This window comes from Aeromicrobium sp. Root495, assembly GCF_001426755.1.
Classification (GTDB): domain Bacteria; phylum Actinomycetota; class Actinomycetes; order Propionibacteriales; family Nocardioidaceae; genus Aeromicrobium.
On sequence record NZ_LMFJ01000002.1, the window covers coordinates 147,977 to 200,398 of the forward strand.

The following is a 52,422-nucleotide window of genomic DNA, read 5'->3' on the forward strand; positions in this document are numbered from 1 at the left end:
CTCGCTGCCTGCTCCGGGACTCCCTGCGAGGATGACGTCGTCGACACGCATGGCGCCACCGGCGGCGATCCCGACCGTGGTCGATCCGTAGCTGTGGCCGATCACCGTGAGGTGGGCGGCGTCGTTGCGGTTGCTCCGCACCCCCTCGACGAAGCGCGACAGGCGTTCCGCCCCGGTGCGCGCCATGCCGTCGTCGACGACTCCTCGCCCATCAGCGAGCGCCGCGAGCAGCCCGCCGCCTGAGGCGTCCAGATCGGGTGCGTCGTAGCCCAGCCAGGCGATCGATGCCACCGACTCGGACGTCATCTGCGCTGCTCTCTCCCTGATCCTGGCCGCCGCGTCGGCGACGCCTCCGATGTTGTCGAGCCGACTGGAGAAGCCAGGGACATTGATCGAGAGCCGGTCCGCGGTCTCCGGATCGCCGAAAGCGATCGCTCCGAACCCGTCGCCCCGCGCAGCATCGGGGTCGAAGCTCATGAGGAAGACCGGGACCTTGCTGGCAGAGGGGTCGAGCGCATCGTCCGCCGCCTCCATGGCGTCGCGAACTGCCCGGACGGTCGTCAGCAGGTGACGGTCCGGAGCCCGAAGGTCGCCATCCTCCCGGCGCTCCAGGAGGGTTCGGTAGAGGGCGCTGAGGTGCGCTCGGTTCGACTCGTCGCGGTCGGCCAGAGGGATGCCGTCGAGGTTGCCGACAAGCTCGGGCCGGGCGACCTTGAGTGCCTCGCGCTGGGCGCGGGTGAGGGCGAGCCACCAGACGTGGACGGCGGCGGGGTCGGCGGCGAGGGACTCGGCAACGACGACCAGGGCGGATACGTCGGGGGCCACGAGGCCGAGCCGGGTGCCCTCGTGCACCGTGTCGGCGCGGCGCAGCGTGGCGACGAGGCGGTCCTCGGCCTCGGCGACGCGGCAGGTCCACAGGTCCGTGTCGTGGTCGAGGACGTCGACCCGTTGGCGGTGGTTCTCGACCTCCTGCACCAGGCCGGGGTCGCGGTCGTGCTCGGTCACGGCGTCCTGGCGCCGTTCCAGCTCGTGGGCGGCCGACTCCAGGCCGGTGTGGCGCTCGACGAGTCGGGCGCGCTCGGAGCGCAGGACGTCGGTGCGATCACAGAAGGCGTCGAGCGCAACCAGTCCGTGCTGCAGGGCTGCGACCGTGGTCTCGGCCTCGCGAGCCGTGGTGGTCATGGCGTGGTGGGAGATCTCGGCCGGGTCGCCCTCGAACCCGGCCGGTGCGGCGTTGGCATGCATGACCTCGGCGGTGTCGGAGACGAGAGTCGCGCAGGTCCGGACGCCAGAGGTGACGGCCCTTGCGTCCGGCATCGTCTCGAGCGGTGGCACGGGCCGCGGGTGATCAATGGCCGTCATGGGTCCCCCGATCGGGCACCGTCCCTTGCGGCACCGTGGACTCACGATCCCATACATGTATGGTGTGATCAATATGGGTCGGAGGTCCCGATGAGTCGCACGCGTGGCACGAGCCTGACCGCGGCCGGCGTCGCCCTGGCGGTCGGTCTCTGCGGCTGTTCCGACGGGAAATCTGCCCCGGCGCCCACCCGTACGGCCGCGAGCCCTGGCCCCAGTCCCACCCCGGAGCTGCAGCCCGAGGGAGCCGACGGTGTCACCTGGAAGGTCGACAACTGGGAGCAGCACGCGTCGGACCCCGCCGTCCTGGCGTGGAAGCAGCTCAGCGAGGCGCTCAGCGCATCCGTGAACCGCCGCCGCCTCGTCCCGGCCGTCACCTCCTTGGCCAGCAAGAAGACCCTGCGGCCGATCATCGAGAACGTCAGGTTCGCCTGGTCGCACGACCTCCACGTCCGGCCCACGGCGCTGTCCCACGTCGTCCGGGCAGACCGCCGCGGCTCGAAGGTCCGGCTTCTCACGTGCTCGTGGGCGACCTCCGTCAACTACTACGACGCCGACGGCACCTACTACGGCGGACCGGCCGAGGAGCGGTGGATCAAGGACGCCTGGACGGTCGAGCCCGTCGACGGCCGTTGGGTCGTCACCTCCATGGATCGCTCGGGCCGCTGTCGCCTGGACCCGCCGGGATGAGAGGGGTGGCGCTCGGACTCGCGCTCGCGCTGCTCGTCATCCTTCCGAGCACCGCCGAGGCCGGGGAGTGCGGCTGGGGTGAGACGTGCCTCTCCGACGACTCCTCGAGCAACGGCACGCCCGCCGTCCACTCCGACCCCACTGTCTACGCGCCGCTCGTCACCGCACGGCGCTCGTGCGCCGTCTACGCCAACGGCACCGGGATGGGGTCGCACTGCGTGCGCCTCGGCGGTGGCACCAGCCAGACCCTGCGCGAGCGCTTCGGTGGCCAGAGGCTGCAGCGCTGCCGCTACTCGGCCGTCCCGCCCGGGATCGAGACACCCCCGCCCGGCGTGCGCGGGGCCGCGCGGTACCTGCTCAGGTCGTGCCTCGGGAACATCGACTTCGACACCTACGCCGGGGGCAAGGACCGCACCCTCGACGCCTCCGTCGCCTGGGTCCCGCGCGGCACCGACACGAGCGACCGGCACGACCCTCTGAGCGACTTCCTCTGGGACCGCACGAGCGCCGGCGCCCAGCTCCCCGTGCCTGTCGTCCAGCCCCGACCCATCCCGGTGCCGGTCGTCGGCGCACCGACCACGTTCACGTTCCGGTGGATCGATCCCGGCAGCCACCAGGTGGTCGGACCCGTGAGGACCGTGGAGTCCGACGGACTCCTGCTCCGCGCCGAGGCCACCCAGGTGGTCGTCGACCCGCAGCAGCGCGACCTCGGTGCGGTGCGGTGCGGCCCCCTCACGAGTGCGCCCGGGACCTGCACCGTCGTCTTCGGGAGGTCGAGCGCGTCGGCCCGCGACCAGGCCACCGAGCCCATCCCGGCCGACGTCACCGACGCGTTCCACCTCCGCGTCGAGGTCGAGTGGCGCATCACCTACGGCGAGGTCGCCTCCACGTCCCGCGAGCTAGGCGACGGCTTCACGATGCGGTTGCGCCAGGCCCTCCCGGTCCAGGAGGTCCAGGCACCCAACCTGCCGCCCTCGATCGTCTGGTGAGGTCAGTCCTCGTCGACGGGCTGGACGTCGAGGTCGGCGAGCGCCTCCTCGGACAGGTCGAGGCACGGCGTGCTCACCGAGATGTTCACCGGCGCCTTGCCCGTGCCCTGCAGCACCGTGGCTCGCACCGAGAGCTCCACCCCGCTCGACGACGGCACCGTGGCCGAGACCTGGTCGTCCTCGCCGGCCACCTCGGCGCCGCCGACCTTCGGCTTCCAGCCCTCGGCGAGCCACGCGTCGCGCACGTCGGCGACGACGGCAGCGCGCTCGGCGCCTTCGACGACGAACGAGCCGTTCACCTCGAGCGTCTGGAAGCGCTTGGGGTAGAGCTCGCCGCACGTCGACGCGTTGGTGCGGTCCCCCACCTGGTGGGGGGTCCCGCCGGATGCCTGGGTGGCGCTGGTGACGGCGCGCTTCACCGTCACGAGAGCGTCCTTCTGGGTGGTCGAGAGAGCGTCCGCCCCCACCGCCACCGCTCCCTTGGGCTTGGCCTCCACGTCGTCACATCCCGTCGTCGTCGCGAGGAGCACGAGTGTGGCAGCCGCCACGAGACACGAGCGCATCAGCCGATCCCGAACCGGTTCTTGAGCCACCACTTCACGCCGTCTTCGGCCTTCTCGTAGCCCGCCTTGGTGGCGCGCCAGCCGTCCTCGGCCGTCTCCTTGGCCCACCAGCCCGCGTTGCCGCCCTCGCGGTGGCCCTCGGGGTCCACGTCGTCGCCCCGTCCGGCCACCACGCGGCCCACGTTGTTGAGCGAGGTGGAGTCCTTGTCGAAGTACGACGTGTGGAGGTCGATGTTCGTGTCCCAGTCGTCGAAGGCGAAGTCGCCCGGAGTGTCGACCTTGAACCGCGTGGCGCCGAAGTCGTCGGACGTGGGGTCGACGCCGAGAGAGAGGTCCTCGTTGCTCCCGAGCCGGGAGACGAAGTCGTCGCCCGCGGCGCCGACGTAGACGTGGCCCCGCAAGTCGGAGGCGCGCGGGTTCTCGTCGCCGGCGCCCGGCGAGCCCACGAGCACGATGTCGTCGACGTCGAGGCCGCCGTCGTTGCCCGCCGCCTTGGCCACCGTGGTGGAGCCGTAGCTGTGACCGATGACGGTCATGTGCGGCTCCTCGCCGTGCCGCGCGGCGCGCAGACCGTCGACGAAGTCGGACAGGTTCCGCGCTCCCGCGGCCGCCTTCCCCTCGCCCGTGACGCCGAGTCCGTCGATGACCCCGTTGACGGACTTGCCGAAGTCGGGAGCGTCGTAGCCCAGCCACGCGATGGACGCCACCGACCCTTGGCCCTGGCGCTCGGCGTTCTCGCGGACCTCCCAGGCGTTGCCGGCCACGCCGTCGATGCCGCTGAGCTTGCTGCCGAGACCGGGGACGTTGACGGACACGTGGTCGGCGGTCTCGGGGTTGCCGAACGCGATGGCGCCGTAGCCGTCGCCGTCGGCGGCGTACGGGTCGTAGACCATGAGGAAGGCCGGGACGGGGTTCCCCTCGGCGTCGAGCTCGCCGTCGGCCTTGTCCAGACCCTTGTAGACGGCCTGGGCCGAGTCGTAGAGCTCCTGCTGCTCATCGGACAGCGCCTCGCCGTCGTCCTTCTGCTGCTTCAGCGTGTTGAGCAGCGCGCTGAGGTGTGCCCGGTTGGCGTCGTCGCGATCGACGATCGGGATGCCGTCGGTGTTGCCGATCCTGCTCGGGTCGCTCACCTTGAGCGCCTCGCGCTCGGCGGCGCTGAGGGCCAGCCACCAGGCGTTGATGGCCAACGGGTCCTTCCCCAGGCTCTCGAGCTCCTGCAGCAGGGTGGGCACGTGGGGCACCAAGCCGACGAGTCCCTCGGCCTCCGAGACCGTGTCGGCGCGGCCGAGCGCTGCGATGACCCGGTCCTCTGCCTCGGTGACGTGACGGACCCAGTCGCTCACGTCGGTGTCGTAGGTGGAGACCTTGCTGTTGTGCGCACGGATGTCGGAGTCGAGCGTCGTGTCGGACGGCTCGGGGTTGTTCTTCCGCGACTCGAGCGAGATGACGGAGATGTCGAGCGCGCCCTTCATGTTCTCGAGGTCGTGCCACGTGGACTTGAGCTCGTCCATGCGGTCGCAGTAGGCGTCGAGCGCGGTGAGCCCGGTGATCATGGCGGCCGAGGCGGCGTCGACCTGGCCGGCCGTGCTGGTCATGGCGTGCTGCGCCACCTCGGCGGGCTCACCCTCGATGCCGTCGGGCGCGGAGTTGGCGTGCATGGTGTCGGCGACGTCGGAAATCACCGTGGCGCACGCCCGGACACCGGACACGACCGACCGGCCCGAGTCCGTGTAGGTGCAGTCGGGCATCTGCGTGGGGCGCTGGATGGCGGTCATGGGACCGGGGTGGGCGAGGGCCCGGGGTCGTCGGTCGGGAACGGGTTGGTGTCGCCGGTCTTCTCGACCACGGCGTCCTGGCTGCTCCAGGGCAAGGCGGCGCGGAGGTCGGCGGCGCCCTGCTCGTCGAGCTGGACGGTGCTCACGGTGAACTCGTCAAGCCCGTCGGCGCGGTTCTGCGCCGCGGTGGAGAGGTTGGTGACCTCGGTGAGCCACGTGGCGAGGTAGGTGCTGGCCTTGGGACCGACGCGGTCGCCGAGCCCGGCGGTGGAGCCGCTCGCGTCGGTGAGGCGCTTGAGCCCACCACGGAGCTGCTCGGCCTGGTCGTCCCACAGGTCTGAGGCACGACGGACGGCCGAGAGCATCAGCACGAACGTGGTCATGCCGGGTCCTCCTCGAGCCTCAGCGCCGCGCTCTCGACGGTGACGACGAGCCGGGGGCCCTGCACGGCGACATCAGCGGTGAGCAGGGGCACGGCGGCAAGCGGCGAGCGCGCCACGAGCCACGGCGTGGGGGCGTCGACGGGGCGGGTCTCCCAGCCGGCACCGTTCAACGACTCGAGCACGTCGAGGATCGAGGAGAGCGCCGCAGCGTCGTCGTCGAACGTGACGCGCACCCGGGTGCGGTGGCGGTGGACCTGCGGAGCCAGGCGGTCCCACCGCTCGATCACGACCGGCTCGCCGGCCCCACGGACCTCCTCCAGGAGGGAGTGCGCCGTGGTGCGGGAGGCCTGCGCCGCGCGCTGGGCCTCGGCCGGGTCGGACGTCTCGAGGAGCTCGAGCGGCGGCTCGGGCGGGAGCACCACGACGTCGACGTCGGGCTGGAGCCGCTGGAAGGCGTCCAGCAACGGGTTGCCGGTCTCAGACACGAAATCCCCCGATCGTCAGTGTCATGGATACCGCGAAGATACGGGATCCGAGGTCTTTCGAACAGTCCAAGGAACCACGAGCAGCGCCCAGACCACCGCCACCACGGCGATCTCGATGACCACGTACAGCGGCCACGAGGGCAGGACGTCGAGCAGGGAACCTCGGCTCGGCTTCCCGTTGAGGTAGCCGTAGTTGGTGTCGGCCAGCGCGTTGTAGGTCATCACGGCCGCGGCCCAGGCCAGCGTGACGGCCACGGTGCGCCGGTACGTCTCCCAGGTGGGAAGCACCCGTAGACCCATCACGAGGTAGACCGAGGCCCAGACGATGAGCACGTGCATGGCCCAGAACATGATGAAGCGGGGCTCCGGCCAGTCCGACGCGAGGTCGGGCGTGGCCATGCCCTGCGTCGTGAGCGTCAGCCCCCAGAGGTAGGTGATGGTCGACGTGAGCCGGGACCGGGTCCACAGGGCGTGCACGGCGAACATCCAGGCGAGGTCGCACAGCTGAAAGGGCAGCGAGGTGCGGGGGTTCCACTCGTCGGGCAGCAGCTGGAGCACCTGGAGCGGAACCGTCACCGCGACGATCCCGAGCGCGAGGGCCCTGCTGACCCCGGCCTCGCGGACCGTGCCGCGGACCGAGCGGCCCAGCAGCACCACCGGGACCAGCCCGAGGGCGAAGATCACGAGCACCACGCGGTGGCTCGGCCCGAACGTCTCGAAGTCGGCGGCGAGCACGAGGTCGTGCACGGGGATGGACACGGAGGGCACGCTACTGCCCCGCGGTGGCCGGACGGTGGGCTCGAGCCCCGAAGAAGATCGCGGTCGACGTGTTTGGGATCACGTCGACCTGGGTACCCGACGGACATGAACGTCGCTGTCTTCCGCGCACCCCTGCGATCCCGCCGGGACGAGGTGGACCACAGCCGTGCGGTGGAGTGGGCTCTCGATCGCCACGTCGTGGCCGTGGGCGGGCTCCTGTCGCCCCCTCCGACGTGTCTCGTGGCCGCCGTCGAGCGTCTGGCCGAGGTCGACGAGCGCACGGCGCTGCGGCTCGACCGCTTCGCTGCCGTCCCGCGCGGCGCCTTCGTCTGGACCCGGCACCCTGACGGCGACCTCTGGCTCGGTCGGATCGAGGGTCGCTGGACCTATGACGACTCGGCCGAGGCGGCCGAGCTGGACCTGCCGCACGTCCGCGCGTGCCACTGGTCGGCCCACCCCGCGCCCCTCAGCGAGGTCCCCGGAGCCGTGCTCGCCACCTTCGAGCGCGGGGGTCGCAACTTCCAGCAGACCCACGGGCACGACGTCGAGGAGCAGACCTGGCAGCTCTGGGGTGAGCTCGCCGCATAGGCGACCCACCCCTCTCCTCATCCCCTCCGCAGGCGCGGGAGGGGTGAGGTGGCCGGACCCTCCAGCACGTCGCCGTCGGCGCTGAACCGCGAGCCGTGCAGGGGGCAGTCCCACGTCTTCTCCGCGTCGTTCCACTTCACGATCCCGCCGAGGTGCGTGCACGTCGCGGCCACCGCGCACGTGGTGCCGTCCACCGTGGAGACGGCAGCCGGCACGCCCAGGCCCTCGCGCCCGACGGCGCCGGTGCCCTCCGGCGGCGCTTCCGGTGCCGACCGGACCAGGGCGCCTGCCCAGCCCGCCGCCATGAGCCCGCCGACCTCGGCGTTGATCTGGGCGGCCTTCGCGACCGATCGCAGCTCCGGGATCCGCTCCCGCAGCGGCAACGACCAGGACACGTGGCCGCCGAGCAGCTGGGCCGAGATGCTGAGGGCAGCCGCGACGGCGTTGGTCATGCCCCACTTGTTGAAGCCGGTCGCTGCGAACACCTGGCCCCTGCTGTTGGCGAGCGGACCCGCGAACGGCAGCTGGTCGGCGGACATGTAGTCCTGGGCCGACCACGCATGGGTCTCCCGACTCCCCGGGAAGTGGTCCTGCGCCCAGGAGCGCAGCTCTTGGAGGTGGTGCTGGGGCGAGCGGGCGCGGCCCACCCCGTGACCGCTGCCGCCGACGACGAGCACCTTCGTCCCGTCGGGACGCGGTGCCCAGCGCAGCGACCGGCTCGGCGTGGAGGCCGAGAGGTACATGCCGGACGGGACGTCGGCGACGCCCTCGAGCGCGATGCAGTAGGACCGGGTCGGCTGCAGCGTCGCGAAGTGCAGGCTCCGGTCGAGGATCGGCATGCCGGTCGCGAGGACCACGCGCTCGGCCCGGACGAGTGCGACGTCGGCCTGGATCTCGCACCTCTCGCCGTCGGTCCGGATCCCGGTCACCCGGACGCCTTCATGGATCACGCCGCCGTGGCGACGCACGTCCGCAGCGAGGGCTGCGAGCACGTCCATCGCGTTGAGCTGGGCCTGACCCGCGAGACCCACGGCGCCGTGGGTGACGAACGGAAGCTCGTCGAGCGTCTCGTGCCACGTCACGCCCAGTCCGGCCTCCCGCGCCGTCTCCAGCTCCTCGCCCACGGTCGCGACGGCGGAGACACGGTTGGCGTAGGTGAAGGCCGACTCGTGCTGCACAGCAACCCCGTGGTCGTCGCAGTACCGGAGCAGCCACTGCTGGCCCTCGCGGTTGGCCTCGACGTAGGACCGCACGACCTCCGGACCGTGGTGGAGTCTGATCGAGCTCAACGTCGTGCCTTGCAGGAGGCTGACCTTGCCGGTGGTGTTCCCGGTCGTGACGGCACCCACGTGCCGCGCCTCGAGCACGGCGACGCGTCGCCCGGCGCGGGCCAGCAGCAGGGCTGTCGTCAGGCCGGCGAGACCTGCGCCGACGACCACGTCGTCGGCCTCGACCTCGGAGCCGAGCGGGTCGGTGGGGATGGCAGTGCTGTCGTCCAGCCAGAGAGAGCGCATGCGCGGTCCTTTCCTCGGCGCGGGTGTACCCCCGGGCGGGCCCGACCAACCGCTGGAACCGAGCAGCCGGACTGAACTTGTTCACATTTTCAGATTCTGAACAGTTTGAACGCGTTCAGGCTTACGCTGATGTCGTGAGTGGACGTATCTGGACCGTGGGCGAGGTCAGCAGCGAGCTGAACCTCCCTTCGTCGACCATCCGGACGTGGGAGCGCCGTTACGGGCTCAACCCGTCGGTCCGGACCGCAGGCGGTCACCGTCGCTACGACACCGACGACGTCGAGCGCCTGCGCCTCATGACCGACCTCGTGAACCAGGGCGTGTCGCCGGCCGAGGCGGCCGGGGCGGTACGCCGCTCGCGTCTCGCCGGCACGACGTCGTCGAGCGGTCAGAACAAGGCAGCACGCGAGCTGTGGGCCGACGAGGTGCTCGCGGCGGCCCGAGAGCTCGACGCCGCCCGCATCCACTCCCTTCTCGGCTCCGTGCTGTCCGAGCAGGGCGCCAAGGCTGCCTGGATGTTCTACCTCACCCCCATGCTCCAGCGCGTGGGCGAGGAGTGGACGGCCGGCATCCTCGGCATCGACGCCGAGCACCTCGTGAGCGAGCTCGCCACCAACGCGCTGCGTGCCTACCTGCACGCTCTGCCCATCGTCGAGGGACCCGTGGAGGTGGTGCTGGCGTGCGCCGAGGAGGACCAGCACGTCCTCCCCCTCCTCGCCCTGCAGTGCACCCTGGCGGAGCACGGCGTGGCCACCCAGGCCTTCGGCCAACGGATGCCGGCCGCCGCCATCGCCGACGTCGTGGCCCGCGCCCGGCCGCGGGCCCTGTTCCTCTGGGCCTCGCTCCCCCGCCCGCGCGGCGACCGCCTCCACCGCGTCGCCACCGCTCTCGCCGCCCGGACCACCGTGGTGCTGGGCGGTCCGGGATGGGCCGACGTCGACGTCGCACGGGCTCGTTCCGTGCACGACCTGCCCTCGGCCCTCACCGCCGTCATGCGCGACCAGTTCCTCGTGCGCGACCTCCTGTCCCCCGGCGACCTCGAGCTGACGGGACCCTGACCGACCGCAGAGCCCCTGCGGCGGCGGGCCTAGGATCGGGACGTGCCTGACACGACGACGATGGCGGCCCAGGTCGACGAGGCCGCCCACCGCCTGCGCGGCGTCGCACGTGAGACCCCGCTCGAGCTGAGCACCCGGCTCTCCGACGCCGCCGGGGCGGAGGTGTGGCTCAAGCGCGAGGACCTCCAGATCGTCAGGTCGTACAAGGTGCGCGGGGCCTTCAACTTCATCGCCCAGGTCCGCGAGGCCGCGCAGGAGTCGGGCGTCGTGTGCGCGAGCGCGGGCAACCACGCCCAGGGGGTGGCCTGGGCGTGCCGCCAGCTCGGCATCCCGGGACGGATCTACCTGCCGCGCACCACGCCGCGCCAGAAGCGCGACCGCATCCGCGAGCTCGGCGGCGACCTCGTCGACATCGTCATGATCGGCGAGACGTTCGACGAGGCCCAGGAGTCCGCCACCGGCCACGGAGCCGAGTCCGGTGCGCTGGTCGTCCCGCCGTTCGACGACCCCCGCACCATCGCGGGCCAGGGCACCGTCGCCCGAGAGATCGTCGACCAGCTCGGCCGCGTGCCGGACCGTGTCGTGGTCCCGGTGGGAGGTGGCGGCCTCATCGCCGGGATGGCGTCGTGGCTGCGCGACCGCAGTGCCGAGATCGAGATCGTGGGGGTCGAGCCCGCGGGCGCGGCCAGCATGACCGCGGCCCTGCGCGCCGGCCGTCCGGTGACCTTGGACCGGATCGACGGCTTCGTCGACGGGGCCGCCGTGCGCACCGTCGGTCGTCACACCTTCGACCTCGTGAACGGTGTCGTCGACCGGGTGGCACCGGTCGACGAGGGACGCATCTGCACCGAGATGCTCGCGATGTACCAGCACGACGGCATCGTGGCCGAGCCCGCAGGTGCGCTCGCCACGGCCGCGCTGGGCAAGGTCGTGGTCCCCTCGCCCGGCGAGGTGACGGTCTGCGTGGTCTCCGGCGGCAACAACGACGTGAGCCGGTACGGCGACATCATCGAGCGGTCCCTCGTGCACGAGGGGCTCAAGCACTACTTCTTCGTGGAGTTCCCTCAGGAGCCGGGCGCCCTCATGCGCTTCCTCGAGGAGGTCCTCGGCCCGGACGACGACATCACGCTGTTCGAGTACGTGAAGCGCAACAACCGCGAGACCGGCCCGGCGGTCGTGGGCATCGAGCTGGGCGACGCCGCCGACCTCGGCGACCTGCTCGTGCGCATGGACCAGTCGCCGTGCACCACCCGCCACATCGAGCCCGACGACCCGCTCTTCGGCTTCATCCGCTGACGGCCGCTCAGCCTCCGAGCTGGCCCGCCGCGACGGTCAGCGCAGCGGCCTGCTCCGCCAGCACGTCGTCGTCCGGATCGGTGCCCACCCGCTCCACGAGCTCGTCGCGCGTGATCACCTCGAGGGCGCCCCGTGCGTGGTCGGCGTCCTGCTCACCCTCACCGAGGACCACCACCCGCCCCTCCACGAGTCCGATGGTGGATCCACCGGACAGCAGGGCTCGCAGGTGCTCGGCCGTGATGGTCTGGGGCTCGCTCATGCCCGAGGTGTTCCCCGCTGCGGCGACGTCATGCATCAGCCGCGACGGGTCTGCGCGTCTCCCGTCAGGGCGTGGAGCGCGTCAGACGCTCGAACGACGTCGTGCCGATGTCGACGAGCTCCTCGGCGCTCAGCTGGGCGTCGCCCGTGAGCCGAGCGGCCACGAGCTCGGCGAAGCCCGAGGCGAGCAGCAGGCCCTGGGCGCGTCCGCGCGCGCCGGTCCAGGCCGCCGCGCCGTAGAGCACTCCGGCCTCGGTGACGACGAGGTCGGCGAAGGTCCCGAGGAGCTGGCGCCGACGGGCCCGCAGGTCCGGGTGCGACGACGACTCGACGAGGGCGACCCGGGCCGCGAGGGGCTCGTCGTCCACCCACTGCACGAGGGCCGACAGCCCGGCGTGCACCCGGTCGGTGGGGGTCCCGGCAGTCTGGGCGATCGCGCGGACCGCCTCCGTGGCCAGCCGGTCCGCCACGTGGTCGAGGGCCGCGACGAGCGCGACCTCCCGCTTGTCGAAGCTCTCGTAGAAGTAGCGCTCGGTCAGGCCCGCCTCGGCGCAGATGGCGGTCATGGTGGCGGCACCCTCGCCTCGTCCGCCGACGACCCGCACCGTGGCCTCGACCAGGCGCGCTCGCCGCTCGGCACGCCGGTCGTCGGCCGACCGACCTCCGTACGGGCGAGCACGGTCCGCGGGCTGGGGCACCCGGACATCGTCGCACCTCATCCTTGACAGCCGGTGAGCCGCACCCCAAACTGACAGGACGTCCTGTCAGATTTGAACGGAGCCACGATGGCCCTGCTCGCCCCGCATCCCCGCACCGTGCCCCGACGCCGTTCTGTCCCGCTCGTCGGCGCCACGCTCTCCTACGTGCGCGACCCCCTGGCCACGATGCGCGACCAGTACGACCGCCACGGACCGGTCTCCGACCTCACCTTCATCGGCCGCCGGTGGACGGCGCTCCTGGGGCCCGACGCCTGCAGCGAGGCGCTCGTGAACCGCGACAAGGCGTTCAGCAACGAGCTGGGCTGGGACTACCTGGTCGGCCCCTTCTTCCACGGCGGCCTCATGCTGCTCGACCTCGACGAGCACCACCGCCACCGTCGGCTCATGCAGGAGGCCTTCACCCGGGACCGTCTGCGGGGCTACCTCGACGAGCTGAGCCCCGCCGCGGCGCAGGGCATCGCTGCCTGGCAGCCGGGGGCCGGGACAGAGATCTATCCCGCGCTCAAGCGACTCACGCTCGACCTCGCCACCCAGATCTTCATGGGCGGCGCCGAGCTGGCCGACCAGGCCGAGCTGGAGCGGGTCAACCGCGCGTTCATCGACTGCGTGCAGGCCGCCACCGCCCTCGTCCGGGCCCCCGTCCCCGGCACCCGGTGGGGGCGGGCGACCCAGGGCCGCACGCTGCTCGAGGAGTTCCTCGGCCGTCACGTGGCCGCCAAGCGCGCCTCCGGTGGGAGCGACCTGTTCTCGGTCCTGACCCGCCTGACCGACGACGACGGGAGCTCGTTCTCCGACGAGGACGTCGTCAACCACATGATCTTCCTGCTCATGGCGGCTCACGACACGAGCACCATCACCGTCTCCACCATGGTCCGTCTGCTCGGCCAGGACCCGGTGTGGCAGGAGCGCTGTCGCGTCGAGTCCCTCGAGCTGGGCGAGCACCCCGGGTTCGACGAGCTCTCGACCCTCACGTCGCTCGACCTGGTCATGAAGGAGTCGCTGCGCATCGTGCCCCCGGTCCCCGTCCTGGCCCGTCGGGCGCTGGCTGACACCGAGGTCATGGGTGTGCCCATCCCGAAGGGCCGGCTGACCGCGGTGATGCTGCACCTGCAGCACCACATGCCCGAGTACTGGGACGAGCCCGAACGGTTCGACCCGGGCCGCTTCAGCGACGAGCGCCGCGAGGACAAGGTGCACCGCCACGCGTGGGAGCCCTTCGGCGGCGGCGTCCACAAGTGTCTCGGCCTCCACTTCGCCGGGGCCGAGGTGCGCGCCATCATGCACCAGCTCCTGCGACGCTTCCGGTGGACCGTCCCCGCCGACTACCAGCCGCGCATGAACTACCACTCGCTCCCGTTCCCGTCCGACGGACAGCCCGTCGACCTGCAGCTGCTCGAAGGAGCCCGCCCATGAAGGACCTCACCGGTCGCGTCGTCGTCATCACCGGAGGTGCGCGCGGCATCGGTCGGGCCACGGCCGAGCGTCTCAGCCGGGCCGGCTGCACCGTGGTCATCGGCGACCTCGACGCCGCCCTCGCCGCGAGCGTCGCCCGCGAGATCGGGCGTGGTGCCGTGTCCGCCGCCCTCGACGTCACCTCGGCCGAGTCCTGGCGCACCTTCCTCGACGCGACCGCCGAGGCCGGTCCGGTCGACGTCCTCGTGAACAATGCGGGCGTCATGCCCATCGGTCCCCTGATGAAGGAGCCCGACGAGGTGACCCGGACCATCGTCGACGTGAACCTGCACGGAGTCATCCACGGGACGAAGGCAGTGGTGCCGGGCATGAGCGAGCGAGGGTCCGGCCACGTCGTCAACGTCGCATCTGCCGTCGGCCGCATCGCCGTGGCGGACGGTGCGACCTACTCCGCCTCGAAGTTCGCCGTGGTGGGGTTCAGCGAGGCCATGCGCAGCGAGCTCCGCCCGCACGGCGTCGACGTGAGCGTGGTCCAGCCCACGGTCGTGCTCACCGAGCTGTCCGCCGGCGTGCCTGCGGCCAAGGGCGTCAAGCCGGTCACGGCCGACGACGTCGCCCACGTGATCGAGCAGGTCCTGCGCCGGCCCAAGGCGGAGGTGTGGGTGCCGCGCTGGAGCCAGGCCGTGGTGCGGACGACCGGCGTCCTGCCGCGCTTCCTGCAGGACGCCGTCGCGCGCGCCATGGGTGCCGACCAGGTCTTCAAGGCCGCTGACACCTCGGTCCGGGCCGGCTACGAGGAGCGCGCCCGCCGCTAGGCCTGCGGGCCGGTGTTGTCCGTGCCGAAGGGGCGATTCACCGGCCGCGCGCTGGGCACTCCTCGAGGAGCAGAGAGGAGAGCACCATGCCTGCAGGAGACATCGAGGTCTACCACCAGAACGGCCGTTGGCACCTCAAGGTCGAGAGCGAGGGGACCGCGCTGGCCGGCTTCGACACCCGCGAGGAGGCCGTGGCCGCCGGACGGGTCGAGGCCCGCCAACGGAAGGTCGAGCTCGTCGTCCACCGCCTCGACGGGACCGTCGGGGAGCGGGACTCGGAGGGACACGACCCCCGGGACGTGCCCGGCTGAGACCGGGGGTCGTCACCGGTCAGTCGTCGTCGCCCAGCAGGAAGGCGTGCGCCAGACCTGCGAGGGCCGCTCCCACGACCGGCGCCGCCACGAAGACCCAGACCTGCGACAGTGCGTCGCACCCGGCGAACCACGCCACGCCCAGCGAGCGGGCGGGGTTCACCGAGGTGTTGCTCACCGGGATGCTCACGAGGTGGATGAGGGTGAGGGCGAGGCCGATGGCGACGCCGGAGAAGCCGACCGCGGCCCGCTTGGCCGAGGCGCCCAGGATCACGAACAGGAAGAATGCCGTGAGGACGACCTCCGTCGCCACGACGGCCCAGAGGCCATAGCCGCCGGGCGAGCGGTCGCCGTAGCCGTTGCTGGCGAAGCCGGACGCGACAGCGTCGAACCCGGGCTTGCCGGACGCGATCGCGAGCACGACCGCGCCGGCCGCCGTGGCGCCGACGACCTGCGCCACCACATAGGCGGGGACGTCCTTCCAGGCGAACCGACGTGCGGCAGCGAGGCCCACGGACACGGCAGGGTTGAAGTGTCCGCCGGACACGGGACCGAAGGCGTAGGCACCGGTCAGGACGGTGAGACCGAAGGCCAGTGCGATACCGGCGGTGCCCACCTCCTTCCCGGCCAGGACCGCGGTGCCGCAGCCGCCGAGGACGAGCCAGAAGGTGCCGAGGCCCTCGGCGGTGAGCCGCTGGGCCGTGGTGGGGGAGGTGGTGGTGTCGTTCACAGGTCGTTCCGTTCGTGAGGCGGGAGGTCAGGTGACCTCGGTGTGGAGGGTCAGCGGCGACGGGAGGAGCGGTTCTCCTGGATCTTCTTCTTCGCCATCGGCAGACCGATGAGGGCGAGCAGCTTCCAGACGATCCAGCCGAGGAAGGCGAAGGCGTTGCGCTTGGGACGAGCCATGATGATGCTCAGTTTCTGTGGGGTGGGTGATGGGTCGTGCGTGGTGGGTCTCAGTGCACGCGGGGCGTGCTGGTGCGGGCGAGCCTGGTGCGGCGACGACTGCTGCCGAGCAGCACCCGGCACACGACGGCTCCGTCGGGGAACGCGTCGGCCACGTCGCGGGTGCAGCGCTCCGCAGCCGGATCGATCCCGACGCCGGCGCTGCGAGCATCGAGGTGGCCGCGCAGCTCGATGACGTGCGTCGCGCCGCGACGCCGGGCGGTGCCCTTCACGTCGGCGATGGCGGTGCGAGCGCTGAAGTCTGCCGCGACGGCCCGGGCCGCCGAGCCCAGGTCGACCCGGACGTTGCCCTCGCGGGACGAGACCGCGGACATCCTCTCGGCACCCTCGCTCCGGCGGGGTGCGTGGGAGAGCAGCCAGACCAGGGCGACGAGACCGACGAGGACGCTTCCGGCCGCGAAGGCCCACGGCCACCAGCCCTGATCCATCAGGTCGCTCAGGGCCGACGTGTCGGCCTTGGCGGGCCAGCTGCCGACCTTCTCGAAGCGCCAGTCCAGCAGCGCGAGTCCTGCTGCCAGCAGGACGAGTCCGACTGCCAGGGCGGCGACCCTGTCGAGGAGTGCGAGCCTACGCGTCATAAGACACCTGCTCCTTCCGGACGATGACGTCCTTCGTGCTGAGTCCGTGGAGCGCCGCGCGGACGTTCTTCTCCACCTCGGTGGTCGCGTCTGAGTGGTCGGACTGGACGGTCACGACCACGCGCGATCGACGGGTGCGTGCCGCTGCCTCGGCGACGCCGGGGGTGTCCTCCGCGGCGCGGGTCACGAGGGTGAGGATCGCGTTGTCGCTGATCCAGGTGTCGCTGTCGAGCTGCGTCCGGCGGTGGGTCCGTCGGGCGGGCTTGACCGCCAGCAGGACGAGCCAGAGCCCGACCACGGCGGCGACGACGCCGACCACCGTGGAGGCCACGTCGGCCGACCGGCCGTCGGCACGGTCCACGACGGCGCCGGTCCAGGACGCTCCCGTCGCCCAGCCCTGGGCGAGGGCGAGCTCGCGGACGGCCACCACGGCCAGGCCGACGAGCAGCAGGGCAACCACGACGGCCACGGCGGAGGCGGCCGGACGGGCCCGGGGGGCGGGGATCGTGCTCACAGGACCCTCCTCGGACGAGACTGGTCGCCGGAGCCGGGGACCACGTGGAGGGTCACGTCGACCCGAGTGATCTCCGTGTCCGACAGGCGGGAGGCCTCGACGCGGACGGTGTCGCGGATCGTGGCCGCCAGCTCCTCGGCCCGGCACGGCCAGTGCGCGCCGACGTCGAGGGTTGCCACGGCGATGGAGCCGCGGAACGTGACCGCAGCAGTCGGGAGGTTCCGTCCGCCCAGGGGTCCGACGCCGGCGGAGTGGGCCACGGAGCCGTCCACGTCGAGGGCGGCGCGGCACAGGATCGACTCGACCGCGCGGGCCTTGACGTCCAGGGTCCCGCGGTCCTCCGGCGCGCGGTCTGCGCCGGCGCCGGGGACGTCCGAAAGGGCGAAGGTCTCACTCACGACGGCCTCGCAGGACCGCGGTGACGTCGATGTCGCCGCTGAGGTGGGCGCCGATCGCGAGACCGGCACCGCCGAGGACGACCGCGCCGAGGAAGGCGCCGAAGCCGCCGATCGCGATGGCGATGGCCAGGAGGAGTCCGGTCAACAGGCCGATGACGGGGAGATTCATGATGGTCGTCCTTCAGGTCGGTTCAGTGCTGGATGAGGTCGGGAGCAGGGGTCGGGGTGCTCGGGGTCAGGGCTGGTCGGCCTGCGGGGCCAGGTCCTCGACCGTCACGTGGACGGGACCGGCCACGAGGGGCTCGACGGCGACCCGCACCCGGTCCGCGGTCTCGAGGACCGGCACGTCCCAGGCGAGGACCACGTGGACCTCGCAGTCGTCGGCCCCGAGCCGGACGCCGTTGACCCGGCGGCCGGGCAGATAGGTGGCCGCCTCGCCGAGGAGACCGGCGTGCAGGCTGTGGACGCCGGGGACGGCGAGCACCGCCGTGGCGACGGCCTCCGCCTGGTCCGGCGCCTCGTCACTCGACACGGGGCTCGGTGGGCTCGGTGAGCTCGTCGCCGTCCACGTGGACGTCGAGCACGGTGATGTTCACCTCGGTGACCTCCAGCCCCGTCATGCGCTCGACGGAGCCGATCACGTTGCGGCGCACGCCACCGGCGAGGTCGGCGATCGAGACGCCGTACTCAGCGATGAGGTCGACGTCGATGGCGGCCTGACGCTCCCCCACCTCGACGTTGACGCCCTGGCTCATGTTGGCTCGCGACCCGGGGATGCGCTCGCGGAGCGCGCCGACGGCGCGGGCGGTGTTCCCGCCCAGGTCGTGGACCCCGCTGACCTCGCGCGTGGCCAGCCCGGCGATCTTGGACACCACGGCGTCGGCGATGGAGGTCCGGCCCTGCGGGCTCGCCAGGGCGCCGTCCTTCGCGGTCTTCACGAGCTCGGTCGAGCTCGTCGCGGTGGTCTCGGAGCCGGTGGTGGGCTCGATCGTCTCGGTCATGTCTGTGTCCCTCTCTGTTGGTCGAACACCTGTTGGTCGCGTCGAGTCGGCAGAACCTCACGGTCCGAGAGACGTGACCTGCATCACTGGGCCCGGGAGGACGTGCTCGTTTTCGGCTGGCCGGCCCTGCGCTGCGGTCCCAGGCTGATCGGCGTGCATCACGACCCCGCCGTCGACGCGGGCGGTGAGGAGCCGTCCGACCGGGTCCTCGTCCGTCTCGCGCGCCTCGGCGACCGCTCGGCCTTCGACGCCATCGTGGAGCGGCACGGTCCTGGCATGTACCGGTTCGCCCTGCGCATGGTCGGCGGTCACGACGCCGATGCTGCAGAGGTCGTGCAGGAGGCCTTCGTGTCGGCCTGGAAGAACCTCGAGACCTTCGAGGCACGATCCACCCTGCGGACGTGGCTCTTCAGCCTCACGTCACGCCGGGCGGTGGACCTGCAGCGCAGGCGTCGGCCCACACCGGTCGACGACGAGTTCCTCGCGCTCGTCGCGCCGCCGGCCCAGCGCGACCCCTTGCAAGACGTCCTCGACCGCGAGCTGGTGGCGGCGCTGCAGGTGGCGCTGACCCAGCTGCCTGACCAGCAGCGAGCCGTGTGGCTGCTCCGGGAAGTGGAGGACATGAGCTACGACGAGATCGCGACTACGCTGGCCATCACGCCCGACAGCGTCCGGGGCCAGCTGCACCGCGGTCGTCAGAACCTTGCGGAGAGGATGGCGCCATGGCGGTAGACGAGAGCTCCGACCCGCTCGCACGGGCCACGGAGGCCCTGCGGTCCGAGGACGACGGAGCCTGGACGGAGCTGTCCCGGACCATCCTCGAGCGGGTCCGCACGCTCGTCGTCCCGGCCGAGTCCGTCGTCTCGTTCAACGACGAGGGCGAGACGGAGCGCGGCGCGCGCGGGTCGACGATCCGCGTGTCCACGCGCGTGCTCGTCCCGGCACTCCGGCACGACCTCGAGACCCCGAGCCGGGCCACCGACGCCATCGAGGTCGTGGTGACGGACGACCGGTGCGTGGCCGTGAAGATCGACCTCGTGGGCGTCTACGGCGCCGACCTGCAGGCCGAGGGCGACGAGGTCCGTCGGGCGGTCTCGGAGGTGCTGCGTTCCGCGCTGGGCCCGGACCCCGACTTCGACGCCGACCGTGACATCCGGGTGTCGTTCGTCGACGTCGTGACGCAGGACCCCCACCGGCAGTAGCGGGCGCTCAGGCGCGGGGGCGGACGTGCCGGACCCACAGCGGCAGCCCGACCCACAGGCCGAGCGCGGTGAGCGCCAGCAGGCCCGCCACCGTCCAGGCGACCGCGAGCGACAGCACGACGTCGAGCACCGTCCACGCCGCTCCCACGTACGCGACGGCCATGAGCACGAGGCCCACCCGGGCCAGCTGGTGCGCGGCGTTCACGAGGAAGGCCCGCTCGCCCCGACGGAACAGCTGACGGTGGAGGGCGACCGGGGTCATGAGCAGCAGGACCGACGTGAGCGCCGACCACAGCACCACGGCGAAGACCGCACGGTGGTGGTCGTCGAGCTCCTCGAAACCCGGCGCGAACGGCACGGTGAGCAGGAAGGCCGAGAGGATCTGCACCCCGGTCTGCGCCACCCGGAGCTCCTGGAGGAGCTCCGTCCAGTTGCGGTCGATCCGGTCGGCGGAGGGCGGCACCGGGTGGTGCGGGGGCGCGTCCATGGTCCTCCTCCGGGTCGCTCTGCAGCACCTCCACCTTGCCCCGTCCGGCGCACCTGCGCCACGGGAGGAGACGGGACGCCGCAAGCCCCGGGACGGCCGGGCGCCGCGCTGTTCATCGTCGGGTCCTGAGCCGTTCCCCCACCCTTCGGGGAAGCGACGGTCGCGACCCGTTGACACCGTGCAGAAGTAAATGCATTCTGAGTGCACAAATGTTGCGTCGGTCACATCGGGGGGCGGTTCCATCGTCCCGGCCGGGCGCAGCCCACTCGAAGGGACGAACCATGCGCATCACCCGAGCACTGGCCGGGGCACTGACCGCCACGGCGCTCACGATCGGCTCGCTGGCGGCCACGCCGGCCCAGGCCGACGACAACCCGTACGACCGAGGACCAGCACCCACGGCGAGCAGCATCGAGGCCACCCGCGGCCCCTACGCCGTGAGCACCAAGTCGATCTCGGCCCTCGCCGCCCGCGGATTCGGCGGCGGGACGATCCACTACCCCACCAGCACGGCGGACGGGACGTTCGGCGTCGTGGCGATCTCACCGGGCTACACGGCCGGCGAGTCCTCGATCTCCTGGCTCGGCAGCCGCCTCGCGTCGTTCGGCTTCGTGGTCGTCACGTTCGACACGAATTCGCGGTACGACCAGCCCGCGTCCCGCGGGACCCAGCTGCTGGCCGCGCTCGACCAAGCCATCGGCGACAGCACCGTCGGCCCGCGCATCGACCGCACGCGACAGGCCGTGGTGGGCCACTCGATGGGTGGCGGAGGAACGCTCGAGGCGGCCAAGGCCCGTCCCTCGCTCGAGGCAGCCGTCCCACTCACGGGCTGGAACCTCGACAAGACGTGGCCCGAGGTCCAGGCCGCCACGCTCGTGATCGGCGCGCAGAACGACACCGTCGCTCCGGTGGGCTCGCACTCCCTCCCGTTCTACAGCTCCCTCACCGGGGCTGAGCGCAGCGCCTACCTGGAGCTGCGAGGAGCGAGCCACTTCGCGCCCAACACCTCCAACACCACGATCGCGAAGTACACGCTGTCGTGGCTGAAGCGCTACGTCGATGACGACACCCGGTACGAGCAGTTCATCTCGCCCGGCCCCTCGACGTCGATCGGCAGCGCGGTCTCGGACTACCGGCTCCGCTGATCAGGCCCTTCGGCCCCCGCTCCGCCTGCCCGGCGGCGCGGGGGCCGATTGCCGTCCCGACCTCGGCTGGGAGCGCGAACTTGTTCAGACACCTCGCCAGCCACGCCGCGCCCGATGATCATGGAAGGGCCTGAGGAGCGAACCTCGGGAACAGGGCGTCCACCTCGGCGCGGTTGGACAGTCAGCCGTGTCGAGCTGGGGGCCCTGTTCTCGTCGTGCGACCCACGACGTCCGACCCACGAGAAAGGACCCCGCTCCGACCTGATGGTGCAGATCGGCACGAGGCCCTTGTCTGGTGAGTGGTCCAAAAATGCTGGTCAGAGCAGCTCTTGAGATTGGCGTCTGCAATGGAGAGGCGACTTCCCTGCGCAATTGATACGGCCCAGTTTTGGCCGGCTCAGCGAAGCTGGTTGCCCGTCTAAGACACGTCCAGGGCTCGGACCCATTTGAGCGGATTCTTGCGCTCGGCGGCGGCCCGTGGGCTTCGAGTCAGAGCCGGTCTGCGGCGCTGCGGAATTGATTGTGGGTGTGGACGTGCCTGTTCCCCGGCCCACGGGGTGGGTCGGGGAACGGTCGGTTGGGTTAGGCGGCTCGTTGGTGGCGGATGTTGTCTCGGATCTTGCGGGTTTCGACGTGGGCCTCCCATGGCGCGTCGCCGTTTGCGTCGAGTGTTTCGCGCCATCGGTCGAGGACGGCCATGTTGGTGACGCCGACGACGAGTGCGACCGCGATGGTGAACGGCGCGTTCTTGCGTATGGAGATGTGTCCGCGTTGCAGTCCTCCGACTTCCATCCGTACAAGTAGGGAATGCAGGGCTTCGTTCCTGGCACGCACGGCACGAAGGTGGTCGTGGTGGTCCCACGACGAGGCCATCCTGGGCTGCAGGTGCTTGAGCGCACGGTCGTCGATGTTGACTGTGACGCTGTGCTTGGAGAGGCAGAGAGGAGTGGGATCGGCTGGTGGTGTGAGGATCATGGGCAGGTTCGGGTCTCCCCACGACGCTGCCTCTTCGCGCAGGGGGCACTGAGTGAGTCCCTCCAGCGCTGGGCAGGTGAGTCTGATCTTCGCGACTTCCTTTGGTGGGGGTGCGCCGACGGCGCGCCGCCCGGCCTTGCTGTCGGTTCCGAGGAATGGGCTTCCGTGCGGTCCGGCTGACATGGACGCGAGGTTGGCAAGTCTGCGGTCATGTAGGTGGAGTTCGTCTGGATCGTAGGGAAGCTGGTCCGGGTTCGTTCGGCGCCGGGGTGGCTCGATCTTCTTCATCGCGTTGAGGGTGTTGGTCGGGCAGCCCGGGCAGACGGGCGCACCGCGAAGGAGGTGTCCGGTGACGACGTTCTCGCCGGTCTTCTTGTCCCGCGCGTGGAGTGCGTATGTGAGTTGGTCGTCTACGCGGTAGTCGAAGAGGGGTGAGTATTGCCGCCGGAGGAGCTCCCTGTTGAACTGGATCATCCTGGGATATGCCATGTCGGCTAGCAGGTGTTGACGGGTCGAGCCTTTGGCAGCCGGCCGGAATCATCCTTCAGCGACGGCGTCGATCGAGGTCAGTGTGGCGTCCTTATGGGCTGGGCTGGGGGTGCTGAGTGCCATGCCCAGGACGATGTTCGGGACCCGTCGTCCGTTGAGGGCGGAAGCGGCCAGGACCATGTTCAACCCGACTGCGGCCATGAAATCGGATCTGCGGCTCTTCGTGGTGCCTCGTGCCATCTGATTTGCTGACGCCTTTCGTTCTCCGGAGTGCTTGACGTCTTGATAGGCGGGGAGGCAGACGTCAGCGTTGGTCTGGTCAGTAGCGAGGTCGCCGTTGCTGTCGCGGAGGACTCCATCGAGCGCGCGGTCAGGGCCGAGTGCTGGGAAGAACTGCTCGTTCTTGTAGCGGATGCTTCCGTGGACGAGTCCGTTGGCGACGGCTTTGCGGAGTCTGGTCTTGGCGGGGTCGACCTTCTTCGCGCCGGCGTTGATCTCGTCGGCCGTCCAACACCGGTCGGCGGGCAGCGGGGTGTCGTCGAGCGCTTCCAGGAGTCGGTGAAACTTCAGACGGGCGCGTTCATACTCGCTGCACCACAGGCGGTAGACGTCCGGGTCGACGCCAGTCGGGACAAGGCCTGTCTCAGGGTCCGCTTGCGCTGCGGACCGCATGGTTGCGATTCGTTCGGCGTCCCGCGTGAAGTCCGGACCGAGGTGAGCCATCTGGGCGTCGGTGTAGACGAACAGCATCCTGTACACGATGTTGCGCATCGAGATGGTCAGTCCTGACAGGGCGAGTTCGGCCATGGTGACCAGCAGGCTGGTCAGTGTGTAGTTGCTGATCGGTTTGCGGCCAGCGCCTCGAGGGTTTCTCTTTCGGTTCTCGGCTTCGACGAGTTCGGGCACTCCTGAGAGCTCAACCCAGCGGGCAGCGATGCGGAGGTTGTGGTCGACATCGGACCCGTCGATCCGACTGACTGGTGCGATTCGACTCATCGGGTCACCTCCAGTCCGCCCATGTAGGCGAAGACGGTCGAGGAGTCGGCCCTTTCGATGTGCAGCGTGAGGTCGCTCAGGTAGTGGCTTGCCTTGTCCGAGGTCCCGGCGAACGCCTTGATCACCGACCATGGCGCAGGTATCTGCAGAAGCTCGAAGACGCGCGTGTTTCGGGCTCTCGAAGCGTTGAAAGCGAGGAAGTCTCGGCGCTGACGTCCGGCACCTTCTCCGACGGACTTGATGACGCTGTTTCGGCTGCTTCCACGGACGCTCGGGTGGAAGAGGTAGCCGCTGGGGTCGACGGTCGACGCGGTCAGGACTCGATCGGCGTGGACCCCGAAGACGGGGACCTCGCGGAACTCGCCGGACTTCGCGGGGACCGTGATGACGGCACCGAACGAGGCGGAACGCACGGTCGCCGACTCCGCCCAGATGATTTCCGCAGAACTGAGTGCTGCGTGACCGGTGAGGCTCAGTAGAAGCTGAGCGGACGTCGTCCAACGCCCGCTGCTGGCTGCTGCGGTCTCGAGGCGTGCCCACTCCTTAGCCAAGTAGGGAGCCGGCGTTCGCAGGCGTTGCGAAGGACGAACCATTCGGCGACCTCGGTTCACCCGGCGGATCGAACTGATCATGGTGCCCTTGCTGCTGTCAGGGCGGTGCCTGAATCGCGACTCGGCGTATACCGCGAGCGCTGCCTCCTCCATGTGGAGGTCGGGGTCGAAGTAGCCGAACTCGTTGATACAGACGTTCGCGAGGTCGATCAGTGCGCGCATGACGCGAACGTCCGCCTTGCGGCTTGCGGTGTCGACGCCCATGACCAGGTCGGTGAGCGTTTCCCGGACGTCCGCGGGGACGCCGTAGGAGTTGTCCTCTGCATACCGGTTGAGGTTCGCGCGGCGATCCTGGGTACTCATCGATCCCCCTCGGCCCGGACGATGGGGAACTGAAGCCCGCATCCATCAGGCATGGGGCGGCCCGACCGGCGTGGACGCCTGGTCAGGGCGTACGCGCTGACCAGCGACGCGAAGTTCGCGTCACCAGCCAGGCGCACAACCCGATCGAACAACGCGTGAACGTCGACCGTGGGATGCTCTGGCCACTTGGGTGCGAGATCCACCTCGCACTCGGTGAGGGTCATGACCTGACCACTCGAGATCCGTCCATCCATGGACGGACGGATGTCACTGCGCCCGCGCATACTGAACACATCGAGGTACTTCATCTTGCTCCTTTGATGGAATCTGAACCGGCTGCTTTCCGGCTTCGGGCCTCGGTGGCCCTTCGGGGTTCTGTGGGGTGGCCCGACTGCAATCGGGCTGCCCCACTTTTTGTGTGTCCGGCGGCGCGCCTCCTCTCGTTGATGTAGTCAATGCGCTACATCGTGCTTGCTGCCGTCCATACCGTCAACCGCCCCACACAAACCAGAACTGTGTGGAGTTCAGGTCCTTGGCGGTTGCCGTGACAACAGGAAACCCGTCCGGCCTGACAGCTCAAGGACGGATGAAACGACCGTTTCACCGCTACAAGAAAAAAGCGCCAGATCGCGTGATCCGGGGTCCACTTCTGGGATGAACCAGCGAAACGCACGTCTCATCGAGGCCCCAATGGCTGTAACGGCCGTTTCGAAAGGAGTGACTCTTGCTCGAGTCAGGCATTCTGTGGCGCCCAGAACTGGGAGAGTCCTCGCGCCCCACGGGGGATCCGGTGTCGATCGACGTGCCCAAACTTCCAACCTCACCGCGGCGCGGCCGAGACGGGACCTTGTACTGCGCCTGCTGCCCCACCTCGCTTCGTCGGCGTAGTCAAAGCCAGAACGTCATCTGCAGCGACTGCCTGCCCAAGAGGAACAACGCCCGGCTCCGTCGACACCGCGCAGAGCAGACTCGAGCATCGGAGGAAGTGCGCCAACGCGAAGAACCCCGCCGCCCTGAAGGTCTTCAAGCTCATCTGGACGCGCTCGCTGACCTCCAGCAAGCAATCGGGAGAGCAGCAGCCCGGTTCCGAACGACTGAGGTTGGGACTTGGCAGCATGAACTGCTCCTTGCTGCCAAGAGGGTCGAGGTTTCGGCCGATTTCTTGCGGCAACTCGCCTCCCAAGAGGGCGGTGACGCACGCCCGTGAATGAGACCACTGAGAGTCGATGCGGACACTGCAGCGTCCGGGACCTCCCAGACGGTGACTGTGGCTGTTTCTACCGGACAAGCCGACGCGGTGCGACGTCTGTTCCCGAGCAGAACCTAAGGAGGGGCCTGGCTTGAGCCGATCCAAGCGCAGAGGGCACGCCTTGCTTCCCCGATCCCGGGGCGAGGCCGGCGAGCCGTTCCTGCCTGAGATTGGTCAGGTCTACCAGGTCAATACCTACATCTACACGTTCGGCACCGACCCGGCGCCGGAGCGCCCGGCTCTGGTCTTGAACGTGCCCTCGAAGGACGTTTCGTTCGCGCCCATCCAGATCGTGACTCGAACCTCCCAGGACGTCGCCGGTGTCCCCCATCCCGCCGATGACTCGCTCGGGCTCGATAAGGACGGGGTCTTCTCGACGCTCGGCTCCGTAGAGAAACACTTGTGGAGACCGGGCAACGTCCAACTTCTCGGGTGGCTCCCTGAGCCATACGTCTCGCGCGTGATCGAGCGGTTCTCGTGACCCCCCGCGAGGAGCTCCGGACGACGGGACGGCTGGGCGAGATGGGTGCGCTCCTTCTCTACGAGACCATGCGGCTCGTAGTCCTTGCCTACCGGTTCCCGCCCCCTGACGGTCACGGCTTCTGGACGGAAGCTGACCTCCAGGCAACCGCCCACGACTTCCTCCAAGGCGAGCGAGGTGCTCGACGCCTGCTCAGCGTCGCCAACAGTTCCGTCGACGACCGCTCCTTCGCCAATCTGCTTGCCCGCGCTGCGCGCAATTTTCTGCGGGAAGAGGGCCGCCGCACGGAGATCGGAAAACTCATCGTCCGAATCAAGTCGGTGCTACGCGCGGAGGAAGAGTTCGTCGAGATTCCGCAGTCTGGCGAGGCCCTGTGGACGATCAAGGGCGGTACGACCGCGCCCAGCAGCACGCCGTCCCCTGAGTTGGCCTCGGTCAGCCACCGGGTTGAGATTGTCGTCCCGAATTGGACGAGCAAGACCAGAGACGCACCTCTGGCAGATCACGACTCCTTCGTTCGACTTATTCGCGCGGTCCTCGAGGCGGCGGCCGGCAGCCTGCGAGCCGGCGACATCGCACACGCTCTCGCAGCTCGGCTGAACCTTCGACGCCCTCCGCTGACACTGGACCTCGATGCCGGGGCTGCCTATTCGGAAGTTGCCTCGACGGCGCCAGATCCAGCATCCATCACAGTCTCTTCTATGGCAGCGACGGAGATCTTCAATGCCCTGAGCGATCGCGAAAGGATCATCGTGCTGACGGCGGACGGGAACGTACGTGACCTGGGTGCCCTCATCGGGACAGGGAAGACGCAAGCAGCACATCTACGTCAGCGCCTTCTTGACCGGATCGCGAACGAGCTCGAAGACGACGAACAACCCGAGGAGACCGTGAGTGCTCTGGTGGGCCTTTGCGAAAATTGGATGAGAGACCGGACAGGAAGCACAGATGCGACGTCAAAGTAGATACGTATCGATAGAAGAGAGGTGAGATGCCCATGAACGACCATCTGTCTCTGATGCAACTTCGTAACAACTTGCGCGGCGAAGTGGATCCGTCCGTTAGTGATCACCTAGAAGCATGCCTCGCTTGTCGCGTTCGGTACTCGCGCATTGCCCAAGTCGACAACTTCCCGGCTCCCGCAGCAGCAACCGTCCAAGCGATCGTCGATGCCTCAAGCGTCGTTCCTGGAATCCGCGAGCTGACGGCGGCTACCGCAACCGGATCGCCGGAGGCCGGCGAGTTGTGGAGAGTGGGGCGTGACGAGGCACTGCTCGTCTGGGTCAGAAAGAACTTCCATGACGGAGCCGTCGACGTCATCCCCGTCGTTCTAGACGTCGAACTCGCCGACGAACAGACGGTCCTTGTGCCGGCGTCCGAGTCGCCCCTGCGCACAGACCTTGCCGCAACCACGGCCCTGAGGGCCCACCTCCACCCTGAGGCATTCATTGACCGGATTGGGATGATGGACATCGCCTCTGACGTAGAGGATGTGCTCGCCGCCCAACGGGCAGGACAGCAAAGTTCAGTCTCAGTTGGTCCGAAGATTCAGTCCGAGGATGACGAGCGACTCGAGTACCGGCAGGCCCTCCGGGATCTCATCGCTGAGCTCACGCCGAGCGCCTGGACGGCAACCACCGATTCCGCAGCCTCTCACTCACGATCTGACGATCTCGCGAAGGTCCCAGAATTCGATCACCTTCGGTTCGAGCGAGAGGTTTCGGAACGCCTGCCATCCTCCAACCCCATCCGAGTCGATGACGGAAACTTTGACCTCGGAGCGGGAATGGTTCTGACGCCGTTTTACAAGGTGGCCTACCTCGACACCGCCGTCCTCATAGTCGTAGTGGAATCGCTCTCTGCCGCGCATGACCGTCTCACCGATCTTGCCTCGGCATGCAGGCGAGCCGTCCGTTCATCTCCAGACGTCGACGCCGTCTGCGTCACCGAACCGACCGACGACTGGGAGAGTTTGCTGTTCAGCAGGGCCTCCTTGCGAGGCGCCCTTGAACTGCCATCGGGTCTCAGAGCCGGCCCAGTTCCTGTCCTCGTCGGACTCGGACTCCTCGATACGCTTTGGAAGCACCTGGAAGGGAGCGTCTCGGCCTGGGAGGCCACTGACGACGCGCCTGCAGGGCTCGGATCAATTGACATTGCCTCCATCGCCGCCCGCCACGCTCACGACTCGATTGGAAAGGTCGAAACCCAAGGTCGGCGCGCCTTGCAAGAAGCGAAGAAGAAGTCCTGGACGAACCTTCACCCGGAACTGTCAGACCAAGTGACGCGATTCGTCGCCGCGGTTACGGGCTCCACGTCTCCATCAGAAGCACTGTCCACTTTCGAGCGAGAGACCCGCTGTGATCAAGACTCTTAAGCTGCGCAACTGGCGTAACTACCAGGACGTGTCTTTGAGCCTGAGCAGCGGCACGACGTTTGTCGTTGCGTCGAACGGTGTCGGCAAGACCTCCCTGGTTGAGGCTGCAAGATGGGCACTCTTCGGGGCCCTCCCACAGTCGGGCTCCCCTGTTCGGGTGGGCGAGGAACATGCCAGCGCGGTCGTCGAGCTGGTACTTCCAACCGGTCAGAATGTGATGGTCGAACGCGTGGCGACCACTAAGCGCACGCGGACCGCCATCGCCCCGACCGTCCATGTGGACGGGGAGCCCGTGGACGAAAGTACGTTCAGCGCTCTCCTGCGAAAGGCGTACAGAACCGAACCCGGATTCCTTGCCAGGCTCGCGATGCCCGCGGCAGTGCGCGGCGAAGAAACCCCAACAGGGCTGGGTCTGGAACATCACCTTGGGCAGTACTTCGGCGTCGAGGGACTCCATGACGCGATCAGACTGCTAAACGCTGAAATCAAGAGCGTCGAGAAGCAAGTCCGGCAGATCAAGAACGCAAACTCGGCGAGCGCCGACCGTCTGGCTGATCTGGCGAACGCGACCACGGTGACCGCCGCAAGGGTTGCCGACATGGCGACCAGACACTCGACTGCAAAGGACGAACACGACCAGATCGAGGAACTCGTCCGCTCTGAAGTCGAGCGTGCCGGGTGGAGATCCCGACACGACCGATGGCTGACGGAGTCTGAGGCTGTTGTTGCTGACGCAAGACAATCCCTCGGAGAGGGCATCAGCCTGCCCAATTTTGAGGAGGTTCTCGAGTCACTTCGCGAACAGTCCGCGCAGGAAGTCGAGAGAGCTCGCATCAAGATTGCCGTCCTCGAATCGCGGACGGAAGCCATCCTTAACAACCAGTCACGGCTCAACGAAACCCACGATCAAGACTGCCCGGTCTGCCGGCGTCCCCTGGACGAGGACACCGTAACCCTCGCCCACCGAACAAACGCCGACGAACTCGGAGCACTAACTACCGAGATCGAGATCGAACGGGTCGCCTTGGCCACCGCCACGGAAGAACACCAGCGTCTGCTGACACTCATTCAAAGGTGGAGGCAGATCCCAGCACCCGGGCCGGAGCCGGCCCCGGCAAGTTCTCCGGTACCCAGTTCGACGGACCGAGAAGAGTCACGGGCCAAGGTCAACGAGGCTCTCGAGGAGCTCATCGAAGCAAGGACTGCGCAGGCGGACGCCCAGCGTCAGCTCGATGAGGCCCGCGAAGCCGACGACGCCATGAAGCAGCTCCAGGACCTGTTCAGGACTGAGGCCAGTCTTCGAGTGGCACTTCAGACAACAGAAGCGACGCTCGCAGAACTCCTCGCGCAAACGATCGCGCCACTCGCCGTGGAAGTTGACCAACGCTGGAAGGCGCTCTTCCCCGACCGCGGAAACCTCACGACACGCGCCGACGGAACCATTACACGGAGTGTCAACGGCCACGACCTTCCTTACGATGCGTTCAGCACTGGAGAAAGCATGGGGGCAACGATCGTTCTCAAGTTGCTCGTCGCCCAGATGGCAACATCAGCGGACTTCTGCTGGTTCGACGAGCCACTCGAACATCTCGATCCGAACGTGCGCCGTCAGGTTGCGAACATTCTCGCCCGGGCATCAGACGGCACCGGTCAACTTGGTCAGGTCGTAGTCACGACCTACGAGGAACCCCTTGCTCGACTTCTCCACGAGAGAAGCCCCCAGCGGGTCCACCTCATCGACGTCAGACAAGCCGAATCCGTCCCATCGACACCGCCTGCCGTCTGATACTCCGTCGAGGCCATCCGTCGAGGTTCTACTTCAACCGGACAAACCGCCGCGGTTCGACGTCCTTCCATGTTGTAGGGGAAAGCCCCCGACGAAGGAGTTACACCATGGAAACCGAAAAGAAGAAGTCCACGACGCTGATGATCAACGGGCGTGCCCGGGAGTGGAACGACAAGGAGATCTCTTTCGAGGAGCTGGTCGGTCTCGCCTACCCGAACCCCCCGCAGGGAAGCAACATCGAGTACACCATCACCTTCCGCCGCGGCAATGGAAACAAGCCCGAGGGTTCGCTCAAGGCCGGCCAGTCCGTCAAGGTCAAGGAAGGCATGATCTTCGATGTCACTCCCACTGATCTCTCGTAGTCCCGACCTCGAGAGCCTGCACCTCGACGGTTACGCCATCGAGGTGGTCCACGGCTACCTCGTCGTTCGGAGCGTTCCGTATCTGGACAAGGACCTGTCAGTTCGCTACGGAACCCTCTGCTGCGCGCTCGAACTCGCTGGGGACCGGACTGCGCAACCGACCGACCACACGATGCTGTTCGAAGGCGACCTGCCCCACCGTTCGGACGGCAGCGCCCTGAACATCCTGGCTGGCAGCAATCGGCAGAACCCAGTGCAGGGCGTCTGGGCCGACCATCACTTCTCTCGCAAACCCACCGACAACGACCAGCGGTACCGCGACTACGCACACAAGGTGGCTACCTACGTGACGATCCTGGAGCGTGAAGCTCAGGCCGTCGACCCAGAGGTGACCGCCAGGTCGAACACCCCTGTTCCGGTACCGGAAGGTGAGGAGTCTGTCTTCGTCTACGCCGACACCGCGTCCTCACGAGCCGGCATTGGACCCACGTCCGCCAAACTCTCAGTCGGCGCAGTCTCGATCATCGGACTGGGAGGTAGCGGAAGCTACGTGTTGGACCTGATTGCGAAGACCCCCGTCTCGGAGATTCATCTCTTCGACGGGGACCGATTCCTTCAGCACAACGCATTCCGCGCCCCCGGAGCGCCCAGTCTCAAGGATCTCGAGCGCATCCCCAGCAAGGTGGAGCATTTCGATCGCATCTACTCCAACATGCACACCGGGATCCATCCGCACCCTTATCGGGTTGACGGCACCAACATTGGTGAGCTCTCGACGATGTCAATGGTCTTCGTCGCAGTCGACGACGGGCAAGCAAGGCGAGAGATCTGCACAGGGCTCGAGCAACTAGGAGTCAGTTTCATCGACGTTGGCATGGGACTCTACGAAGCCGACAGCTCGCTGGGCGGTCAGGTACGCGTAACGACCAGCATCGAGGCGAGCAGGGATCTGGCGCGCGACCGTCTCCCCTTCGGCGACCGCGACCCGAACAACGAGTACAGGTCGAACATTCAAATCGCAGACCTCAACTGCCTCGCAGCCACACTGGCCGTCATCAAATGGAAGAAGTTGGTCGGCTTTTACCAAGACACTGACGCCGAGACAAACGCCCTCTACGCGGTGGGTGGCAACTGCCTCATCAACGAGGACCACATGTGAAGCGCAATCGCTACGTACATCAATTCGCCGAGCTCATTCCCGAGCACCTCGAGCAAGGCGTTCTCTACGTTTCCCTCACGTATTCAACGACCGTCCACCTGTGCATGTGTGGATGCGGACACGAGGTCACCAACCCGCTCTCACCACAGCAATGGAAGCTGATCTTCGATGGTCGTCAAGTCTCACTCACCCCCTCCGTTGGCAGCTGGGGCTTCGACTGCGAGTCGCACTATTGGCTTGAGAACGGCGAGGTCGAGTGGGCGCCAGCTTGGTCGCGCAAGCGCATCGCTGCGGGCAGGGAAGCAACCCGAAGGCGCATTAAAGAGGCCATCGACGATCCGCCTCGACGCCAGCCTGAACCGGATTCGAACACAGCGAAGAAGTCGCTGTGGGCCCGCACCAGGTCCGCGGTCGGGCGTCGAACTTGAGCTCCATCGCCGTCGATCAGCGGGTCCCAATCAGTGGGTCTTCCGGCGGCCACGGTTTGGATGAACCCGCCTCCTAGTTGGCCTGCGAGAACCAGAGGTTCGCGGAGATCATGTTGTGGTCCGAGGGAAATCCACTCTGGAAGCATCCTCGATCGAATCGGTATTTCAGCATGCTCCAACCGGTGACAGCGATGCGGTCGGATGTGAAGATCCCGTCGACCTTGACCCCGTTGACGTGCGGCGGGCACCGAACGAGCCCGTTGCGTGAGTTGTATAGGTCCAATGAACGGCCGGGCTTGAAGAATTCCGTATCGGACATCGACTTGGAGAGTTGCTGGCGCACAGCGGTCCTCTTCTCCGCTGAGGTTGCGAGGTAGAAGTCGCCGAGGAATATGGTGGGGATGTCTGGGGCGTTCACGTCCGCTTTGACGTGGTCGGCCAATGCGAGCGCCGCCCGGATCTGTTTTTTCCTGTCGACCTCCGACAGGTTCGGGGGAATGTGGAGGTTCACAGCAACGAGCCTCGGCTCCGGCTGGTAGTCGTCGGAGGGCTCCGTTGGGACGCCCTTGAGGTCGAATGCCTGCGCAATTGCTGTCGTCTCGCCTGCGTCGGGGTACTGCCGGGGTGAACCCACAACGGTGATGTCGCGAAACTTATAGAGGAAGTGCGTGCCCGCGAGAGAGCCGCTCGCCGTCTCCCACTGCGAACCGAGCTTGTCCATCAGTGTTGGCAGCATCTTGCCGTTGACAGTCAACGTCTCCTGAACGGCCACGAGAGCCGCGCGCGATCTGGCGATCTCGGCCGCGACGCGGGCAGCGCGGTGTTTAGTCCATGAGACCTTGTTTGCTCGGTATATCTGAGTGTTGTAGGTGCCCACCCGCAGCACATCTCCCAAGCATTCGGGAGTTGTGAAGCGAACTGGTTGTGTCCACCGAGACCTGCGATCAACGCTCCTTGCCTGTACGGCCACCGAGTACGTCGTCTTCGCCCTCAACGATGCGACGGACAGTGAATCCGCGGGCTCAAACCCTGCGTACTTTGCCACTGGGCCGGTGGTCGCATTGGCGCTGACCACGGCGACTCGAGCAACCATCCCTCGGGATTGGTCTGGCTTGCTTCCGGGGGCCCAGCGGGCAGTGAAACCCTTACAAGTGGGAGTGACGACCAGCGCGCCGAGGGTCGCTGGGTCCTCAGGCTGCAGCGCGGTCGTCACAAGCGTCGATTTAGTGGTGTCGCCGTCATGCGGGCCACCAAGGATGGTTGCGTGGACCCGGGCCCAGATCTGAGCACCGTACCCGTATCTCGTTGGCTGGCGGACTTTAAATATTGCTTCCAGCCTGGCGCCGCTTCCTGCAGTCGCTCGTCTGGGGATCTTACTTTCGTAGTTGCTGTCACGTCCGACTTCCTTGTTACCGGCCACAGCGACGCGGTAGGCAACCTTTGCGCCATTGCGGGTTACGGCCGGCGCGAAGCTGACGGAGATCCTGGTGGCTGTTGATTTGACGCCCAGCGAGGAAGGCCCCCGAGTGAACGGGCTGCCAGCAGTCGCCGAACTCGCCAGCATCATGTGCGCGCAGGTCAGAGCCAGAACTATGGTGAACAGTGGTGCCGTCTTGACGATCTTCCGGTGCGTGCCTGGCGACTTGACGGTCCGCGAACGGTCGCCGTCCACTCGAGAGATTGCTCTGTCGCCTAGGATTCTGTGCCGCAGCCTGTCACGCATGGTCTTCGCGCCTCACGGATTACGACGGTCGAGCGCGGCAATGAGACGAGCGGCTAAGGCCGTGCTTCCCAGGCCGTCCAAGTCCGTCACACGGCGGGCGAGCTCACTCTCGGCTGACTCCCTGACGAGTCGTTCACAAGTCGCGCAGAGCACTACCCGATCGCCAAAGACGTCGCCGGTCACGGCCACTGTCCGAACTGCTTCGGCGTCGCAAATGAGGCAAGAAGCATCGGTGACGGCTCGGTCGTCCTGGGGGGAGCCCCCAGGGCCGAGCGACCGAGCGGAGCCTCGGTACTCGACCCTGGGGTCTTGCGGTGTGTCCATCAGTATTTCGCGTCCTTCGTCAGCAGCCAGGTGCTCTTGTTGGTCGACCACGCGATGTCCCAGCCGCGGTAACGAATGTGAACGGTCGTCCCGTAGCCGGGCCAACTCACAGCGATCTTCACCATCGGGAACGGTCGCTTGTTCCTAGCGTAGAACGGGAACCGGTGGCCCCAGCTCTCAATGACGCTCGACTTTGATTTGACCGCGAAGGTTTCGGGACCGTAGGCCTTCGGCGCATCGTCGTCTACCTCGTTGCAGGTGTAGTCGCTTCCATTGTTCACGTCGATGCCGCAGTAGTACTTGTACGTTGCGCCGTAGCTCGGTCCGGTGATCCGCCAAGTGTGCGCTCTCATGGTCCAGAACGCCGAGGCGCCACCCGTCATCGTCTGCTTGAAATTGCTTGCGACCGAGCCCTTGAGAGTGCAACTCTCACCGCTGCTTGTAATGACACAGCGGTTCAGGTCGTGTTCCATATCGCGCGACTGGTACACATAGGCGCTCTTGCGAGTACCGCCGAACAGTGTGTATCCACCGGGGGTGGCGGACATTGTGGTGAAGGGTTGATCGGTCGCGTCGGGAGACTCGACGTCTAGCCCACCTGCACCCGGGTCGTCGGCCAGCTCGATCTCGGGCTCGTCGTCGACGGGGTCGGGACCGGGCGTCACGTGTGCGCCGGCCGAGGGCGCGGTCGAATCGGACGGAGACTCCGGCGAGTACCCCTGATCAGTACTTCCTGCGATGACGTTGCCTGCCGCGTTTCTGACAGTGACCGCCCCCGTGGAGAGGTTCTCAGAGATAGAGGCGCCACTCGGGTAGATCGTCGTCGCTCGGTAGTAGGCAGCGTGTTCGTCCTGCCCGTTCGAGTAGTAGCCGAGCACATCAATCTTGAAGTCGCTCGAGGTGCTTGATGTGTTCAGGACATCGACTTCACCGTCGTAGGTCGCTGTGTTGAAGGTCGACCCTGTCGTGGCGGAACCAGATGACGAGATAGCCGTTGAACCCGTCGCAGCGTCAGAAGCACGGGGTCGGATCTGGATTGAACCTGCCGAAGAACCGTTCAGGGTCGTAACTCTCAACTTGACCCGGTCCACGCCTGTCTCGGGGACTCCCTTGAGACCGTTCACGCGGATCGCGGTGTGCTCGCCTGAGTCTGCCTTCGAGGCCGCTGCAACAGACGAGTACAGCTGTTGCGATAGAGGGACGAATCGAATAGCTGGAGCGAACCAACCCTGGGCCGAGATACGGACTCGGAGGGTCGAGTCGCTGTTGTTTCGAATCTTGATCTTGCCGGTCGTCGAGGTGCGAAGAATCGCCGTCGTTGACGTGCCCGTGGCGGCCGGTACTGCGTCGTTGAACGAGATGTTGGAAGGCGTGTCTTCCGGGGGGTCGGCTTCGTCAGCGTTCCAAGCCACCAAGCGGCCAGGTCCTGTCCACTGAGAGACGTAGAGCGTGGAAGCAACCGCACCCACCGACGCAGGGGAAGGCAACCCGCCCTGACCTGTGAGCGTGAGTGTTCTGGTTCCACCGGCTGGCACGGGAGTGGAGTCTGCTGTGTCGTAAATGACAGGCTGCGGGAGGGGGGTGAAGGCTCCTCCATCAGAGTCATCACCGCTGAAGTACCCCTGAACATCGATATAGAAAACTGCAGAGGCGCTGCCTGAAGAGTTGCGGACTCGAATCTTTCCGTCGGGTGAAAGTTTGATCGCTAGACCGCTGTCGACGTACCCGCCGGCATTGAAGTTCACCGACGAAGGCTGCGAACTGACCGATGTTCCGCCAGGCCCAATCTGCAGCGCGCCCCCGTACTGAGCTGACGTCGGACGGTAGACCTTCACATTGGCAAAGACGGCCGTCGCGTCGTCGGGGATCGACCCACCTGTGACGTCGTACTCCTGCCAGGTACCGGCAGTCAGGGTTGCCTCGTCAACCACACGCTTCGGCGACATCGCGACGAATCCGCCCGTTCCGCCAGACGCCGGCGCGGCGAAGAATCCCTGGATGTCGATGTTGAAGTGCGTGGAACCTGCGTTGTTCCAGACTGAGAACTGACCGCTGCTGTTGACCGGGATGATGGCGGTGTTGGAGCGGCCAAGGTTGGCCGGATCGAACCGCAGGACCGAGGTTGTGCTTGGCATGGACGTCCCCGTCTGCCAAACCCGCAGAGATGACGTCTCCGTGGCGCTCGATGCCGCGATGTCGAGGACAACTGCCTTCACACCAGCCGACGGGACGCCGCCGACACCACCAACCGTGTAGGTCCGGGACACCCCTGCCCCTAGAGCGCTGGACGATCCTCCGGTGCCGGCTGCCGTATCCACAAGACGGAAGGGCGTCACCGGGAAGAATTCGCTACCGGCGGCGTCCGCGCGGGCCCCCGGTGCGACGACCACTGCTGCCAATGTTGTGGCCAGAAGAGCGAACGAGATAATCGTCGCAAGTGAGCGCAATGGTCGCGCTAGAGAGATGGGGGCGAAGCCGTTCATCTATGTCCCTTCATGAGCCCCCGAGCATCGATATCTCATCACGGCTTGACCTCAGAGGTTCACTGTTCTCGTCCTGACGAAGTCATGGGTGAGGAGTTGAGCCAATGACCTCAAATCGTTCAGCTGAACGGCACACCCACCCCGTCCCGCGGGCCCTCGAGTCGAACCTGATTTCGCCGCGCCGAGATGTCCGGCGACCATCCGCCCGCCCGGTTGGCTGGCTGCCCGGCATCGATCTAGTCCGCTCGGCCGCTTCAGTCAGCTCCACCGACCGTCCGTCTTCGTCGAGGAGGTTGACCTTAAGCACGGTTTCCCGGCACCAGCGCGTCTCACCGCGCAGGACGGTTTAAGGCGTACCAATGGTTCCCCGCCGGCCGACCGGCCGGCGGGGAACCAGACGGACGGCTTCGCTTGGGGAGCGATCGACGATGTGCCGGCCGGCCGATGCTTCAGTATCCAGTGCGGGTCAGTTGGGCGCCAGAGTGGCGCGAGGGCTGGTCAGACGTCTGCGCGGCGGGACTGCATCCCTCATTCGATGGCCGGCTCGGACATCTGTTTCAGAGAGGAAGATGCAGCACATCACCCTCACCGTCATCGATGTCGGTGGGACGGAGCCGGCGAGCGAGCCGGTGTTCGATTAGTTTGGTGTACTCAAGCTCGCGCTCGATGGAGATGCTGCGCATTCTTTCGATGAGAGCCGCCTCTGCGGTCGTCCCCGACCCGGCGAAGGGGTCCAGCACCAGGCCGTTGGTCGGTGCCACGAGCCGGGTCAGGACTCGCATCAGGTCGAGCGGTTTGACCGTGGGGTGGGCGGTCTCGTTGAGGGTGACCCGCTCGGACTGGTTGGGCTTGGAGACCCAGATCGCCAGTGAGATCGACTCCTTGGACCCTGCGTCGAGGTCTGTTGCCCGTGCGGTGTCCAGCATGACATTCGTGGGCCAGCGGCTACTCGACCCTGGTGGACCGACGCGGGTGCCTCGGATGTTGAGTGCCCCGACGCCATACTTGAGGAGGTTCTGCGCGACGGTCCCTTCCAGTGGCTTTCGCGCGAGGACCACCGGCTCGTGTGACGGCTTGAGGGTGGTGCTCCATCCGCTCCATGCTTCCCCGGCGGCTGGGTCGGTCTTGGAGATCTCTCGTCCTACGTCGGTCGACTTGGGAAACCCGCTGGTGTAGAGCCAAGCGATGCTGTCGCGAATCTCGAACCCTGCATCCTCTGCGGCGACGGCGAGGCGGTGCCAGGTCCGCGTACCCCCGAATGCAACAAGGTGGCCGCCCGGCATGAGGACCCGAAGGCACTCCGTGAGCCACTCGGTGCACCAGCGCTGGAATGTGGCTGGGTCGTTGTCGGCGTATCCACGAGAGTGAGTGGCTTTCTCGTGCCAGTTCTTGGACTGCATGCCAAGCATGCGCCGCTCCGTCAGGTCGTCTGCTCGGCGGTCGGTAGGCGATCCCTCTATGGCGTAGGGAGGGTCGGTGACGACGGCGTGGACCGAGTTGTCAGGCATGTTCCTGAGGTATTTCACGCAGTCGCCGTGGAGCACGGTGTGCCGATCGGGCGAGGCCGGGTTCGCGGCCGTTGAGGTGTTCACCGCGTGGTTATCGGCGCAACTCCCGAACGACTAGTGGCCAAGCGGGCGGCGACCTCTTCCGGGCGCGCAATCAGTCCTTGGACCAATGGTCTCGGATGACCGCACTCACCGCGTCCAGCGAACCTGTCTGTTCGTAGAGAGCAATGCCTAGCGTGACGGCGAGGCTCTCGAGGTGACGGGCGTTGCGGGCGGCCTCCAAGCCTGTAAGCGCGTTCACCGAGGCGGCCAGCGCGTCGAGCTCTTCCGCCAGGTCGCCCATTTTGTCGGCGCCGACGGACACCGCCACGATCAGTTCGATTAGGCGTTCCGCGTCACTCTCAGCTGTTGCGGGGTGGTCGGACGGTGAGTCTGCGTTGACGATTGTCATGTCATTCAGCCCTTCTCTGAGGTCGGCGGACGGCCGACTTCAGAGTTATCGGCACGTCCGGGCCAGAACTGGGCGATCGTTGACCCCGGGGCTCGGCGACGCACTGGTCGCTAGATGTATCCGCACCACGGGCAGTGCGCCGCCTCGCCAGCAGAAACCATACACAGAATGTATATGTACGTATACAAAGGCCGTAGGCTGGTTCAGTGAGTGAACCCCTGACCCCTCCCGAGCGCATGGCCCTCGACGAGCACTCCGGCACACGCCCCAACCCAGGGGCGCTCGAGAGCGCCAGGCGTCATACGGAGGCCTGGCGCCCCGTCGTCGACCTGGACGCCGTGCCCTACATCGACCGAATTCGCGCCGCGCTCGGCCCTTCGCACGAGGCAGGCGTCGAGGCATTTTTGATCAACGGTCGAGTTGGGTCAGACGAAAGGCTCTCCGTACTGGAGTGGCTGGTCGCGGGTCGCGACCTGGCCCCGGTCCTGCGACTGGCCGACGAGTCGCGGCACGGCTGGGAGTAACAACCCGCCAATCGGCCCGCTTCCCGCGAGCGCTTAGGTCCTGCTGCTCCGCACCTCGATCATCAGCAAGAGGAAGGCGGAGACCAGCCCGAAGTAGAGAGCTGAAAGCACGCTGAAGAGAGTCAGGGGCACAGTCTCCAGACCGGCGAACGAGACCACAGCTAAGGTCGCGACCGTTGGCGCGGCCGCGACTGCGAGAACGAGTCCGGTCGGCCGCATCACGGCTCTGACGCCCGAGCTGAACCAACAGAGGACCGCCAACAGGGTCTCGAACCTCCTCAAGGCAAGTACGAACGCGACCGGCACGAAGAGACACAGAGCGTGCCCGACCCACCACCCCAACGACGGCCCGTGCGGCTCGGCCAAGTCGGCACCGACCTTGTATCCCAGGATCAGGATCAGTCCTTCGGTGAGTGCAGTGACCCGCAGGACCGCCAATGACCAGGCCCTCGCACCGACTTCGTCCGGTCGAACGTCGTCGTCTGCTGGCGAGGTGTTGTCGAAAATGGATGCCGTGACGATGAAGAGTGTCATGAAGGCGCCCCGGGCGAGGGTCGACCCGGCAACTGCGAATCCCTTGCCCCGCAAGAGTCGCGTAGCGCTCGGCCGCCTCCAGAATTTCGCAAGGCCGGGCCTCCGTCGGAAAGAGGTCGACGACCTCTGCCCTCGAGTTAGGAATGCCGTCGAGCACGATGTAGAGGTAGGCGGCAACCATGAGAACCACGAGTGTGGGAGGAGAGGCCTTGAGACTGAGCGCCTGACTCCCCGGCACCCTGACGCGCGTGGATATCTGCACCGAGATCGTGATGACAAGCGCGGCGAGTACGCCGGCGAACGCGGCTCCGTTGGCCGCGGAGTTGAGGGGTACCCAGCCGGGCATGAGGTCGCCTTCCGCGAGGTCCGTGTGGACACTCATCCCAAAGAGGCCCCCTGATCACAGGCCAGCGGAAAATTTCTTCGGACAGGGCCGGACCCCCTAGGCGTCAGCCACCCCGACCAGGTAGCTCAGGCGCATCGACCCACCTAGGGCGCCCACGAGCTCGGGGTTGCCTCCGTCCGCCAGGGCTAGCAGGGGCCGGGACGGCCACGGGGAGACCACATCCCGGCAGATTCGTCCGATACAGCTGGCATGACTGCGCCTGAGGACCCGGCCTTCGCGACACCGCGTCCAACACCGGTTCCGCCTACACCGCCGGATGACTGGTAGGCCCACGCTGAGCCTGCCCTCTGGCTTAGCCCCGTTTGGGCGATCTCAAGCCGCGTGGCCACGGGTCCGACGGTGCTGCCGACCGTCCCACTCAGGGCGCCCAGATCACGGCCGAGACCGAGTTTTCTTGCGCCGGTGATCGCGTGATCTCCATGCCGACGAACCGGCATGAAGAACATATTCTCGCCTGTCCGAGTGGCCTTCTCGATCATCGTCGGAGCCACCTTCACCCTCCTGCCCTTGGCCGCAAACGCCTCCATGTCGCAGTGCCCCTCCGGGTACTTCTGCGTCTGGTCCGAGACCAACTTCAAGGGCGGCTTCCAGAAGTTCGCCGCCACCAACTCGTACCGCCCCATCACGTCCGGAGCGACACAGTCCTACTACAACAACCGAACGAAGCGGACCTGGCTGCACCAGGACGCAGCTGGCGACGGCTCGTACCTGTGCATCAACCCGGGGGGCTCGAACAGCAACACCAGCGGATGGCAGGAGGACGCCCAAGCCGCCTACCTAGCGACTGTGACCAACTGCTGAGGGGTTTCTGGTCGGACCGACCAAAAACGAACCCGACGGAGGTTATCGTCAACGCGTGATCGAGGAGGACTTCGCTGACCTCTACGCTGCCCTTCGCGAACCTGTTCTCGCCTTCGCGGTGCGTCGCGTGGGACGCGAGGCGGCGAAGGACGTCGTCTCCGAGACGTTCGAAGTCGCCTGGCGCAAGCGGGCCGAGTTCCCCGACGACCGAACGAAGTGGGCGGCCTGGATTGTCGGGATCGCCAAGAACAAGGTCCTCCAGGAACTGGAACGACGAAGCCGTAAACATCACGACAACCGATTCACCGAGGACTGGCTCGGGCCACATCCCGCCTCCACCGGCGAGGACGTGGCCCGAGTGGTCGTGGACAGCGACGCGGGGCGGCGTGTTTACCGAGCCCTGTCGCCGGCCGAGAAACTTCTGTTCGACGTAGCCTTCTTCCGAGAACTCTCCCCGCAGGACGGAGCACAAGTTCTCGGGATATCGACCTCGGCTTTCACCAGCCGCGTGAACCGACTACGTCAGAGGCTCCGAGAGCTGCAGGAACTAGACCCGCCAGACAACGCGTCCACCTCAGGAGGTGCAACGAGATGACTTCCCCCGACAAGGACGCTGATGACGCTCTCGAGCTCTTCCGGCGGGAGGCGGAGGAACTTGGGTTCGGGTCCGGCGACCTCGGTGACCTGGCCGCCCAACTCGAGTCGCCCGACGACTTCATCGCACGGATGAAACGTCAGGACCGCGAACGCGAGGAACAGGAGCAGGACCTTGCACCGCCTCGCCCGCTTCGTCGGCGACGGCGGGCAGTCCTGGTGGCGGTCGGGACCGCGGCCGCGAGTGCAGCACTTGTCTTCGGAATCGCTCGGCCCGGCGGATCTCCCGCCGCCGCCGACGCCCCACCGGTTCTGGACTTCGAGTTCGCCGCCGCGACCCGAATCGCCTACGCCCCGGGTAAGAACCCCACCCCAATCCTGAAGCTGCTCTCGGATGCCGCCGACGGTGCCAGTCCATCAATACCCGGTGCGGGAACGATCCAGTACAAGAAGACCGACAACTGGTACGCGGACCAGGACGACAACGGCACGTCGAAGATCGTCCCGCGAGTCAGCGAGACCTGGCTGAGGCCAGACGGATCACTCACGACCAAGGAGTTCGTGGGCCAGGCGCTCAGAGCGGACGGGCGTGGTGTCCTGCCCGGCCGCGGCAAGCAGTTGGTGAACGAGACCCTCGAAGCCGGATCTGTGGATGCCGGCTTCGCCCGCTCCCTGCCGACCGACCCCGCAGCCCTAGCGTCAGCGCTGGTCGCCCACGGTCAGTGCGAGTCAACGACGAAGGGTGACGTTAGGTCTCTCTGCCTCTACCGGCAGGTCGTCGAGCTCACCCAGACCTACGTCCTACCCGCGAGCCTGACGGCGGCCCTCTGGCAAATGCTCGACGGCGAGGCAGGTTTCCGGACTCTCGGGTCGGTCGAGGACCGCGCAGGTCGAGACGCTGTCGCCATCTCGCTGGTCTCTTCCGACGAGCCGGAGATCCGGCACCTTCTCTTCGGGAGTCTCGACGACGGCCAGATCCTCGGTTACGAGGAGATCCTGATCAAGACTGACCCTGACCTCGACGTGAAGCCCCCCTCGGTCCTGTCGTTCTCAACATCGTTGGACTCGCGTCTGACCGAGTCCGCACCCGAGTAGTTTCCCTCCTCGGCGATCGCCGGCAGCGACGCCCGGTCGGCGGAACGCGACGGATCGACCAACGACGCAAGAAAAGTTCTTGTCTCGGCGTGATCGACGACGCCCTTCTGGGACGAGCAGTGAAGCCCGCCTTCCCTCACCCCAGGAGGCCCCGTGACTACGGCCGCTCCTATGCCCGCACCCGGTTCCACTCACCGCCCTTCTTGGGGCTCGGAACTTGCACCGTCCAGACCTGAGTCGACAATCGAGAACCTTCCCAACCCTGGCCACGGACGATCGCTTCCCCCACGGCTGTCGGTGAACGGGCTGATCAACTTCTGCCTGTGCTGCCCACGCGTAATCTCCAAACGACAGCGGTTCTGTCCCTATCATCGCTCGACCCGGAACGCATGGCTGAACCGAAACGCTTCCAGCCGCGTGCTGTCGTTCGGTCCGGAGACTCTGAAGCAGGTTCGCGAACTGGACCGACGGGTGGCGGCCTTGGCCGCTGCGCTGACCGACCGCCAGCTGCACCAAGACGACTGCGGGGCGGCCAAGCAGGATGTGCTGGGTCTAGAGCTCGCCGCTGAGCAGGTCGTGGACGGGTGGACATCCGCCGTGAGTCCACACCTGAACACCTTGGCGGCCTGTCTGGAGCCGAAATGATCGAGGTAGGGCGGTGCCTTCGGGACCGACGGGGGCTGTCTGCTGTCGGAGTCCTTCGACGTCCCTCAGGGAATACCCCACTGGAGGGCCTCCCGTGTCGTTGGCGTGGCCGGCGCCGGAGGCCCGGACGCGATGGCGGAAGTCGGGGGCCCTGAGTCCGAGGAGACTGTCAGCCCTGATCAGAAGTGGTGCCGCCTGCGTCCTCGGCGGCCTTTTCGAGCAGATGCTGCCCGGGAAGGTCCTCGTACCCGGTCTTCAACGCGCCCCGAACAGAACGGCTCAGCATTGCCTTTAGGCAGGTCGAATCGACGGCAGCGATCGACTTCCACGCCGAGAATGGTCGCCTACGGTGGCCGGGCATCGCCCAAGACTTCGCATTCAGCAGACTTTCGTCAGTAGTGTTCGTCGATGGATTGCGGCTCCACTAGTGCTCGCATGTCTGGGGCCCGCGCACCCCTGCAGACCTGGTTGTAAGGACACCCACCGGTTCTGTCCGATGCCACGGCCAGGGCGACATCCACCGGCTTTGACGGGATCGGACCCTCGGAACATCTCGCCTCCTCCCGGGTACAGAACGAGCGCGCGATCTGCCATTCGAGGTGATTCAGGTGGTCAACGGTGACGTCGGCCCCGCTCGCGGTGTAGTAGAGCGCAGACTCCACGGCGCTCCTCATCGCGGTGAGCTCGCGCTCTGCAACGGGGCGCCCGTCGGAGAAGTGCTGGAACGATCGCCGGTGTCGCGGCTGAATGCGGCCGGTCCGCATGTACAGCCGGATTAGGTGGTAGTCGATCGCAGGGCGGACGTTCTCACTGTCCGTGAAGGTGAAGTCGTGTGCATTGAGCCATTGGTGGATAAGGACTCGTGACTTCTTCTGGAGGGGATCCCCGTTGAAGGCGCTCACCCTGGCCAGGACCGCGTACGCGCCCGTCTCCCCCTGCAAGAGCACCTCTAGAGACTGTGTGGCCTTGGCGAGGCTCCAAAGACCGGATGGCACGGCCTCCTTTCCAAGTTCGTGCAGGATCTCGAGCCTGCGACGCGAAGACTCGTCTTCGAGTGGATGCGCCAGGCCAGTCAGGGTCATGAACCCGTCTGGGCTGAGGTTTACCAGCGCAGGCGGGCTGACACTATGTGGGTCGGATGCCGAGGCGGTCATGATGGCGGACCGGAGCTTGTCCCAGTTTGTCGAGTGACAGATGGCGACGAACACCGCCTCTGCCCAGGCGTCTGCCGGCGTCCTTTCCTTGTCGCGTCGCCCCGGGTCGGCGGATCCGACCTTCTCGGCAAGGTCGGTGCCGTGAAGGAACGACTGGATCGGGTCTACTCGCCACTCTCGAAGAGCCACGGTTAGTCCGTTTCGTGGCCCAGCACTCGGGCCTTCTCTTCTAGATACTCGGCTGTGGACGGGGTTCTCACGACTAAGTTTCGCGAGGATTCGATGTTCAGTCCACCCTCGATGAGCGCTGTGCGGCGCGACGGGTTGTTTGTCAGCAGGATGATCTCGTCGTCGCCCACCTCCGCCCTGATGGCGGCGACTGCAAACCGGTAGTCCCGAGGGTCCGGCACGAACCCGATCTGGTCGAACGCGGCGGCGGTGTCGTGACCCTTGTTCTGCTGGAGCTCGATCGCCTTCACCTTGTTCTGAAGGCCCGCGCCTCGTCCTTCCTCGTACAGGTAGAGGACATATCCACCGTGCTCGCGGATGATCGACAGGCTCTCGTTGAGTTGACTCGCGCAGTCGCAGTCGATGGCGCCGAAACTCTCGCTGAACACACACGAGCTCTGGATTCGGACCAGCAGTGGGCCCGGACCGGTGCGTTCGCCGATGGCCAGCACTCCTTCCCTGCTTCCGTCGGTGACGTGTTTGAGCTTGAGTCGCCCGCCAGGAACCGCGATCTCGATTGGGCCGGTCGTCGTGATGTCTGTCATCTGTGTCTCCTAGAAGGGCAGCGGTGTCTGGCGAATGTCGGTTGCGCTCATCTGGAGCAGTTCGGACGGCCATGAGATTTCGAGGTCGGCGTACGCGCTTGCGAGCTGATCGTGGTCGAAGGACCCTGTTCGCTCGCCTAGCGCCGTCGCTGCCTCGAGCAGGTCGAAATGCAGGGACTCCAGAGGATGCGTCGTCGCGCTCGACTTCAGCAGAGTCGTGGCGGGTTCTGCCTCTCTTCGGGAGTCCTCCGGTCGACCGAGGAGACGGAGGCTGTCGCTTGCTCCGAGGACTGCCCAGAGGTAGCAGTCCCGGTTTCCGGTAGACAGGCTCAGGTCTGCTGATTCTCTGTACGCTTCCAGGGCACTGGCCGGGTCGCCGGAGTGTCTCAACGCCTCCCCCAGGGTCAGCAGTCCTGTGGATTCTGGCCCGATTCCTAGCTGGCGGCCGAGTTCGAGTGCGCTGTTGGCATAGATCACTGCTTCGTTGTCCCCGGCTAGGGCCAGGGAGCGGGCCAGGGCTCGTAGCACTCCGGCTCGTTCTGCGTCGGACGATTCGTCGCTCAGTCCACTGAGCAGGACGCGACTGCTGTGGACGGCATCGACATAGTTGCCCAAGTCACGCTTGATGGTGATCAACTCTCGCTGCGCTGCGCTGGTGCCTACGCTTTTCGCAGGGAACGAGGCCCACGCTTTCTGGAGCGCTTCCTGCGATGGCCCGTACCGGTTTAGCCGGAGCAGGGCTCTGCCCTTGGAAAGCCACACGTCCGCAGTGGGTTGGCCGATCATCTCGAGGGAAGCCAGCGCAGCCTCGTAGTCGCCCATTCCGTTCTGCGCGTCCGCGTGGGCCAGTCTGAGTTCGTCGAGTTCGGCGTGGGGGAAGGCTTCGATGGCCGACCGTGCAAGATGTTCCGCGTCGACGAACGACCTGGCAGCCATGAGTGCCCGGCAGGCTTCTGCAGCAATCCTGGGACCGTCGTCGGATTCGCCTGCTGCGACAGCAAGACGTGCCATGGACCAGGAGTTGAGTTCTGGTTGAGGCAGAGGGCAGGTCTTGAGGATTTCGTGCGTCTTCGTGGCCAGGTCTCGGACGACCTGGGCGGGCGCGCCGGTCAGGGTGTGGAGATGGATCGTGTCGTGACGGAAGAGGTACTGCGTGTCGTTGGTCTGCGGCGAGAGGTCCGTGACGAGGAACAGTTCTCCGACGAGCTCGTTTACCACCTCGTAGGCGGACTCTGGATCGTCCTCGCCTGAGAGAGCCCGAACGAGATCGAAGCCGAACCGTGTTCCGACCGGGAAGAGCGCGAGTCTCCGAAGGAGGGCTCGAGCAGCCGATGGCAGGGCGTCGATTCTCGTCTTGTAGTAGGGGCCAACTCGAGTCAGGGTGCTCTTCAGGCCAGCCAGGTCGGTCCGGCCGGTAATCCACTCCTCGAGCAACAGAGGGCGCCCCTGGGTCCACGTGATCGCGTTCTCGACGTCCGCAGGCGCTGGCGCGGACCCACGGACGCTGGTGTACCAGGCCTGCACGGCGGGTGCCCGGAGCGGCTCGACCGGCACGGAGGTTGCCCGTTCGTAGGCGAGGTCCGGCCAGAAGTTTCGTAGCCAGGCGCTCCCCGCGGGCATCTCGTCGTTGAGAGCGAGAACGAGGCGCCAAGTGTCGGGCACGTGTCGGGCGACCGCGATAAGGGATGAGGACAGGCCTTCGGACGCCCTTTCCACCTGGTCGACAACGATGATTCCCTGCGAATACTGAGACGCGATCGATCCGATGAGTGCCGTCAGGGCAGCTGTCGTGTCCTCTTCACTGATGTTTCGGAGCGCTGTGGCCTCGCCGTCGATTTCCGTCCAGTTGACGTCGGACGCCGCGCTCTCGATCAACTCTGTCACGACGTTTGAGAGGGCCGGAGCGACGGCCTTCACACCGTCGAGAAGAGCAGCCACGGCGATCGCTCCCACACGACTCCCCACGCCTGTTGCTATGGCTACGCCCATCTGCTTCAGGTCGACTTGGTCCTGTTCGGCGAGGAACTGAAGGACAGCGGCGGACACCGCGTGGGCAAGGTTTGATGGCGTTGCGATTCCGCTGGAAACCTCGAAGTGGACACACACCGAGGGCGCGCGACCACCAAGTTCCCGCAGTACGGCTGACTTCCCTACGCCGGAAGGCCCCAAAAGAAGCACGACGGGGCCTAGCGTTGACGCTGGTAGAAGATCGGAGACCAGAGAGTTCCGGCCGAACACCGACGGTGTTGCAGCAGGCTGACCGGAGCCAGTGTCGTTCAATCGTCCTCCCAGCTCACGTGCGATCGTCGCTGACCGAGCGTTGAGCGAGATTATCGCTGTTGGCCCCTCCGCGGGGTCGGTCCGCCGAGGAAGTTCCGTGCCTCAACGGGTGGTCGGCGAGCACGGTCGCGACGTGCCCTGGCTGGCTGTCTCGGCCGGCGAAGTTGGGCGCGCAGCCTTTTCGCAGGAGACGTAGGTGTCGGAGCGGCCCATCAGCGGGATCCTCAGAGGACGGCCCGCCGCGTGAAGCCCTCTCCAACCTCACGCCCCCGCTAACACTCTGTGATGAGTTGATGACATCGAGTTTGGCCTAAGAGCGGTGATCCGCGCTGCTGCAAAGACCTGAAGGCGGCCCGTGCGGGCCCGTGCTCAGGGCGCCTCACCCGCACCCACCTCCGTATAGCGGTTGTCAAACGTGCGAGCCTGACCACATGATCCCGCTCGACGGCGCCGCCCTCGTGGGCGTCCTCGGGGACACCGAGGGCAATCAGCCCTGGGTCTTCGACCGCATCTCGAAGTTTGCCGAAGCAGGGATCACGACCGTGCTCCACCTCGGCGACTTCCATCTCGGCGTCGGGGACCCCCGTGTGTCCAAGGGCCGGCTGATTCGCACGGACAGATGGCTCCAGAAACACGAACAGACCTGGCTCATCACCCCGGGGAACCACGAGAACTGGGACCGCCTCAATGCGAAGAGGCCCGGGCCCCATGGACTCCTCTGGTTCGGCGAACGCGTCGCGTTCATCCCCAGAGGCCACCGTTGGGCCTGGCACTCTGTCGACTTCGTGTCACTGGGCGGCGCGCCCTCAGTCAATCGAGAGCGCCTCACGCCAGGACGAAGCTGGTGGGCTGACGAGCAGATCACCAATGACGACGTCGAGCGCGTCATTGGTGCCGGCCACGCCGACGTCATGCTGGCTCACGACGCGCCGGACCCGCTTACCCCGTCTGTCCAACGGATCGTCGACAGCAATCCGCACCGGCTGGACGCGGAGACTCTTGAGTACGCGGGGGTCGGTCGCGACCGCCTCACTCGGGCCTTTGCTTCTGTCCGCCCACGTCTGCTTCTCCACGGGCACCACCACGTCCACGACCGGTCACACGTGCAGCTTGCCCAAGCAAACTTCGAGACGGAGATTGTGGCTCTTGCGGCCGACGACATGCCCCGCAACGCGGCGGTGCTGCATCTCGGAGGTGGCCCTGAGCGGTTGCGGGTCGAGATCATCTGATGCGGAGCCTCGCCCGTCAGGGTTCAGCCAGGCGGTCGATGGTCACCTCGACCTCGTAGGCGATCTGACGCATGGAGGCTGCGGCCCGCCGTTGCTGCCGTCCGCGCTGGTTGAGGCTGACCGTCATGCTTCCTGCGGTGAGTTCCGCTGCGTCAGCTGGACCCTCTGGGCCCAGGACGGTGTGCCTTGAACTGGATGACGTCTGCATCCGAGACTTCGAGCAGGGCGTCTCGGACCAGCGCCCTCCGGTAGGAGATCAAGATCTCAACGAGCTCCTCTCCGGTGTGGTCGGCCACGAGAAGGATCGCTGCGATCGTCTCCCGGCGGGTGGTGCTGGCACCCGCGTTGTTGGCTCGCTCGACTAGGTCGTCGAGACGCTGGTCGAGGGCGATGGGCCAGCGAATGCCCACCTGCTTGTCCTTCGAGTCGCGCAGTCGATCGCCGCTCGACACGCTGTGCCGTTCGTCGTTCATGTGGGTACTCGATCCTAGAATAGACATATGTCTGTTAAAGGTCTGTCTGATCTGGTGGTCGCCATTATGACTGCTGGCTCCGTGGATGGTCTACCTGCGCGTGACCACAGGGACCTGCACTCTGCCCTCGCTGGCCTGGACGGCCGAGAGGACGAGGTGACAGATCAGCTGTGGAACAGGTTCGGCGGCAGGCGCCCTTCGGCACCGGACGCGGCAGTCGGTCGCCGTACCGATGGGGTGACTCCGGCAGTCTGGGAAGCGGTGGGACAGGGGCTCATGGCGGTAGCGACTGACGGCCAAGAAGCGGTCTATCTAGTCACAGATGCCGGTACGGCACACTCACGACGTCTGATGATGGGCATGACGCCGGCCGAGATCGACTACCTACGCGAGGTCGGCGCGGAGTGGGCCTTCGCCTCGACCTCACGGAAGAAGGCAGCGAGCGCCCGATCGTCATCCTCAGGGGCACGAGTGGCGAGACTGGCATAGTTGCGCCAGTCGACAGCATCCTTGTGACGCCAACGAGCAACGTACGACACCATGCCCGCGTGGCGCCCAGACGTGACCGGTGCCGCGGTCACCTGGTAGACGCGGGTCTGGGCGGGCGAGAGATGGGTCGGGTAGTTTCCCTGCCAACAGCCGACGAGGCCGCCGCCAGAGACCTGGACCCAGCTCACGCAGCGAATGTCTCGAACGGCACGAAGTGCCTCGTGCGCGGACTGGTAACGGTCCGCGGGCTTCGCGGCGACCAGGCGGCGAAGGACGCTGACGACTGGTGCCGGGACCCACGGAGCGGGCCGGTAGAAGCGGTCTGGCAGTGCCCGACGGCCCAGTGCCAGACGCCGGTCGACGCTGTCGCGATCGATGTTCTCGTAGTCGTGAGGGCCGTTCAGCATCTCGACCATGACAGCGCCGACGCCGTAGAGGTCGCTTCGTACGTCGAGAGTGCCGGCGGCGGCCTCCGGGGGCTGGTAGAGCGGTGTCCCGCCGTAGGGCTTGGCCTGCCCGGCCGCGTCACGCGTGGCGGCGGACCCCAGGTCACCCACGTATGCGTGGCGACGAGCCTCGTCGAGCATGACGTTCGGCGGCTTAATGTCGCGGTGCAGAAGGTTGCGCGTCTCGTGCAGGTAGTTCAAAGCGTCGAGGATGCCCTCGACGATCGCGAGCGTGTCGCCGACGCTGAAGCGGTGGCCGTCGATGCTGAGGGCGTGATGGATGCACCGCCCGGGATAGTAGTCCGAAGTGAACGTGATGCACTCGAGCGACAGGTCCTTTTCGGGGTCCCACTGCGCTTCTCGGACGTTGATGAGATGGGGGTGGTCGAGCGACTCGAGCACACGCGGTTCACTCTTGGCCACCCCGTCCGGGTTGCCGAGGAGCGAGACCGTCTTCTGAACAATCTCCTTGCCGAAGATCTCATGGAAGGTCAGGATGACCTCGCCCGTGGTGCCGTTGCCCAGGCTCGACTTGAGGATGTCGTACGTAGGCCGATCGAGTCGTTCGCCCTTCAGTGCCACCGGTCTGCTCCTGTCGCGGGCCGCGGCGGCGCGCTCAACTACATGCTAGGGCGGCCATGGCCGCAACGTCTCGCTTCTTGGTCCAGTGCGGTGCGAGCGGCTCGTCGATGTAGGTCTTGGCGAAGTCGCTGGTAGAACCGCGGCCGTCGAGTCCGAGTGATGCCTTGATCCGCTGCCGTGAGACCCGCTCCAGCTCGATGCCCACGGCGGAGGCGCCGAACTCGAGCACAATCTCGACTGTCATCCGTCCCAGCAGGCTCTGATAGGTCGTCTGCGTTGGCTGAGGCTCGGCGAGGGCGACGCGGTCAACCTTGTGGCGTTGCAGGAACGCCGCCAGTTCGTCCGCGCCTGCCCTGAGGGCGTCCGATCTTGACTTTCCTGATGCGAGCTGGAACGAGACGGTGTCGGGGGTACTGAGAACGGCGTCGTCAGCGATGACGAACCAGAGGGTTCCGGCGGTGGCGTTCGCACCAAGCACTCTGAGCATTGTCCTGTCCCTTTCAGTTCGGAGCGGCCCGAGGTGAGCACGTACTGCGCTGCTCGTCTATCTCAGGCCCTAACGAAGTCGAACGCTGTCACTGTTGTTCACCGCGTCGGACGTCACTACGCCCACCCTTCCGCAGGTCGAGAAGGCACGACACGACGACGAACACGACGACGGCGAGGGCCGCGACCCATCTCCAGGAGCCCGCCGCCTCTTGGTTCATGACATAGACGCCCGCAACGATGACAACAGTGAAGATCAGAAGTCGTCGAAAACAGCCGGGATCTAGGGTCCGATTCACGGCGCACATGTCCTATGCGAACGAACCGCAGGTGCTCCCGGCTGCATGGAGTGCAGTAGAACACACGCGATCAGGAGCCGACAACGGCGATTGGTCTGGAACTCCTCATAGTGAGTTGGCCGTGCACTCGCAAGGTCAGAGGCACAGAATGGCGGCCCGTTCCGGCGCGTACAGGTCTGCGGCCCAGCCGGTCACCGAGGTGGACGCAACACCGTGATCGAGCCGATAACGGCGTTGCGGAGAAACCTACGACGCCACAACCGCCACTCCGAACGGAGCACATCATGTCAGTCTCTCGCCTGTCGACCCAGCACCTTCCCCGACTCAACCTCTTGGACCTCATCGGGGTGGTGCCCGAGGCGCACCTACTCGATGCCAGACCACTCATCCGCGCGGCTGTGACTGCCGCACTGAAAGACGCCGGACACCCACCCGAGTCGTTGACCTTCGGTGAGATCACCTACGACGACGATGACGAGGACGGGTTCTGGTCCGACGTGAACGTCTTCTACCCGCAGGCGGCACTCGTTTCAGTGTGACTGTCACACACGACGAGATGGCCGCAATCGGTCACCTTCTTCTGCAGTCCGAGGAGAACGCGACGGCTGCCGACCCCCCCCCCCCCCCCCCCCCCCCCCCCCCCC

Annotated in this window: 59 protein-coding genes; 26 read left to right on the forward strand and 33 right to left on the reverse strand. The window is 66.9% G+C overall.

Translation table 11 applies throughout. The features are described from left to right. A partial coding sequence (locus ASD11_RS14790; RefSeq protein ID WP_235503368.1) for an alpha/beta hydrolase occupies positions 1-1,245 on the reverse strand: 1,245 nt, incomplete at its 3' end. A 207-nt stretch (positions 1,246-1,452) separates the two neighbouring features. On the opposite strand from ASD11_RS14790, the gene ASD11_RS14795 reads away from it, so the two are divergent. Then, positions 1,453-2,049, forward strand: coding sequence for a hypothetical protein (locus ASD11_RS14795; RefSeq protein WP_056289268.1), 597 nt, complete (start codon positions 1,453-1,455; stop codon positions 2,047-2,049). Positions 2,050-2,054: 5 nt separating this feature from the next. Then, positions 2,055-3,038, forward strand: a complete 984-nt coding sequence (locus ASD11_RS14800; RefSeq protein ID WP_056289271.1) for a hypothetical protein — start codon at positions 2,055-2,057, stop codon at positions 3,036-3,038. A gap of 2 nt (positions 3,039-3,040) precedes the next feature. Here ASD11_RS14800 and ASD11_RS14805 read toward each other — a convergent pair whose 3' ends face one another. From ASD11_RS14805 to ASD11_RS14825, 5 genes are read right to left on the reverse strand one after another with little or no spacing between them, the layout of a single operon-like run. Next, positions 3,041-3,586 (reverse strand): hypothetical protein, encoded by a 546-nt coding sequence (locus ASD11_RS14805; protein ID WP_162246502.1) that lies wholly within the window; start codon positions 3,584-3,586, stop codon positions 3,041-3,043. A gap of 14 nt (positions 3,587-3,600) precedes the next feature. Continuing rightward, a complete protein-coding gene (locus tag ASD11_RS14810; protein WP_056289277.1) occupies positions 3,601-5,376 on the reverse strand; it encodes an alpha/beta hydrolase in 1,776 nt (591 codons plus the stop codon). After that, entirely contained in the window at positions 5,373-5,759 is a 387-nt protein-coding gene (locus ASD11_RS14815) for a hypothetical protein (protein ID WP_056289280.1), read from the reverse strand. Before ASD11_RS14815 ends, ASD11_RS14810 begins: the two co-directional genes overlap by 4 nt. Continuing rightward, positions 5,756-6,244 (reverse strand): hypothetical protein, encoded by a 489-nt coding sequence (locus ASD11_RS14820; RefSeq protein WP_056289284.1) that lies wholly within the window; start codon positions 6,242-6,244, stop codon positions 5,756-5,758. The genes ASD11_RS14815 and ASD11_RS14820 overlap by 4 nt, the downstream gene beginning before the upstream one ends. Before the next feature lie 21 nt (positions 6,245-6,265). Next, positions 6,266-7,003 (reverse strand): YwaF family protein, encoded by a 738-nt coding sequence (locus ASD11_RS14825; RefSeq protein WP_162246503.1) that lies wholly within the window; start codon positions 7,001-7,003, stop codon positions 6,266-6,268. A 105-nt stretch (positions 7,004-7,108) separates the two neighbouring features. On the opposite strand from ASD11_RS14825, the gene ASD11_RS14830 reads away from it, so the two are divergent. Further along, complete coding sequence (locus tag ASD11_RS14830) at positions 7,109-7,591, forward strand: hypothetical protein (RefSeq protein ID WP_056289291.1); 483 nt, start codon at positions 7,109-7,111, stop codon at positions 7,589-7,591. Between the two features lie 17 nt (positions 7,592-7,608). Here the strand turns inward: ASD11_RS14830 and ASD11_RS14835 are convergent, their stop codons facing one another. After that, entirely contained in the window at positions 7,609-9,105 is a 1,497-nt protein-coding gene (locus ASD11_RS14835; protein WP_056289294.1) for an FAD-dependent oxidoreductase, read from the reverse strand. A 134-nt stretch (positions 9,106-9,239) separates the two neighbouring features. On the opposite strand from ASD11_RS14835, the gene ASD11_RS14840 reads away from it, so the two are divergent. Together ASD11_RS14840 and ilvA are read left to right on the forward strand one after the other, a co-directional pair. Then, on the forward strand, positions 9,240-10,163 hold the full coding sequence (locus ASD11_RS14840; RefSeq protein WP_156464811.1) for a MerR family transcriptional regulator: 924 nt from the start codon (positions 9,240-9,242) through the stop codon (positions 10,161-10,163). A 42-nt stretch (positions 10,164-10,205) separates the two neighbouring features. Next, positions 10,206-11,459, forward strand: a complete 1,254-nt coding sequence (gene ilvA / locus ASD11_RS14845; protein ID WP_235503369.1) for a threonine ammonia-lyase IlvA — start codon at positions 10,206-10,208, stop codon at positions 11,457-11,459. A gap of 7 nt (positions 11,460-11,466) precedes the next feature. Here ilvA and ASD11_RS14850 read toward each other — a convergent pair whose 3' ends face one another. Together ASD11_RS14850 and ASD11_RS14855 are read right to left on the reverse strand one after the other, a co-directional pair. Then, complete coding sequence (locus tag ASD11_RS14850) at positions 11,467-11,718, reverse strand: hypothetical protein (RefSeq protein WP_056289300.1); 252 nt, start codon at positions 11,716-11,718, stop codon at positions 11,467-11,469. A gap of 64 nt (positions 11,719-11,782) precedes the next feature. Beyond that, positions 11,783-12,415 carry a TetR/AcrR family transcriptional regulator gene (locus ASD11_RS14855; protein ID WP_056289304.1) on the reverse strand — a complete coding sequence of 211 codons (633 nt, stop codon included), beginning with the start codon at positions 12,413-12,415 and terminating at the stop codon, positions 11,783-11,785. A gap of 87 nt (positions 12,416-12,502) precedes the next feature. Between ASD11_RS14855 and ASD11_RS14860 the strand changes: the two genes are divergently transcribed. From ASD11_RS14860 to ASD11_RS14870, 3 genes are all read left to right on the forward strand, one after another. After that, the gene (locus ASD11_RS14860; protein WP_056289306.1) at positions 12,503-13,849 is read left to right on the forward strand and encodes a cytochrome P450; all 1,347 of its coding nucleotides are present in this window, start codon (positions 12,503-12,505) and stop codon (positions 13,847-13,849) included. Next, positions 13,846-14,664 carry an SDR family oxidoreductase gene (locus ASD11_RS14865; protein ID WP_056289309.1) on the forward strand — a complete coding sequence of 273 codons (819 nt, stop codon included), beginning with the start codon at positions 13,846-13,848 and terminating at the stop codon, positions 14,662-14,664. Before ASD11_RS14860 ends, ASD11_RS14865 begins: the two co-directional genes overlap by 4 nt. An 86-nt stretch (positions 14,665-14,750) precedes the next feature. Continuing rightward, positions 14,751-14,975 carry a DUF2188 domain-containing protein gene (locus ASD11_RS14870; protein ID WP_056289312.1) on the forward strand — a complete coding sequence of 75 codons (225 nt, stop codon included), beginning with the start codon at positions 14,751-14,753 and terminating at the stop codon, positions 14,973-14,975. Positions 14,976-14,994: 19 nt separating this feature from the next. On the opposite strand, the gene aqpZ is transcribed toward ASD11_RS14870, so the two are convergent. The 8 genes from aqpZ to ASD11_RS14900 all read right to left on the reverse strand — a co-directional run bounded on the left by aqpZ (position 14,995) and on the right by ASD11_RS14900 (position 18,432). Then, the gene (gene aqpZ, locus ASD11_RS14875; protein WP_056289315.1) at positions 14,995-15,705 is read right to left on the reverse strand and encodes an aquaporin Z; all 711 of its coding nucleotides are present in this window, start codon (positions 15,703-15,705) and stop codon (positions 14,995-14,997) included. A gap of 50 nt (positions 15,706-15,755) precedes the next feature. Further along, entirely contained in the window at positions 15,756-15,881 is a 126-nt protein-coding gene (locus ASD11_RS18850; RefSeq protein ID WP_268750719.1) for a hypothetical protein, read from the reverse strand. A gap of 50 nt (positions 15,882-15,931) precedes the next feature. Then, positions 15,932-16,519, reverse strand: a complete 588-nt coding sequence (locus ASD11_RS14880; RefSeq protein ID WP_056289318.1) for a hypothetical protein — start codon at positions 16,517-16,519, stop codon at positions 15,932-15,934. Then, positions 16,509-17,033 (reverse strand): DUF6286 domain-containing protein, encoded by a 525-nt coding sequence (locus tag ASD11_RS14885; protein WP_056289321.1) that lies wholly within the window; start codon positions 17,031-17,033, stop codon positions 16,509-16,511. The genes ASD11_RS14880 and ASD11_RS14885 overlap by 11 nt, the downstream gene beginning before the upstream one ends. Then, a complete protein-coding gene (locus ASD11_RS14890) occupies positions 17,030-17,431 on the reverse strand; it encodes an Asp23/Gls24 family envelope stress response protein (RefSeq protein ID WP_056289323.1) in 402 nt (133 codons plus the stop codon). The genes ASD11_RS14885 and ASD11_RS14890 overlap by 4 nt, the downstream gene beginning before the upstream one ends. Then, a complete protein-coding gene (locus ASD11_RS17870; protein ID WP_082554475.1) occupies positions 17,424-17,600 on the reverse strand; it encodes a DUF2273 domain-containing protein in 177 nt (58 codons plus the stop codon). Before ASD11_RS17870 ends, ASD11_RS14890 begins: the two co-directional genes overlap by 8 nt. Positions 17,601-17,666: 66 nt before the next feature. Beyond that, positions 17,667-17,963, reverse strand: a complete 297-nt coding sequence (locus ASD11_RS14895) for a hypothetical protein (protein WP_056289325.1) — start codon at positions 17,961-17,963, stop codon at positions 17,667-17,669. Beyond that, a complete protein-coding gene (locus ASD11_RS14900; RefSeq protein WP_082554476.1) occupies positions 17,953-18,432 on the reverse strand; it encodes an Asp23/Gls24 family envelope stress response protein in 480 nt (159 codons plus the stop codon). Before ASD11_RS14900 ends, ASD11_RS14895 begins: the two co-directional genes overlap by 11 nt. Positions 18,433-18,585: 153 nt before the next feature. On the opposite strand from ASD11_RS14900, the gene ASD11_RS14905 reads away from it, so the two are divergent. Beyond that, entirely contained in the window at positions 18,586-19,164 is a 579-nt protein-coding gene (locus ASD11_RS14905) for an RNA polymerase sigma factor (RefSeq protein WP_235503370.1), read from the forward strand. Beyond that, positions 19,155-19,634, forward strand: coding sequence for a hypothetical protein (locus ASD11_RS14910; RefSeq protein WP_056289328.1), 480 nt, complete (start codon positions 19,155-19,157; stop codon positions 19,632-19,634). Before ASD11_RS14905 ends, ASD11_RS14910 begins: the two co-directional genes overlap by 10 nt. Positions 19,635-19,641: 7 nt before the next feature. Here ASD11_RS14910 and ASD11_RS14915 read toward each other — a convergent pair whose 3' ends face one another. Continuing rightward, complete coding sequence (locus ASD11_RS14915; protein WP_056289333.1) at positions 19,642-20,121, reverse strand: DUF6328 family protein; 480 nt, start codon at positions 20,119-20,121, stop codon at positions 19,642-19,644. A 281-nt stretch (positions 20,122-20,402) separates the two neighbouring features. On the opposite strand from ASD11_RS14915, the gene ASD11_RS14920 reads away from it, so the two are divergent. Then, positions 20,403-21,266: an alpha/beta hydrolase family protein gene (locus tag ASD11_RS14920; protein WP_156464813.1), complete on the forward strand. Its 864-nt coding sequence runs from the start codon at positions 20,403-20,405 to the stop codon at positions 21,264-21,266. Between the two features lie 582 nt (positions 21,267-21,848). Here the strand turns inward: ASD11_RS14920 and ASD11_RS18275 are convergent. Genes ASD11_RS18275 through ASD11_RS14940 form a run of 4 tightly spaced genes read right to left on the reverse strand, consistent with a single transcriptional unit; the run spans position 21,849 to position 24,948 of the window. Next, positions 21,849-22,730 (reverse strand): hypothetical protein, encoded by an 882-nt coding sequence (locus ASD11_RS18275; protein ID WP_156464814.1) that lies wholly within the window; start codon positions 22,728-22,730, stop codon positions 21,849-21,851. Between the two features lie 48 nt (positions 22,731-22,778). Then, a complete protein-coding gene (locus ASD11_RS14930; protein ID WP_156464815.1) occupies positions 22,779-23,726 on the reverse strand; it encodes a hypothetical protein in 948 nt (315 codons plus the stop codon). Further along, positions 23,723-24,640 carry a hypothetical protein gene (locus ASD11_RS14935; protein ID WP_056289343.1) on the reverse strand — a complete coding sequence of 306 codons (918 nt, stop codon included), beginning with the start codon at positions 24,638-24,640 and terminating at the stop codon, positions 23,723-23,725. Before ASD11_RS14935 ends, ASD11_RS14930 begins: the two co-directional genes overlap by 4 nt. Next, on the reverse strand, positions 24,637-24,948 hold the full coding sequence (locus ASD11_RS14940) for a hypothetical protein (protein ID WP_056289348.1): 312 nt from the start codon (positions 24,946-24,948) through the stop codon (positions 24,637-24,639). The genes ASD11_RS14935 and ASD11_RS14940 overlap by 4 nt, the downstream gene beginning before the upstream one ends. A gap of 1,032 nt (positions 24,949-25,980) precedes the next feature. Between ASD11_RS14940 and ASD11_RS14945 the strand changes: the two genes are divergently transcribed. The 7 genes from ASD11_RS14945 to ASD11_RS17875 all read left to right on the forward strand — a co-directional run bounded on the left by ASD11_RS14945 (position 25,981) and on the right by ASD11_RS17875 (position 32,479). Next, positions 25,981-26,370 (forward strand): hypothetical protein, encoded by a 390-nt coding sequence (locus ASD11_RS14945; protein WP_156464816.1) that lies wholly within the window; start codon positions 25,981-25,983, stop codon positions 26,368-26,370. Further along, positions 26,367-27,335 (forward strand): hypothetical protein, encoded by a 969-nt coding sequence (locus ASD11_RS14950; protein ID WP_056289354.1) that lies wholly within the window; start codon positions 26,367-26,369, stop codon positions 27,333-27,335. Before ASD11_RS14945 ends, ASD11_RS14950 begins: the two co-directional genes overlap by 4 nt. A 32-nt stretch (positions 27,336-27,367) precedes the next feature. Continuing rightward, positions 27,368-28,744, forward strand: a complete 1,377-nt coding sequence (locus ASD11_RS18280) for a hypothetical protein (protein ID WP_156464817.1) — start codon at positions 27,368-27,370, stop codon at positions 28,742-28,744. After that, positions 28,728-30,530, forward strand: a complete 1,803-nt coding sequence (locus ASD11_RS14960; RefSeq protein ID WP_082554477.1) for an AAA family ATPase — start codon at positions 28,728-28,730, stop codon at positions 30,528-30,530. Before ASD11_RS18280 ends, ASD11_RS14960 begins: the two co-directional genes overlap by 17 nt. Positions 30,531-30,637: 107 nt before the next feature. Continuing rightward, positions 30,638-30,892 (forward strand): multiubiquitin domain-containing protein, encoded by a 255-nt coding sequence (locus ASD11_RS14965; RefSeq protein ID WP_056290418.1) that lies wholly within the window; start codon positions 30,638-30,640, stop codon positions 30,890-30,892. Further along, positions 30,867-32,051 (forward strand): ThiF family adenylyltransferase, encoded by a 1,185-nt coding sequence (locus tag ASD11_RS14970; RefSeq protein ID WP_056289363.1) that lies wholly within the window; start codon positions 30,867-30,869, stop codon positions 32,049-32,051. The genes ASD11_RS14965 and ASD11_RS14970 overlap by 26 nt, the downstream gene beginning before the upstream one ends. Further along, positions 32,048-32,479: a DUF6527 family protein gene (locus ASD11_RS17875; protein WP_200940190.1), complete on the forward strand. Its 432-nt coding sequence runs from the start codon at positions 32,048-32,050 to the stop codon at positions 32,477-32,479. The genes ASD11_RS14970 and ASD11_RS17875 overlap by 4 nt, the downstream gene beginning before the upstream one ends. Before the next feature lie 73 nt (positions 32,480-32,552). On the opposite strand, the gene ASD11_RS18285 is transcribed toward ASD11_RS17875, so the two are convergent. The 4 genes from ASD11_RS18285 to ASD11_RS14990 all read right to left on the reverse strand — a co-directional run bounded on the left by ASD11_RS18285 (position 32,553) and on the right by ASD11_RS14990 (position 38,968). After that, positions 32,553-34,202 carry a hypothetical protein gene (locus ASD11_RS18285; RefSeq protein ID WP_156464818.1) on the reverse strand — a complete coding sequence of 550 codons (1,650 nt, stop codon included), beginning with the start codon at positions 34,200-34,202 and terminating at the stop codon, positions 32,553-32,555. A gap of 323 nt (positions 34,203-34,525) precedes the next feature. Further along, the gene (locus tag ASD11_RS18290; protein ID WP_156464819.1) at positions 34,526-37,009 is read right to left on the reverse strand and encodes a hypothetical protein; all 2,484 of its coding nucleotides are present in this window, start codon (positions 37,007-37,009) and stop codon (positions 34,526-34,528) included. Positions 37,010-37,566: 557 nt separating this feature from the next. Further along, positions 37,567-38,601, reverse strand: a complete 1,035-nt coding sequence (locus tag ASD11_RS14985) for a DNA-methyltransferase (protein ID WP_235503371.1) — start codon at positions 38,599-38,601, stop codon at positions 37,567-37,569. Between the two features lie 70 nt (positions 38,602-38,671). Continuing rightward, positions 38,672-38,968: a hypothetical protein gene (locus ASD11_RS14990; protein ID WP_156464820.1), complete on the reverse strand. Its 297-nt coding sequence runs from the start codon at positions 38,966-38,968 to the stop codon at positions 38,672-38,674. Positions 38,969-39,174: 206 nt separating this feature from the next. Here ASD11_RS14990 and ASD11_RS14995 point away from each other — a divergent pair, with 206 nt between their 5' ends. Next, entirely contained in the window at positions 39,175-39,492 is a 318-nt protein-coding gene (locus ASD11_RS14995; protein ID WP_156464821.1) for a hypothetical protein, read from the forward strand. Between the two features lie 33 nt (positions 39,493-39,525). On the opposite strand, the gene ASD11_RS15000 is transcribed toward ASD11_RS14995, so the two are convergent. Then, the gene (locus ASD11_RS15000; RefSeq protein ID WP_056289385.1) at positions 39,526-40,026 is read right to left on the reverse strand and encodes a hypothetical protein; all 501 of its coding nucleotides are present in this window, start codon (positions 40,024-40,026) and stop codon (positions 39,526-39,528) included. Between ASD11_RS15000 and ASD11_RS18295 the strand changes: the two genes are divergently transcribed. The 5 genes from ASD11_RS18295 (at position 40,007) to ASD11_RS18300 (ending at position 43,567) form a co-directional block, all read left to right on the forward strand. Next, entirely contained in the window at positions 40,007-40,426 is a 420-nt protein-coding gene (locus tag ASD11_RS18295) for a hypothetical protein (RefSeq protein WP_156464822.1), read from the forward strand. The genes ASD11_RS15000 and ASD11_RS18295 overlap by 20 nt on opposite strands. Before the next feature lie 441 nt (positions 40,427-40,867). Next, complete coding sequence (locus ASD11_RS15005) at positions 40,868-41,233, forward strand: peptidase inhibitor family I36 protein (RefSeq protein WP_082554478.1); 366 nt, start codon at positions 40,868-40,870, stop codon at positions 41,231-41,233. A gap of 55 nt (positions 41,234-41,288) precedes the next feature. Further along, complete coding sequence (locus ASD11_RS15010; RefSeq protein WP_056289394.1) at positions 41,289-41,828, forward strand: RNA polymerase sigma factor; 540 nt, start codon at positions 41,289-41,291, stop codon at positions 41,826-41,828. Continuing rightward, a complete protein-coding gene (locus ASD11_RS15015; RefSeq protein WP_056289397.1) occupies positions 41,825-42,922 on the forward strand; it encodes a CU044_5270 family protein in 1,098 nt (365 codons plus the stop codon). Before ASD11_RS15010 ends, ASD11_RS15015 begins: the two co-directional genes overlap by 4 nt. Positions 42,923-43,219: 297 nt before the next feature. Continuing rightward, positions 43,220-43,567, forward strand: coding sequence for a hypothetical protein (locus ASD11_RS18300; RefSeq protein WP_156464823.1), 348 nt, complete (start codon positions 43,220-43,222; stop codon positions 43,565-43,567). A gap of 392 nt (positions 43,568-43,959) precedes the next feature. Here the strand turns inward: ASD11_RS18300 and ASD11_RS15020 are convergent, their stop codons facing one another. Genes ASD11_RS15020 through ASD11_RS15030 form a run of 3 tightly spaced genes read right to left on the reverse strand, consistent with a single transcriptional unit; the run spans position 43,960 to position 47,600 of the window. After that, positions 43,960-44,910 carry a hypothetical protein gene (locus ASD11_RS15020; protein WP_056289400.1) on the reverse strand — a complete coding sequence of 317 codons (951 nt, stop codon included), beginning with the start codon at positions 44,908-44,910 and terminating at the stop codon, positions 43,960-43,962. 2 nt (positions 44,911-44,912) lie between these two features. Next, the gene (locus ASD11_RS15025) at positions 44,913-45,494 is read right to left on the reverse strand and encodes a hypothetical protein (RefSeq protein ID WP_056289403.1); all 582 of its coding nucleotides are present in this window, start codon (positions 45,492-45,494) and stop codon (positions 44,913-44,915) included. Between the two features lie 9 nt (positions 45,495-45,503). Further along, positions 45,504-47,600: a tetratricopeptide repeat protein gene (locus ASD11_RS15030; protein ID WP_162246504.1), complete on the reverse strand. Its 2,097-nt coding sequence runs from the start codon at positions 47,598-47,600 to the stop codon at positions 45,504-45,506. A gap of 605 nt (positions 47,601-48,205) precedes the next feature. On the opposite strand from ASD11_RS15030, the gene ASD11_RS15035 reads away from it, so the two are divergent. Then, on the forward strand, positions 48,206-49,003 hold the full coding sequence (locus ASD11_RS15035; protein ID WP_056289412.1) for a metallophosphoesterase: 798 nt from the start codon (positions 48,206-48,208) through the stop codon (positions 49,001-49,003). 152 nt (positions 49,004-49,155) lie between these two features. Here ASD11_RS15035 and ASD11_RS15040 read toward each other — a convergent pair whose 3' ends face one another. From ASD11_RS15040 to ASD11_RS15050, 3 genes are all read right to left on the reverse strand, one after another. After that, on the reverse strand, positions 49,156-49,476 hold the full coding sequence (locus ASD11_RS15040; protein WP_056289416.1) for a hypothetical protein: 321 nt from the start codon (positions 49,474-49,476) through the stop codon (positions 49,156-49,158). Positions 49,477-49,856: 380 nt separating this feature from the next. After that, positions 49,857-50,993 carry a serine/threonine-protein kinase gene (locus ASD11_RS15045; RefSeq protein ID WP_056289420.1) on the reverse strand — a complete coding sequence of 379 codons (1,137 nt, stop codon included), beginning with the start codon at positions 50,991-50,993 and terminating at the stop codon, positions 49,857-49,859. A gap of 34 nt (positions 50,994-51,027) precedes the next feature. Continuing rightward, positions 51,028-51,480, reverse strand: coding sequence for a hypothetical protein (locus tag ASD11_RS15050; protein ID WP_056289423.1), 453 nt, complete (start codon positions 51,478-51,480; stop codon positions 51,028-51,030). 582 nt (positions 51,481-52,062) lie between these two features. On the opposite strand from ASD11_RS15050, the gene ASD11_RS15055 reads away from it, so the two are divergent. Then, positions 52,063-52,317 carry a hypothetical protein gene (locus ASD11_RS15055; RefSeq protein WP_056289424.1) on the forward strand — a complete coding sequence of 85 codons (255 nt, stop codon included), beginning with the start codon at positions 52,063-52,065 and terminating at the stop codon, positions 52,315-52,317. Positions 52,318-52,422 lie beyond the last annotated feature (105 nt).

Excerpts from the sequence above, each read along its gene's own strand:
- ASD11_RS14795 (WP_056289268.1), top strand. The coding sequence starts at position 1,453 with ATGAGTCGCACGCGTGGCACGAGCCTGACCGCGGCCGGCGTCGCCCTG.
- ASD11_RS14810 (WP_056289277.1), bottom strand. The coding sequence starts at position 5,376 with ATGACCGCCATCCAGCGCCCCACGCAGATGCCCGACTGCACCTACACG.
- ASD11_RS14815 (WP_056289280.1), bottom strand. The coding sequence starts at position 5,759 with ATGACCACGTTCGTGCTGATGCTCTCGGCCGTCCGTCGTGCCTCAGAC.
- ASD11_RS14830 (WP_056289291.1), top strand. The coding sequence starts at position 7,109 with ATGAACGTCGCTGTCTTCCGCGCACCCCTGCGATCCCGCCGGGACGAG.
- ASD11_RS14835 (WP_056289294.1), bottom strand. The coding sequence starts at position 9,105 with ATGCGCTCTCTCTGGCTGGACGACAGCACTGCCATCCCCACCGACCCG.
- ASD11_RS14850 (WP_056289300.1), bottom strand. The coding sequence starts at position 11,718 with ATGAGCGAGCCCCAGACCATCACGGCCGAGCACCTGCGAGCCCTGCTG.
- ASD11_RS14860 (WP_056289306.1), top strand. The coding sequence starts at position 12,503 with ATGGCCCTGCTCGCCCCGCATCCCCGCACCGTGCCCCGACGCCGTTCT.
- ASD11_RS14865 (WP_056289309.1), top strand. The coding sequence starts at position 13,846 with ATGAAGGACCTCACCGGTCGCGTCGTCGTCATCACCGGAGGTGCGCGC.
- ASD11_RS14870 (WP_056289312.1), top strand. The coding sequence starts at position 14,751 with ATGCCTGCAGGAGACATCGAGGTCTACCACCAGAACGGCCGTTGGCAC.
- ASD11_RS18850 (WP_268750719.1), bottom strand. The coding sequence starts at position 15,881 with ATGGCTCGTCCCAAGCGCAACGCCTTCGCCTTCCTCGGCTGGATCGTC.
- ASD11_RS14880 (WP_056289318.1), bottom strand. The coding sequence starts at position 16,519 with ATGACGCGTAGGCTCGCACTCCTCGACAGGGTCGCCGCCCTGGCAGTC.
- ASD11_RS17870 (WP_082554475.1), bottom strand. The coding sequence starts at position 17,600 with ATGAATCTCCCCGTCATCGGCCTGTTGACCGGACTCCTCCTGGCCATC.
- ASD11_RS14900 (WP_082554476.1), bottom strand. The coding sequence starts at position 18,432 with ATGACCGAGACGATCGAGCCCACCACCGGCTCCGAGACCACCGCGACG.
- ASD11_RS14910 (WP_056289328.1), top strand. The coding sequence starts at position 19,155 with ATGGCGGTAGACGAGAGCTCCGACCCGCTCGCACGGGCCACGGAGGCC.
- ASD11_RS14915 (WP_056289333.1), bottom strand. The coding sequence starts at position 20,121 with ATGGACGCGCCCCCGCACCACCCGGTGCCGCCCTCCGCCGACCGGATC.
- ASD11_RS14920 (WP_156464813.1), top strand. The coding sequence starts at position 20,403 with ATGCGCATCACCCGAGCACTGGCCGGGGCACTGACCGCCACGGCGCTC.
- ASD11_RS18275 (WP_156464814.1), bottom strand. The coding sequence starts at position 22,730 with ATGGCATATCCCAGGATGATCCAGTTCAACAGGGAGCTCCTCCGGCGG.
- ASD11_RS14930 (WP_156464815.1), bottom strand. The coding sequence starts at position 23,726 with ATGAGTCGAATCGCACCAGTCAGTCGGATCGACGGGTCCGATGTCGAC.
- ASD11_RS14935 (WP_056289343.1), bottom strand. The coding sequence starts at position 24,640 with ATGAGTACCCAGGATCGCCGCGCGAACCTCAACCGGTATGCAGAGGAC.
- ASD11_RS14940 (WP_056289348.1), bottom strand. The coding sequence starts at position 24,948 with ATGAAGTACCTCGATGTGTTCAGTATGCGCGGGCGCAGTGACATCCGT.
- ASD11_RS18280 (WP_156464817.1), top strand. The coding sequence starts at position 27,368 with ATGAACGACCATCTGTCTCTGATGCAACTTCGTAACAACTTGCGCGGC.
- ASD11_RS14965 (WP_056290418.1), top strand. The coding sequence starts at position 30,638 with ATGGAAACCGAAAAGAAGAAGTCCACGACGCTGATGATCAACGGGCGT.
- ASD11_RS14970 (WP_056289363.1), top strand. The coding sequence starts at position 30,867 with ATGTCACTCCCACTGATCTCTCGTAGTCCCGACCTCGAGAGCCTGCAC.
- ASD11_RS18285 (WP_156464818.1), bottom strand. The coding sequence starts at position 34,202 with ATGCGTGACAGGCTGCGGCACAGAATCCTAGGCGACAGAGCAATCTCT.
- ASD11_RS18290 (WP_156464819.1), bottom strand. The coding sequence starts at position 37,009 with ATGAACGGCTTCGCCCCCATCTCTCTAGCGCGACCATTGCGCTCACTT.
- ASD11_RS14990 (WP_156464820.1), bottom strand. The coding sequence starts at position 38,968 with ATGACAATCGTCAACGCAGACTCACCGTCCGACCACCCCGCAACAGCT.
- ASD11_RS15000 (WP_056289385.1), bottom strand. The coding sequence starts at position 40,026 with ATGACACTCTTCATCGTCACGGCATCCATTTTCGACAACACCTCGCCA.
- ASD11_RS15005 (WP_082554478.1), top strand. The coding sequence starts at position 40,868 with ATGAAGAACATATTCTCGCCTGTCCGAGTGGCCTTCTCGATCATCGTC.
- ASD11_RS15015 (WP_056289397.1), top strand. The coding sequence starts at position 41,825 with ATGACTTCCCCCGACAAGGACGCTGATGACGCTCTCGAGCTCTTCCGG.
- ASD11_RS15025 (WP_056289403.1), bottom strand. The coding sequence starts at position 45,494 with ATGACAGACATCACGACGACCGGCCCAATCGAGATCGCGGTTCCTGGC.
- ASD11_RS15035 (WP_056289412.1), top strand. The coding sequence starts at position 48,206 with ATGATCCCGCTCGACGGCGCCGCCCTCGTGGGCGTCCTCGGGGACACC.
- ASD11_RS15040 (WP_056289416.1), bottom strand. The coding sequence starts at position 49,476 with ATGAACGACGAACGGCACAGCGTGTCGAGCGGCGATCGACTGCGCGAC.
- ASD11_RS15050 (WP_056289423.1), bottom strand. The coding sequence starts at position 51,480 with ATGCTCAGAGTGCTTGGTGCGAACGCCACCGCCGGAACCCTCTGGTTC.
- ASD11_RS15055 (WP_056289424.1), top strand. The coding sequence starts at position 52,063 with ATGTCAGTCTCTCGCCTGTCGACCCAGCACCTTCCCCGACTCAACCTC.